Source organism: Streptomyces sp. AF1A (genome assembly GCF_047340315.1).
In the GTDB taxonomy this organism is placed as follows: Bacteria; Actinomycetota; Actinomycetes; order Streptomycetales; family Streptomycetaceae; genus Streptomyces.
The window spans coordinates 55,914-112,885 of the sequence record NZ_JBLEBI010000004.1; the positions used below are offsets into that span (position 1 = coordinate 55,914).

The 56,972-nt window shown below is 69.9% G+C and carries 49 protein-coding genes (2 of these 49 cut by a window edge); 15 read left to right on the top strand and 34 right to left on the bottom strand.

The genetic code is table 11. The features are described 5' to 3' along the window. A protein-coding gene (locus tag ACLU3S_RS02530; protein WP_413950025.1) for an alpha-ketoacid dehydrogenase subunit beta crosses the window boundary here: on the top strand, positions 1 to 722 show its 3' portion. Its footprint begins 256 nt before the window's first position; the window shows 722 of its 978 coding nt (coding positions 257-978); its start codon lies beyond the left edge, outside the window; its stop codon occupies positions 720 to 722. A gap of 10 nt (positions 723 to 732) precedes the next feature. Next, the gene (locus ACLU3S_RS02535) at positions 733 to 2,115 is read left to right on the top strand and encodes a dihydrolipoamide acetyltransferase family protein (protein WP_413950026.1); all 1,383 of its coding nucleotides are present in this window, start codon (positions 733 to 735) and stop codon (positions 2,113 to 2,115) included. 73 nt (positions 2,116 to 2,188) lie between these two features. Here the strand turns inward: ACLU3S_RS02535 and ACLU3S_RS02540 are convergent, their stop codons facing one another. From ACLU3S_RS02540 to ACLU3S_RS02605, 14 genes are all read right to left on the bottom strand, one after another. Continuing rightward, on the bottom strand, positions 2,189 to 2,869 hold the full coding sequence (locus ACLU3S_RS02540) for a contact-dependent growth inhibition system immunity protein (RefSeq protein ID WP_413950027.1): 681 nt from the start codon (positions 2,867 to 2,869) through the stop codon (positions 2,189 to 2,191). 22 nt (positions 2,870 to 2,891) lie between these two features. Continuing rightward, positions 2,892 to 3,191, bottom strand: a complete 300-nt coding sequence (locus ACLU3S_RS02545) for an RNase A-like domain-containing protein (RefSeq protein ID WP_413950028.1) — start codon at positions 3,189 to 3,191, stop codon at positions 2,892 to 2,894. A gap of 5 nt (positions 3,192 to 3,196) precedes the next feature. Then, on the bottom strand, positions 3,197 to 3,967 hold the full coding sequence (locus ACLU3S_RS02550) for a Fic family protein (protein ID WP_413950029.1): 771 nt from the start codon (positions 3,965 to 3,967) through the stop codon (positions 3,197 to 3,199). Next, positions 3,957 to 4,577 carry a hypothetical protein gene (locus ACLU3S_RS02555; protein WP_413950030.1) on the bottom strand — a complete coding sequence of 207 codons (621 nt, stop codon included), beginning with the start codon at positions 4,575 to 4,577 and terminating at the stop codon, positions 3,957 to 3,959. Before ACLU3S_RS02555 ends, ACLU3S_RS02550 begins: the two co-directional genes overlap by 11 nt. A gap of 41 nt (positions 4,578 to 4,618) precedes the next feature. Continuing rightward, on the bottom strand, positions 4,619 to 6,361 hold the full coding sequence (locus tag ACLU3S_RS02560) for an RNase A-like domain-containing protein (protein WP_413950031.1): 1,743 nt from the start codon (positions 6,359 to 6,361) through the stop codon (positions 4,619 to 4,621). Beyond that, the gene (locus ACLU3S_RS02565; protein ID WP_413950032.1) at positions 6,361 to 6,672 is read right to left on the bottom strand and encodes a WXG100 family type VII secretion target; all 312 of its coding nucleotides are present in this window, start codon (positions 6,670 to 6,672) and stop codon (positions 6,361 to 6,363) included. Before ACLU3S_RS02565 ends, ACLU3S_RS02560 begins: the two co-directional genes overlap by 1 nt. Before the next feature lie 57 nt (positions 6,673 to 6,729). Continuing rightward, complete coding sequence (locus ACLU3S_RS02570; RefSeq protein ID WP_413950033.1) at positions 6,730 to 7,155, bottom strand: WXG100 family type VII secretion target; 426 nt, start codon at positions 7,153 to 7,155, stop codon at positions 6,730 to 6,732. Positions 7,156 to 7,203: 48 nt separating this feature from the next. Beyond that, on the bottom strand, positions 7,204 to 7,338 hold the full coding sequence (locus ACLU3S_RS02575) for a hypothetical protein (protein WP_413950081.1): 135 nt from the start codon (positions 7,336 to 7,338) through the stop codon (positions 7,204 to 7,206). A gap of 22 nt (positions 7,339 to 7,360) precedes the next feature. Further along, positions 7,361 to 7,660 (bottom strand): RNase A-like domain-containing protein, encoded by a 300-nt coding sequence (locus ACLU3S_RS02580; RefSeq protein ID WP_413950034.1) that lies wholly within the window; start codon positions 7,658 to 7,660, stop codon positions 7,361 to 7,363. A 52-nt stretch (positions 7,661 to 7,712) separates the two neighbouring features. Further along, positions 7,713 to 8,201 (bottom strand): hypothetical protein, encoded by a 489-nt coding sequence (locus ACLU3S_RS02585; RefSeq protein ID WP_413950035.1) that lies wholly within the window; start codon positions 8,199 to 8,201, stop codon positions 7,713 to 7,715. Between the two features lie 19 nt (positions 8,202 to 8,220). Next, the gene (locus ACLU3S_RS02590; protein ID WP_413950036.1) at positions 8,221 to 9,915 is read right to left on the bottom strand and encodes an RNase A-like domain-containing protein; all 1,695 of its coding nucleotides are present in this window, start codon (positions 9,913 to 9,915) and stop codon (positions 8,221 to 8,223) included. Beyond that, positions 9,915 to 10,226, bottom strand: a complete 312-nt coding sequence (locus ACLU3S_RS02595) for a WXG100 family type VII secretion target (protein ID WP_413950037.1) — start codon at positions 10,224 to 10,226, stop codon at positions 9,915 to 9,917. Before ACLU3S_RS02595 ends, ACLU3S_RS02590 begins: the two co-directional genes overlap by 1 nt. A 57-nt stretch (positions 10,227 to 10,283) precedes the next feature. Then, positions 10,284 to 10,709: a WXG100 family type VII secretion target gene (locus tag ACLU3S_RS02600; RefSeq protein ID WP_413950038.1), complete on the bottom strand. Its 426-nt coding sequence runs from the start codon at positions 10,707 to 10,709 to the stop codon at positions 10,284 to 10,286. 356 nt (positions 10,710 to 11,065) lie between these two features. Continuing rightward, positions 11,066 to 11,968 carry a D-alanyl-D-alanine carboxypeptidase family protein gene (locus tag ACLU3S_RS02605; protein WP_413950039.1) on the bottom strand — a complete coding sequence of 301 codons (903 nt, stop codon included), beginning with the start codon at positions 11,966 to 11,968 and terminating at the stop codon, positions 11,066 to 11,068. 187 nt (positions 11,969 to 12,155) lie between these two features. On the opposite strand from ACLU3S_RS02605, the gene ACLU3S_RS02610 reads away from it, so the two are divergent. Together ACLU3S_RS02610 and ACLU3S_RS02615 are read left to right on the top strand one after the other, a co-directional pair. Further along, entirely contained in the window at positions 12,156 to 12,827 is a 672-nt protein-coding gene (locus ACLU3S_RS02610; protein WP_413950040.1) for a GntR family transcriptional regulator, read from the top strand. After that, entirely contained in the window at positions 12,824 to 14,122 is a 1,299-nt protein-coding gene (locus tag ACLU3S_RS02615) for an MFS transporter (RefSeq protein ID WP_413950041.1), read from the top strand. The genes ACLU3S_RS02610 and ACLU3S_RS02615 overlap by 4 nt, the downstream gene beginning before the upstream one ends. Before the next feature lie 205 nt (positions 14,123 to 14,327). Here the strand turns inward: ACLU3S_RS02615 and ACLU3S_RS02620 are convergent, their stop codons facing one another. Further along, on the bottom strand, positions 14,328 to 15,107 hold the full coding sequence (locus tag ACLU3S_RS02620) for an SAM-dependent methyltransferase (RefSeq protein WP_413950042.1): 780 nt from the start codon (positions 15,105 to 15,107) through the stop codon (positions 14,328 to 14,330). Next, positions 15,104 to 15,928 (bottom strand): maleylpyruvate isomerase family mycothiol-dependent enzyme, encoded by an 825-nt coding sequence (locus tag ACLU3S_RS02625; protein WP_413950043.1) that lies wholly within the window; start codon positions 15,926 to 15,928, stop codon positions 15,104 to 15,106. Before ACLU3S_RS02625 ends, ACLU3S_RS02620 begins: the two co-directional genes overlap by 4 nt. Before the next feature lie 182 nt (positions 15,929 to 16,110). On the opposite strand from ACLU3S_RS02625, the gene ACLU3S_RS02630 reads away from it, so the two are divergent. Further along, the gene (locus tag ACLU3S_RS02630; protein ID WP_413950044.1) at positions 16,111 to 16,908 is read left to right on the top strand and encodes a carbon-nitrogen family hydrolase; all 798 of its coding nucleotides are present in this window, start codon (positions 16,111 to 16,113) and stop codon (positions 16,906 to 16,908) included. Between the two features lie 7 nt (positions 16,909 to 16,915). Here ACLU3S_RS02630 and ACLU3S_RS02635 read toward each other — a convergent pair whose 3' ends face one another. Further along, on the bottom strand, positions 16,916 to 17,410 hold the full coding sequence (locus ACLU3S_RS02635; RefSeq protein ID WP_413950045.1) for an LURP-one-related/scramblase family protein: 495 nt from the start codon (positions 17,408 to 17,410) through the stop codon (positions 16,916 to 16,918). A 708-nt stretch (positions 17,411 to 18,118) separates the two neighbouring features. Between ACLU3S_RS02635 and ACLU3S_RS02640 the strand changes: the two genes are divergently transcribed. After that, positions 18,119 to 19,927, top strand: coding sequence for an NHL domain-containing thioredoxin family protein (locus ACLU3S_RS02640; protein WP_413950046.1), 1,809 nt, complete (start codon positions 18,119 to 18,121; stop codon positions 19,925 to 19,927). Positions 19,928 to 19,936: 9 nt separating this feature from the next. Here ACLU3S_RS02640 and ACLU3S_RS02645 read toward each other — a convergent pair whose 3' ends face one another. From ACLU3S_RS02645 to ACLU3S_RS02655, 3 genes are all read right to left on the bottom strand, one after another. After that, positions 19,937 to 20,191 (bottom strand): DUF6458 family protein, encoded by a 255-nt coding sequence (locus ACLU3S_RS02645; protein ID WP_413950047.1) that lies wholly within the window; start codon positions 20,189 to 20,191, stop codon positions 19,937 to 19,939. A gap of 66 nt (positions 20,192 to 20,257) precedes the next feature. Next, entirely contained in the window at positions 20,258 to 21,556 is a 1,299-nt protein-coding gene (locus tag ACLU3S_RS02650) for a M18 family aminopeptidase (RefSeq protein ID WP_413950048.1), read from the bottom strand. Positions 21,557 to 21,650: 94 nt separating this feature from the next. Next, positions 21,651 to 23,477 (bottom strand): acyl-CoA dehydrogenase, encoded by a 1,827-nt coding sequence (locus ACLU3S_RS02655; protein WP_413950080.1) that lies wholly within the window; start codon positions 23,475 to 23,477, stop codon positions 21,651 to 21,653. A 546-nt stretch (positions 23,478 to 24,023) separates the two neighbouring features. Between ACLU3S_RS02655 and ACLU3S_RS02660 the strand changes: the two genes are divergently transcribed. The 3 genes from ACLU3S_RS02660 (at position 24,024) to ACLU3S_RS02670 (ending at position 26,533) form a co-directional block, all read left to right on the top strand. Continuing rightward, a complete protein-coding gene (locus tag ACLU3S_RS02660) occupies positions 24,024 to 24,503 on the top strand; it encodes an SseB family protein (RefSeq protein ID WP_413950049.1) in 480 nt (159 codons plus the stop codon). A gap of 109 nt (positions 24,504 to 24,612) precedes the next feature. Next, positions 24,613 to 25,593 carry a pirin family protein gene (locus ACLU3S_RS02665; RefSeq protein ID WP_413950050.1) on the top strand — a complete coding sequence of 327 codons (981 nt, stop codon included), beginning with the start codon at positions 24,613 to 24,615 and terminating at the stop codon, positions 25,591 to 25,593. 160 nt (positions 25,594 to 25,753) lie between these two features. After that, entirely contained in the window at positions 25,754 to 26,533 is a 780-nt protein-coding gene (locus ACLU3S_RS02670; protein ID WP_413950051.1) for a calcium-binding protein, read from the top strand. Between the two features lie 146 nt (positions 26,534 to 26,679). On the opposite strand, the gene ACLU3S_RS02675 is transcribed toward ACLU3S_RS02670, so the two are convergent. Continuing rightward, positions 26,680 to 28,827: a SpoIIE family protein phosphatase gene (locus ACLU3S_RS02675; protein WP_413950052.1), complete on the bottom strand. Its 2,148-nt coding sequence runs from the start codon at positions 28,825 to 28,827 to the stop codon at positions 26,680 to 26,682. A gap of 173 nt (positions 28,828 to 29,000) precedes the next feature. Between ACLU3S_RS02675 and aspS the strand changes: the two genes are divergently transcribed. Continuing rightward, a complete protein-coding gene (gene aspS / locus ACLU3S_RS02680; RefSeq protein WP_413950053.1) occupies positions 29,001 to 30,764 on the top strand; it encodes an aspartate--tRNA ligase in 1,764 nt (587 codons plus the stop codon). Between the two features lie 115 nt (positions 30,765 to 30,879). Here the strand turns inward: aspS and ACLU3S_RS02685 are convergent, their stop codons facing one another. Both ACLU3S_RS02685 and ACLU3S_RS02690 read right to left on the bottom strand, forming a co-directional pair. After that, positions 30,880 to 33,999 (bottom strand): FG-GAP repeat domain-containing protein, encoded by a 3,120-nt coding sequence (locus ACLU3S_RS02685; RefSeq protein ID WP_413950054.1) that lies wholly within the window; start codon positions 33,997 to 33,999, stop codon positions 30,880 to 30,882. 90 nt (positions 34,000 to 34,089) lie between these two features. Further along, positions 34,090 to 34,785 (bottom strand): hypothetical protein, encoded by a 696-nt coding sequence (locus tag ACLU3S_RS02690; protein ID WP_413950055.1) that lies wholly within the window; start codon positions 34,783 to 34,785, stop codon positions 34,090 to 34,092. 56 nt (positions 34,786 to 34,841) lie between these two features. On the opposite strand from ACLU3S_RS02690, the gene ACLU3S_RS02695 reads away from it, so the two are divergent. Further along, the gene (locus ACLU3S_RS02695; protein ID WP_413950056.1) at positions 34,842 to 34,994 is read left to right on the top strand and encodes a hypothetical protein; all 153 of its coding nucleotides are present in this window, start codon (positions 34,842 to 34,844) and stop codon (positions 34,992 to 34,994) included. A 76-nt stretch (positions 34,995 to 35,070) separates the two neighbouring features. Here the strand turns inward: ACLU3S_RS02695 and drmC are convergent, their stop codons facing one another. From drmC to drmA, 3 genes are all read right to left on the bottom strand, one after another. Then, on the bottom strand, positions 35,071 to 35,757 hold the full coding sequence (drmC, locus tag ACLU3S_RS02700; protein WP_413950057.1) for a DISARM system phospholipase D-like protein DrmC: 687 nt from the start codon (positions 35,755 to 35,757) through the stop codon (positions 35,071 to 35,073). 128 nt (positions 35,758 to 35,885) lie between these two features. Beyond that, entirely contained in the window at positions 35,886 to 37,742 is a 1,857-nt protein-coding gene (drmB, locus tag ACLU3S_RS02705; RefSeq protein ID WP_413950058.1) for a DrmB family protein, read from the bottom strand. Next, on the bottom strand, positions 37,739 to 41,362 hold the full coding sequence (gene drmA, locus ACLU3S_RS02710; protein WP_413950059.1) for a DISARM system helicase DrmA: 3,624 nt from the start codon (positions 41,360 to 41,362) through the stop codon (positions 37,739 to 37,741). Before drmA ends, drmB begins: the two co-directional genes overlap by 4 nt. A gap of 237 nt (positions 41,363 to 41,599) precedes the next feature. Between drmA and ACLU3S_RS02715 the strand changes: the two genes are divergently transcribed. Together ACLU3S_RS02715 and ACLU3S_RS02720 are read left to right on the top strand one after the other, a co-directional pair. Beyond that, positions 41,600 to 42,253, top strand: a complete 654-nt coding sequence (locus tag ACLU3S_RS02715) for a DUF4365 domain-containing protein (RefSeq protein WP_413950060.1) — start codon at positions 41,600 to 41,602, stop codon at positions 42,251 to 42,253. Further along, a complete protein-coding gene (locus ACLU3S_RS02720) occupies positions 42,250 to 43,446 on the top strand; it encodes a hypothetical protein (RefSeq protein ID WP_413950061.1) in 1,197 nt (398 codons plus the stop codon). Before ACLU3S_RS02715 ends, ACLU3S_RS02720 begins: the two co-directional genes overlap by 4 nt. A gap of 33 nt (positions 43,447 to 43,479) precedes the next feature. Here ACLU3S_RS02720 and ACLU3S_RS02725 read toward each other — a convergent pair whose 3' ends face one another. The 5 genes from ACLU3S_RS02725 to ACLU3S_RS02745 form a co-directional block, all read right to left on the bottom strand. Beyond that, entirely contained in the window at positions 43,480 to 43,737 is a 258-nt protein-coding gene (locus tag ACLU3S_RS02725; RefSeq protein WP_413950062.1) for a hypothetical protein, read from the bottom strand. Beyond that, on the bottom strand, positions 43,734 to 44,081 hold the full coding sequence (locus ACLU3S_RS02730; protein WP_413950063.1) for a hypothetical protein: 348 nt from the start codon (positions 44,079 to 44,081) through the stop codon (positions 43,734 to 43,736). The genes ACLU3S_RS02725 and ACLU3S_RS02730 overlap by 4 nt, the downstream gene beginning before the upstream one ends. Before the next feature lie 19 nt (positions 44,082 to 44,100). Then, entirely contained in the window at positions 44,101 to 44,769 is a 669-nt protein-coding gene (locus tag ACLU3S_RS02735; RefSeq protein ID WP_413950064.1) for a Uma2 family endonuclease, read from the bottom strand. Positions 44,770 to 44,816: 47 nt separating this feature from the next. Continuing rightward, positions 44,817 to 45,695, bottom strand: a complete 879-nt coding sequence (locus ACLU3S_RS02740) for a helix-turn-helix domain-containing protein (RefSeq protein WP_413950065.1) — start codon at positions 45,693 to 45,695, stop codon at positions 44,817 to 44,819. Between the two features lie 150 nt (positions 45,696 to 45,845). Then, a complete protein-coding gene (locus tag ACLU3S_RS02745) occupies positions 45,846 to 46,391 on the bottom strand; it encodes an ATP-binding protein (protein WP_413950066.1) in 546 nt (181 codons plus the stop codon). Between the two features lie 156 nt (positions 46,392 to 46,547). Here ACLU3S_RS02745 and ACLU3S_RS02750 point away from each other — a divergent pair, with 156 nt between their 5' ends. Together ACLU3S_RS02750 and ACLU3S_RS02755 are read left to right on the top strand one after the other, a co-directional pair. Then, positions 46,548 to 47,423, top strand: a complete 876-nt coding sequence (locus ACLU3S_RS02750; protein ID WP_413950067.1) for a helix-turn-helix domain-containing protein — start codon at positions 46,548 to 46,550, stop codon at positions 47,421 to 47,423. Continuing rightward, a complete protein-coding gene (locus ACLU3S_RS02755; RefSeq protein ID WP_413950068.1) occupies positions 47,420 to 47,632 on the top strand; it encodes a DUF397 domain-containing protein in 213 nt (70 codons plus the stop codon). The genes ACLU3S_RS02750 and ACLU3S_RS02755 overlap by 4 nt, the downstream gene beginning before the upstream one ends. Before the next feature lie 59 nt (positions 47,633 to 47,691). Here ACLU3S_RS02755 and ACLU3S_RS02760 read toward each other — a convergent pair whose 3' ends face one another. The 3 genes from ACLU3S_RS02760 to metG all read right to left on the bottom strand — a co-directional run. After that, entirely contained in the window at positions 47,692 to 51,873 is a 4,182-nt protein-coding gene (locus ACLU3S_RS02760; protein ID WP_413950069.1) for an Eco57I restriction-modification methylase domain-containing protein, read from the bottom strand. Beyond that, positions 51,873 to 55,115: a DISARM system SNF2-like helicase DrmD gene (gene drmD, locus ACLU3S_RS02765; RefSeq protein WP_413950070.1), complete on the bottom strand. Its 3,243-nt coding sequence runs from the start codon at positions 55,113 to 55,115 to the stop codon at positions 51,873 to 51,875. Before drmD ends, ACLU3S_RS02760 begins: the two co-directional genes overlap by 1 nt. A gap of 318 nt (positions 55,116 to 55,433) precedes the next feature. Beyond that, a protein-coding gene (metG, locus tag ACLU3S_RS02770; protein ID WP_413950071.1) for a methionine--tRNA ligase crosses the window boundary here: on the bottom strand, positions 55,434 to 56,972 show its 3' portion. The gene runs 78 nt beyond the window's last position; 1,539 of the gene's 1,617 nt are visible here — the last part of the coding sequence; the start codon falls outside the window, past its right edge — the gene reads right to left on this strand; it ends in the stop codon at positions 55,434 to 55,436.

Sequence of the window (56,972 nt, forward strand, 5' to 3'; positions counted from 1 at the left end):
GCTTCGTCTTCCCGGCCTACGACCAGATCGTCACCCAGCTCGCCAAGATGCACGCCCGCTCGCTGGGCAAGGTCAAGCTGCCGGTCGTCGTCCGCATCCCCTACGGCGGCGGCATCGGCGCGGTCGAGCACCACTCGGAGTCCCCCGAGGCCCTGTTCGCGCACGTCGCGGGCCTGAAGATCGTGAGCCCCTCCAACGCCTCCGACGCGTACTGGATGATGCAGCAGGCCATCCAGAGCGACGACCCGGTGATCTACTTCGAGCCGAAGCGCCGCTACTGGGACAAGGCCGAGGTGGACGTCGAGGCGATCCCGGCGCCCCTGCACAAGGCGCAGGTGGTCCGCGAGGGCACCGACCTCACCCTGGCCGCCTACGGCCCGATGGTGAAGCTCTGCCAGGAGGTCGCGGCCGCCGCGGCCGAGGAGGGCAAGAACCTGGAGGTCCTGGACCTGCGCTCGGTCTCCCCCCTCGACTTCGACGCCATCCAGGCCTCGGTGGAGAAGACCCGCCGCCTGGTCGTGGTCCACGAGGCGCCGGTGTTCTTCGGCTCCGGCGCGGAGATCGCCGCCCGGATCACCGAGCGCTGCTTCTACCACCTGGAGGCCCCGGTGCTCCGGGTCGGCGGCTACCACGCCCCGTACCCGCCGGCGCGTCTGGAGGAGGAGTACCTGCCGGACCTGGACCGCGTGCTCGACGCCGTCGACCGCTCGCTGGCGTACTGAGGAGAAGGTCGTGACGACGATGACTGACGCATCCGTGCGCGAGTTCAAGATGCCGGACGTCGGCGAGGGACTCACCGAGGCCGAGATCCTCAAGTGGTACGTGCAGCCCGGTGACACCGTGACCGACGGCCAGGTCGTGTGCGAGGTCGAGACGGCCAAGGCGGCCGTCGAACTCCCCATCCCCTACGACGGTGTGGTCCGGGAACTGCGCTTCCCCGAGGGCACCACGGTCGACGTGGGCACGGCCATCATCGCGGTCGAGGTGGCCGGCGGCGCGCCCGTGCCGGCCCCGGCCGAGCAGCCGAAGGCGGAGTCCGCCCCGTCCGAGGAGGAGCCCAAGCCGGAGGGCCGCCAGCCGGTCCTGGTCGGCTACGGCGTGGCGACCTCCTCCACCAAGCGCCGCCCCCGCAAGGGCCCCGAGGTCACCATGCCGGCACCGGCCCAGGCGATCCAGGCGGAGCTGAACGGCCACGCCCCCGTGGCGGAGCAGCCCCGCCCGCTGGCCAAGCCCCCGGTGCGCAAGCTGGCCAAGGACCTCGGCGTCGACCTGACCACGGTCGTCCCGTCCGGCCCGGACGGCATCATCACGCGCGAGGACGTCCACGCGGCGGCAGCTCCGAAGGCCGCCGAGCAGGCCGCCCCGGCCCCCGCGGCCACCCCCGCCCCGGCGCCCGTGGCGACCTACGACGGCGCCCGCGAGACCCGTGTCCCCATCAAGGGCGTGCGCAAGGCGACCGCGGCGGCGATGGTCGGGTCGGCGTTCACGGCGCCGCACGTCACGGAGTTCGTGACGGTGGACGTGACCCGCACGATGAAGCTGGTCGAGGAGCTCAAGCAGGACAAGGAGATGCAGGGCCGGCGGGTGAACCCGCTCCTGCTGATCGCCAAGGCCCTGCTGGTCGCGATCAAGCGCAACCCGGAGATCAACGCCTCCTGGGACGAGGCGGCGCAGGAGATCGTGGTCAAGCACTACGTGAACCTGGGCATCGCCGCCGCGACCCCGCGCGGCCTGATCGTGCCGAACGTCAAGGACGCGCACGCCAAGACGCTCCCCCAGCTCGCGGACGCGCTCAGCGACCTGGTCGCGACGGCACGGGAGGGCAAGACCTCCCCGGCCGCCATGCAGGGCGGCACGGTGACCATCACCAACGTCGGCGTCTTCGGCGTGGACACCGGCACGCCGATCCTCAACCCCGGCGAGTCCGCGATCCTCGCGGTCGGCGCCATCAAGCTCCAGCCGTGGGTCCACAAGGGCAAGGTCAAGCCGCGTCAGGTCACCACCCTGGCCCTCAGCTTCGACCACCGCCTGGTGGACGGCGAGCTGGGCTCGAAGGTGCTGGCGGACGTGGCGGCGATCCTGGAACAGCCGAAGAGGCTGATCACCTGGGCGTGAGGGTGAGCTCCTCCGCTTGAGGGGGCGGTCGCAACGTCGTCTTGCGGCCGCCCCCTCTTCTTTCAGGTCTTGCTCAGGCAGACGGACCGTCTTCAGCCGTCGGCACGGAGAGTCGCCCGGCAACGAGCGCCAGCCAGCCGCCGGCTGAGTACGGAGCAGGTGGGTCGACCTCCATGCCGAGTTCGGCGACGGCCAGTGCGTAGTCGCTGCCGTCCAGGTCCAGGGCGAGCAGCTCATGGAGTTCCCCGACGAGCCGGGCCACGAGTTGTGGGTCCGTGGAGTTCCGGTAGTCGTCGACGGCTGCCTCGTGGTCGTCGAACTCGTCCGGCATGTCCTGGGAGAACCAGCCCCCGAGGAACTGGCCGAGTTCGGGAAAGCGCGCGTGCCATTCCCAGTGAGTGGCGGGGACGGACGGGGGCGGCACGTCGCCGGTCTCGATGCTGTGCTTGATGTGGTCGGCGAGGCAGAACAACCACTGCTGGACGTCGCTCTCGGCCAGGCCGACGTCGAGGACGGCGTAGAACTCGCCGAGCCGCAGGCGTAGTCGTCCCGGCGGGTTGTCGGCGTACTCCCGCAACTGTCGCTCGGCGACGGCGAGAGCCCAGGGCCGGCTGTGCCAGGTGTGGCGTAGGTAGGCGGTCAGGGCCTGACTCGGCCTGTCGGGAGTGTCGTCGGCCGGCTGTCCGGTGTAGGCACGCATGACCTGGTCGAGTTCGCCGTAGCGGCGGTCGTGTTCCAGGGGGCTCAGGGGCACGGTGGTCAGCCTCCACGCGTCTTTACAGGTAGATGGGGAACGTGGCGTGGACGGCGAAGCCGTGCGGGCGGGAGGCGTCCCGCCGCAGGACGACCCGGGCGGCCCGTACGTCCACCGGCCCGCGGCCGGCCAGCATCATGGCCTGCAGCAGCACCCGCCCGACCGGTTCGGGCCGGGAGGGCCAGGACGCCTCGATGGTCAGCCTCGCGCGTGTGGACTGCGCGAGCCAGCGGTGGATGACCTGTTCGTTGGCGGTGACGACCTGCTGGGTGGCCCACTGGGCGGTCTCGCGGTCGGGGTAGGTGGCGGTTCGGGTGCGCATACTGGTCAGTCTCTCTCCTGGGTCACGGCCGCTTCGGTCCCCGCAGGGTCAAGTGGTCCTCCCTCAGGTGCTCGGCGCAGGACTGGCCGGGTTCTTGCCGAGAGGTCCACAGATGCTGCGCAGAGGCTGTTCGGTGGTTCGACCGGCTGGTTCGACCGGCTTCGTCGTACGGTTGCCATGGCCAAGGTGTGAACGACCCGGGCCAGCGAGGCCGCTCCGACAGGGTCGTCCGCATACCTGCGGACCTGGATGGGCCCTACCTCGTCCAGAAACACCTCTTCTCGTGCCAGCACGAAGCCGAGTGCCAGCAATGCGGCGCGGCCGTTGCCGTCGTGGAAGGGGTGGAAGAAGCAGACGTCGAGGTAGACGCGGGCGGCTCGGCCGGCCAGGGGGACGTCCATGTCCGCGCTCTCGGCCAGGCATCCATGGAAGAGCCGCGGCGTTTCAGCGCTGAGCCCGTACCGTTCTCGTCCGGCCTTGGCGAAGGCCGGCAAGGTGCGGAAACCGACGTCGGGCAGTCCCAGTACCAGCTTCTGCCACTCGCACAGCAGGTGGAATCCGAGGCAGGCACCGGCCGCTGCGTCACAACGCGCCCGCTCCCAGGCGGTCCGCAGCCTGTCACCGCGCGTGCTGTCCCCAGGTGTGTCACGCAAGGCGGCCGCGGTCAGAAGCCCATCGCGTCGACCACGGATCGGGCCGGCCAGTCCATGGGGAACGTCCGTCCAATCGACTTTCTCGCGGACATGAAGCCAACTCTGCAGATCGTCACGCACCATGGTTCCCGATGGTGTGGCGTGCCCTCTCCACCGTCTCGGCGTCAGGCGCGATCCAACTCCGGAACTCCCCGTCAACGACATCGTCCGCCAGTTCCTCCGCAGCCTCGGGAGCCATGCCCGTGGATTCCAGGTACCAGGCCAGCGCCTGCGTGCAGGGGCCGCGCCACAGCTCGCCGGCGCCCGTACGCTCCACCACGAGAGCGACCAATGGAGCCACACCGCGCTCGCGAGAGCGCTGCCGTTCTTCCGCGTCCGCGTCGGCGTCAGGAGCAGAGGCGGCGAACACCGCAGCCAGGTCCTCGAGCCAGGAACGCCATTCCAGCAGGATATTCGTATACCGCTGGGCCTGGGATTCGAGGTCGTCGGCGGTGTCACGGAGAGGAAGTCTGATGAGGGCGCCGGCGTCAGGGTTCTCCTCCACGTTCCCGTACCAGCCGAAGGCCCAGGGACCGTATCGTTCGGCCAAGCCGCGAGCCACCGAATGGGACGACCACGCGCCTCCGGGCCTGCCTGATTCCGGATCGGCCGAGTAGACCACTTCACGTACTACGTCGAGTGCTCGCTCGGGGTCGAACGGATGCGTGGTCGGATCCATGTTGTCCCACGTCATCGATTCTGGGTTCCAAACGCTGTTGATTTCTACTCCTGCAGTCAGAGACTCGGCATGGACGTCAGAACGACGAAAGGCGGAGTGAGTGAGGGATCGTACTTGAGCACGGTCCTCACGTTTTTGACCGGGATCGCCTGGGCGTTCAGCCCTTTGTTCTTGAAGCCTTCACCATTGACGCCGTTCGGTTGCTTGGTGACGCTCCGCCCGCTGTCCTCGCCGTTCGGAGCGGCGCAATCGATGGGCAGCTTCAGATCATTGTTTTCTGCCTTCGGCGGACGCCCCAGCCATTCTTTGATCTCCGGTGAATTGAGATCGACATTGTACTGGGTCAGCTTCTGCGCCTGCTCGACTGTCGTGAATGTGGAGGCAGAGCCGATCTTGGGCTTGCCGTAGGGCCATGCGGCAGTCGGAGGATCGCCCTGATCACGCAGGCGCTGGGCCAGTTGGGCGTCGCTTTTTCCCACGTGCTTGTCCAGGGTGTGCCCTCCGTCCAGCCATTCGTCGCTCGCAAGGTCGATCTTGTAAACGCCGTTGTCGACGTCTTTCTTCTTGGCCCAGGGGTGCCCATGTTTGAATTCGTTGAGCGCTCGTGCACCGAATGCCTCCGCCCGGGCTTCTTCCGCGTGGTAGGCCGGGGCACTGAGCTTGGCTTCATCCAGGTGTGATTTCAATCCGTGGAACTGCCGAGTCAGTGCTTCGACCCGAGCGGTGTAATGATCCACCACGGCGTTCAGGGCGCCTGTGTCGATGTTGAGGGTGATCTCGGTTCCGACTTCCGCTCCCGCCTCGAGGAGGCCACCGAGGAAGCGACCCACGGTCTTGGCCCCCTCTTCGACGTCGTCCATGCCCAAGCCGTCGCTGAGGTCGATGTTGCCGACCGCCTGTTTGACTGCCTCGAAGTAGATCTTCCAGACCTTGCGGTTGAGCTCGACTGCTGCCTCCGACAGCTCACGGAGCAGGTCGCTGATCTTTTTGGCGCTGTCGAAGAGGACCGACAGGACCGGATGGGTCGCGGTGGGGCTGGACGCTGTGTCGTGCCTCCACTTGTAGGGGGAGCCGGGATCGTTCCTGCCCCAGGCCGTCGTCCCCCACAACGCGCTGCAGAACTGGCGCATGGCGTCGTACCACTCACTGTTGCTCTGCTGCGTGATGCCGTTCACGTAGCCGGTCAGCATGCTCTCGGTCGTGGAGAGCGTGATGGTCAAGTTTGCCCATGCCTGGGAAAGCGAGTTGAGGTAGTGCTGCTGCGGAAAGGGATAGACGTCGGGCACCTTGCCCCAGCGGAAGGCATCTTTGAGCAGCGGACGGATGATGTGCCAGGCCACGTCGGGTATGTACTCGAGCAACGAGCGGATGAAGTCGTCGCCGCCGTCGTCGTCACCCCATTTGAGGTCGGGTACGGAACCGTAGTCCGGGGCCTTGGGGATGACGTGAGGCGGTGGCTGGATCTGGGGCTGGGTCTTACCGGAAGCGTCGTTCGCCGCCTCCGCCTTCGAGTAGTTGTTCGCAGTGGTGGCGAAGCCGACAGCGGCGCCGCCGATGCTCTCCACGGATTTCGCCCACACATCCAGGAACAGGTTTGCCACCTCGGCGTACGCCTTGGCGAAGTCCTGGGCCGCAGTCCCGTAGCCGCCGGCATCCGGGTACTTGTGCAACTCGGTGAGCAGGTCTTTCGCGGCCTTGTCGAAGGGTGCCTGCTGGCCCGCGAAGCTGCTCGCGACAAAGTGCAGGTTGGAGGGTGTGACGTCGATGGTCCCGTTCGCCAACGGGGTGGGCGTTCCCATCAGGCGGCTCCCCAGCCGCGCAGCACCGCCCTGTGTGCCGCCGCGTAGTTGGTGTGCCCGGTGGTGACGTACTCGTGCAGCCACTTGTGTGCCGCTTGGAGGTCCTGGGCCGATCGGTCCCACTCGTCCAGCTTCTGTACGAAGATCTCGCGGGCCTCGCCCCTCCAGGACAGGACGACCGGCTCCACTCGGTCGTACAGATCGTCCAGCTTGCCGTTGAGTTGTTTGAGGATGTCCTCCAGTTCGACGGCGAGTTCGTGGAGTGTGGCGAACGAGACAGCCATGTGGTCGTCGTCAGCACTGGTCGACATGGTTCCCCCTGTGTATCGATAACTGTGCGGCAGGACAGGCGCGTCGGGTCGGTGATCTCAGAGGCCGTCGAGGCTGCTGCGCCGACGGGTCGGTTCGCCCTCGGCTTCCGTATTGGGGGTGGAGAGCTTGTCGACCTCGCTGTCGATGTCCACGTGGATCCGCCGCATCTGTTCGAAGACGTGCAGATCATCCGCGCTGAAGCCGTCACGGCTCATCCGCACGGCCTGCTCCAGGCCCTTCATCACTTCCCGGATACGTACGGCGTCCTCAGCCGCCGCGCGGTGGAACTCCCGGTACGCCTTCGCTGCCGGGCCCCGCCAGCCGGCCTCGATACGGTCGACGAGCTCGTCCATACGCCGGACCTGCTTGTCGAGGTGGTCCTGCATGTCGTCGAGGTCGTTCGCGAGTTTGGCGAGGTCCTGCGAGGACACCCGCAGATCGGTGCTGTCACCGTGCCCTGGACCTGACCCCCGTGCGGCCATGGCGTATGCCTCCCCGTCACATCGGCCGTCAGCGACTCGTCTTGCACGTCATCGTACGGGCGTGCGGTCATGGCGTCGTGACGAGAGAGGGGTGTCCGGGCAGCGCAACTGTCCGACGTAGGCACGCATGACCTGGTCGAGTTCGCCGTAGCGGCGGTCGTGTTCCAGGGGGCTCAGGGGCACGGTGGTCAGCCTCCATGCGTCTTTACAGGTAGATGGGGAACCTGGCGTGGACGGCGAAGCCGTGGGGGCGGGAGGCGTCCCGCCGCAGGACGACCCGGGCGGCCCGTACGTCCACCGGCCCGCGGCCGGCCAGCATCATGGCCTGCAGCAGCACCCGCCCGACCGGTTCGGGCCGGGAGGGCCAAGACGCCTCGATGGTCAGCCTCGCGCGTGTGGACTGCGCGAGCCAGCGGTGGATGACCTGTTCGTTGGCGGTGACGACCTGCTGGGTGGCCCACTGGGCGGTCTCGCGGTCGGGGTAGGTGGCGGAACGGGTGCGCACCTTCGGTCCTTTCCTGGGTGCTGGGGGGCGGCCGTTGGCCGACGCGGACGGGTCAGTCGTCCTCGAAACGCCAGAGCACCAGGACATTCTCATCCGACACTCCGATGAGGCAGATGTCGATGGTGGTGCCGGCGAGGACATTGGCGTGGAAGGAGGAAGCCAGAAAATCTGCCTCTTCACCGTCTTCCGCATGCCCATGATTGGTGAAGAAACGTGCCCCGTCTCCTACGGCCCTCAACAGTTCCCGCAGGCAGGCATCGCGTTCCATATCCGGTACGCGAAGGGATTCGTGAGGGCCATACAGAAGAGACCCGGCCGAAATAAGCCTGGCCAGCTCCAGGGCTTGGGCGGGGGATACCTCCAGAACAGAATCTCGCAGTTCCCCGCGGTCGACCTCTCGGAGTACAGGATTTCCCTGGATTGTTTCCATTACGATGTCGCACCAGTCCGCGCCTCTGCGTGCCACCAGCGCGGCGAAGGACTGACGTTCGTCGAAATGCCCCCGTGCGCAGGCGTGCAGACCTGCATTCCTCTTTGTCACCAATCCTCCCGCGGTGTGCTCACGGCAGCCTCGGCATGGACGTGTAGACCACGTAGGGTGGGTGCAGGCCGTTCTTGTACTTGAGTACCACCTCTACAGAGTGCGCGTCCTGCGCCGCGCTCGCCTTCGGGTTGCCTGCTTCGATGGTACGGCCCGTCACGGAAGTGAACTCCACCGGGTCCAACTTCAGGATCGAATTATCCTTACGCGGCTTGGAGAGCCACTTCTTGATCATTTCCTGATTATTGACGCCTTCGTTCTTCTGACCTGAATTGACGGGCGGTCCCACGTATTCCACCGTGTCCTGTGTATATTTCTGCGCGGATGTCAGATCGGTGAAGCTGGAGGCGGCGGGAATCGACGACTGGTCTCTGAGTCGCTGCGCGAGTTGCTCGTCGGTTTTTCCCACGTGTTTATCGATGACGTGGCTCCCGTGGACGCCCTCCTGATTTGCCAGGTCGATCGGGTATGTGTGGTTGGCTTCGCTGTCCCCCGGCACGGTGTAGAGCGGGTTTCCTTTGAAGTCGGTCAGTGCTCGTGCCCCGAACGCCTCCGCCCTGGCTGATTCGGCAATGAAGGTCGGCGCACTCGCGTAAGCCTCGTCCAGCGCTGGAATGAGGTTCTTTATGCGCCGCCTCTGGCGGTGAATTCGGTTGTTGTATGTGTCGACGGCGTCGTTCATGGCGCCCTCGTCGATATTCAGGACGATTCCGACCGACACATCTGCGACCAGGCCTTTTCCCATCTCCCACAGCCCTTTGGCGAGACTCTTGGCGTCGGTGACGTCCAGTTCTCGCGGATCGAGCTGCTTGATGCTGTCCTCTACAGCTTGCCGGTAAATCCGATGCAAGTCGTTGCGGACATCTTCCGCGGCTTGCGCCACGTGGAACACGGCGTCGGACATGGCGTCGCAGGTGTCGAACAGGACAGCGAACACGGGATGGCTGGTCCCCTTCTTGTGTGCGCCGTCGTTCTTCCAGTCATAGCCCTCTCGGGTCTGTCCCCATGCAGAAGTTCCCCACAGCGTGCTGCAGAACTGCCGCATCGCGTCATACCACTCCTGGTTGGCCTGGTTGGTGATGCCGCCGATGAGGCCGGTGAGCATACCGTCCACCGCACTGAGAGTAATTTGGGGCATCCTCCATGTCTCAGAGATCGAATACAGCCGCAGATGATTGGGTAGCGGGAGGATTTTCGCCGCCCTGCCCCAGCGGCACTCGTGCTCCAGCAAGGGCCGCATGACCGCGAGGACTCCACCTTCTAGCCCCTCCAGAGCCTCTTGCATGAAGTTCTGACCGGCGTCAATGTCTCCCCACTTGAAATCGGTGACCGGTCCGTACTTGGGTGGCGTGTCGATCACATGGGGGGCGGGGTGCTGTGTCGGAGGAGCTGTAGGTGAGGGGTTTGTGGCGTGGTCGGCTGCGGCGTAATTGTTGGCGGTGGTGGTGAATCCGACGGCAGCGCCACCGACGCTCACCACCGACTTGGCCCACACTTCGAGGAACCGATCGGCGACTTTCAGGTAGGCCTTCGTGAAGCCCTTCATGGCGGAGCCGTTGCCACCGCCGTCCGGATAGCGCGCCAGCTCGTCGAGAAACGCCCTGATGCCCTGGTCGAGAGGGTCCTGTTGGCCCGCTACGTTGGTGGAGACCTGGTAGAGCACCGACGGCGTCACATCGATCGTCGCCTGGCCGGGGGGCGCCGGAGTGGCCATCAGGCGGCTCCCCAGCCGCGCAGGACCGCTTTGTGTGCTGCCGAATAATTGGCGTGCCCGGTGGTGACGTAGTGGTGCAACCACTTCTGGGCCGCTTGCAGGTCCTGGGCGGAGCGGTCCCACTCATCGAGCTTTTCGACGAAAATCTCGCGAGCCTCCCCTTTCCAGGACAGAACGACTGGTTCGACGCGGTTGTAGAGGTCTCCCAGCGTGCCGTCGAGTTGTTTGAGGATGTCTTCCAGTTCAACGGCGAGTTCATGGAGCGTGGCAAACGAGACGGTTATGTGGTCGCTTTCGGCACCGGCCGACATGATTCCCCCTTGGTGTCGGTAACTGTGTTACGAGAGAGGCATGTTGCGTCGGAGTCGTCAGAAGCCGTCTAGGCTGCTGCGCCGACGGGTCGGTTCGCCCTCGGCTTCCGTATTGGGGGTGGAGAGCTTGTCGACCTCGCTGTCGATGTCCACGTGGATCCGCCGCATCCGTTCGAAGACGTGCAGATCATCCGCGCTGAAGCCGTCACGGCTCATCCGCACGGCCTGCTCCAGGCCCTTCATCACTTCCCGGATACGGACGGCGTCCTCAGCCGCCGCGCGGTGGAACTCCCGGTACGACGTCGCCGCCGGGCCCCGCCAGCCGGCCTCGATACGGTCGACGAGCTCGTCCATACGCCGGACCTGCTTGTCGAGGTGGTCCTGCATGTCGTCGAGGTCGTTCGCGAGTTTGGCGAGGTCCTGAGAAGGCACCCGGAGGTCGGCGCCGCCGCCGGGCCCTGAACCCGTCCCCCGAACGGTCATCTCACACACCCCCGCATCTGTCACGCCAGTGACTCATCGTTCGCGCAATCTTACGAACGAGTCACTGTGCGCGGTGAGTTGGCCGGGCTCGGTGTTGACCGGCCGTGGCCGGTTTGGTCGCCCTCGGGCTCCGTCGTCCGGTGGTGGGCAAGGCCCCGACGTTCGGCGAGAGGGTCGGCTCCCGGCAGACTTCCCACTGACCACGTCGGAACCGCCAACGAGCGGTTCTTCCCCCGAACTTCGCGCGGATTCCGGTTGGCCCGGTGAGTGGAGAAGTTCACGGTGCCCCGTGGACGCGGGCAGCGCAACGGGCCCGGCGCTGGTGCGGCGGGCCCGTGCGGGGGTGTGGGGTGGCGTCAGCCGAGCCTGGCGAAGCCGTAGTTGAGGAGCTTCTTGGCGTCCGTCTCGCGCTGGGTGATGGAGGAGGAGGCGAGGACGGTGCCGATGACGGTCTTGCCGTTGCGGGTCGCGGCGAAGACCAGGCAGTACTTGGCCTCCGGGCCGGAGCCGGTCTTCACGCCGATGGTGCCGCTGTAGCTGCTGAGGAGCCCGTTGGTGTTGATCCACGGGTTCATCGTGCGGGTGCTGCCCGTCTTGGTCTTCGTCTTGGCGGTGTACGACTTCGTCTTGACGATCGTGCGGAACATGGAGTTCTTCATCGCACTGCTGGCGATCTTCGTCAGGTCGCGCGGCGTCGAGTAGTTGCTGCCCTTGCCGATGCCGTCGAACGAGTCGAAGTGCGTGTGCGCCAGCTTCAGGCTCTTCGCGGCGGAGTTCATCTTGCCGATGAAGTTGCTCACGCGCGCGGCGCGGGTGGATCCGGAGCCGTAGGTGTCGGCGAGCGCGTAGGCGGCGTCGCAGCCGGACGGCAGCATCAGGCCGTACAGCAGCTGGCGGACGGTGACCTTGTCGCCGACGATCAGGTGCGCCTGGGAGGCGTTGTTCTTGACGACGTAGTCGCTGTACGCCTTCTGGATCGTCACCTTCTTGTCGAGGTTGAGGTTCGACTGCGCGAGCACCACCTTGGCAGTCATGATCTTGGTGGTGGAGCCGGTGGACAGCGGCGTGTCCGCCTTCTTCGTGTACAGCGTGGAGCTGTTCGCGTTGTTCATCAGGTAGCCGCCCTTGGCCACGATCGAAGGCGTCGTGACGGCCTGGGCGGGCGCCGCGGTGAGGGCACCGGTGGCGAGCAGCGCGCCGGAGGTGACGGCGACGGCGGTGGCTCTGCGGAGGCGGGTGCCCTTAATGCCGGTAATCAAGTGATGTACCCCGATTGTCTTGAATGCCCCTGAGGTGCGGCCGAGTTGAGATGCAAGAAAGTGGGGCCGCACGTGTGGGACACGTAAGTAGCACAGAAGGTTGTGCACTTGCTTCGAGTGACGTCCGACACGTCCGCATGGTGGACGCCGCTCATGCTTGTGTACGTGTTGTATCTATGCTGTGGACATGAACACGGCCGTCCAGCACTCCGCCCCTCCGAACAAGCAGCCACCCGCGGCCGACCGCGTCTACAACCACGTCAAGCAGGGCGTGCTCGACCGCCGCTATGAGGGCGGCACCCTCCTCACCGAGGGCGAGCTGGCCGACGCCGTCGGGGTCTCCCGCACGCCCGTGCGGGAGGCGCTGCTGCGCCTGGAGGTCGAGGGCCTGATCAGGCTCTACCCGAAGAAGGGCGCCCTGGTCCTGCCGGTCTCCGCGCAGGAGATCGCCGACGTGGTGGAGACCCGGCTGCTGGTGGAGGAGCACGCCGCCCGCAAGGCCGTACCCGCCCCGGCGGGCCTGGTCGAGCGGCTGACCGAGCTGCTGGAGCAGCAGAAGGCGCAGGCCGCGGAGGGTGACCTGGCCGCGGCCGCGGTGACCGACCGCTGCTTCCACGCCGAGATCGTCCGCAGCGGCGGCAACGAGATCCTCTCCCGGCTCTACGACCAGTTGCGCGACCGGCAGCTGCGGATGGGTGTCGCCGTCATGCACTCGCACCCCGACCGGATCGCCAAGACGCTCGCCGAGCACGAGGAGATCCTGAACGCGCTGCGCGCGGGAGACACGGAGGCGGCCGTCGGGATCGTGAATCGGCACGTGAGCTGGTTCTCGCACCTCGCGCGGGGTGAGGTCCGATGAGCAAGGCCACCCTTCCGGGTGACCCGCCGGGCGGCCGGCGCGCGGTCGCCGTGTGGTCCATAGGCGTCGCGGTCTACTTCGTCGCTGTCGTCTTCCGTACGTCGCTGGGCGTGGCCGGGCTCGACGCGGCCGACCGCTTCCACGTGAACGCCTCCGCCCTGTCCGCCTTCTCGATCCTCCAGCTGCTGGTCTACGCCGGCATGCAGATACCCGTCGGCCTGCTGGTGGACCGGCTCGGCACCAAGAAGGTGCTGAGCATCGGCGCCGTGCTGTTCACCGCCGGACAGCTGGGCTTCGCCTTCTCGCCCTCGTACGGCTCCGCGCTCGCCTCCCGGGCGCTGCTGGGCTGCGGGGACGCGATGACCTTCATCAGCGTGCTGCGGCTCGGCACCCGCTGGTTCCCGGCCCGGCGCGGACCGCTGGTCGCGCAGCTCGCGGGCCTGGTCGGCATGGCGGGCAACCTGGTCTCCACCCTCGTGCTGGCCCGGCTGCTGCACGGCATCGGCTGGACGCCGGCGTTCGCGGGCAGCGCGCTGGCCGGTGTCGTCGTCCTCGCGCTGACGCTGCTGTTCCTCAAGGACCACCCCGAGGGGTACGAGCCGGGGCCGTCCCCGCACCAGGGCGCCGCCTACGTCCGCCGGCAGATCGCCGCGGCCTGGCGCGAGCCGGGCACTCGCCTGGGGATGTGGGTGCACTTCACCACCCAGTTCCCGGCGATGGTGTTCCTGCTGCTGTGGGGCCTGCCCTTCCTGGTCCAGGCGCAGGGTCTGAGCCGCGCCACCGCCGGTGAGCTGCTCACTCTGGTCGTGCTGTCCAACATGGTGATCGGGCTCGTCTACGGCCAGATCGTCGCCCGGCACCATGCGGCGCGGATGCCGCTGGCGCTGGGCACGGCGGCCGCGACCGCGCTGCTGTGGGCGACGACGCTGGCGTACCCCGGCGCGCACGCGCCCCTGTGGCTGCTGGTGGTGCTGTGCACGGTGCTCGGGGCGTGCGGGCCCGCCTCGATGCTCGGCTTCGACTTCGCCCGCCCGGCCAACCCGCCCGAGCGACAGGGCACCGCCTCCGGGATCACCAACATGGGTGGTTTCATCGCCTCGATGACGACGCTGTTCGCGATCGGGGTGCTGCTGGACGCGACCGGCGACGACTACACCGTGGCCTTCTCCGCCGTCTTCGTCCTCCAGGCCCTCGGCATCAGCCAGATCCTCCGGCTGCGAAGCCGTGCGGCCCGCCGCGAACGCGAGCGCCTCGTGGCAAGCCGCGTGGAAACGGTGCACGTACCGGCCGCGTGAGCCGGCGGTGCGGTCCGGCCGCGTGAGCCGGCGGTGCGGTCCAACGGTGCCGTCCGTCCGTCGGTGCCGTCGCCTTCCTCCGCTCGGCACGTTGTCGCAGTGCCCGCCATTCCACGTGTACGCGACAGCGAGCAGCCCCCGATGCCGGTGACAGGGCGGAGGAGAGCTTCCGAGCTTCCCGCACACCTCACCACCGTCCGGGCGCTCACCCGGCAGGGCTCCGCTGGTCCGGTACCAGCGTGAGGTACGCCAGGCCGAGGACGCCCCGGTAGCTCATCCACTGGGCCCGGTGCCGGTCGAGGCGCTCGCGGGTTTCGGGCGCCAGCGGGTGCTCCGGGTGCCCGGCGAGCCAGACCTCCAGGTCGGCCTGGTACGCCGACTCGAACTCCTCCCACTCCGCGAGGGTCGCCGTCTCGGTCCACTCGGGCCGGAAACCGGCTTCGACGGCGAGGTCGACGAGGGTCGCGAGGTCGTAGTGGTCGGCGGCGGTGGCGCCCGGCCACATGCCGGACAGCTCGGTCTTGTTCGGCGGGCGCTGCCAGAAGCCCTCGCCGAGCAGCACGCGGCCGCCGTCGGTGACCAGCCGGCGCAGCTCGCGCAGGGCCTCGACGGTGGGTGGCTCGGCCGTGCTCAGCGCCTGACTCGCGCCGAGGCACAGCACCAGGTCGGCGGGGCCCCGCCGGGTCCGCAGCGCCGACTCCCCGACGAACTCGACGCGTTCCGTGAGCCCGCGGGCCTCGGCGTTGCGCCGGGCCCGGTCGAGGTCCTTGCCGTTCACGTCGATGCCGGTGCCGCGGGCGTCCGGCACGGCGGCCAGTACGCGCAGCAGCAACTCGGCCCAGCCGCAGCCGATGTCCAGCACCGTGCGCGGGTGGGTCGCCGCGAGCCGCCGGACCATGGCGGCCGCGCGGGACTCGGAGAGGGGGCCGTGGAAGGTGAGCCGGGAGAGCCGGGGCGGCAGGGGCGTGCCGGGCACGGCGGTCACGGGGTCACCGTGAAGTTCCGCAGTATCGCCGTCGCGACGTCCTGGTCGCCCTCCGTCTTGATGCGGTCGGACACCGCTTCCGGGGTCACGCGTCCGCAGGCCAGGCGGACGTAGGTCTCCCAGTCGAGGGTGAGGGTGGCCACCGGGCCGAGGGCCGGAGCGGTCTCGAGGGTGCCCCGGCCCTGGATGTCGACGCGGACGGTGCGCAGGAACTCGACCGGGCCGTGCACGTCGAAGACGACGGCGGAACTCCGCGGCGCGCCGGCGTCCTTCGCCACCACCTTGGGCAGCGCGTCCAGCAGGAAGTCCCGGGTGATGAGCGCGCCCGGCGAGTCGAGGTTTCCGGGGCGGCCGAGGGCCGTGCGCAGGTCCTGTTCGTGCACCCAGACGTCGAACGCCCGGTTGCGGTAGGCCTGTTCGAGGGTGACCTCCGTGCCCATCGGGGCGCGCACCTTGCTGCCGGGGTCGCGGGTCTCGGTGCGCAGCTGCCGGTTGCGGCGGATGATCGTGTACTCCAGCTCGGCCGTCATCTCCGGTGCCGTGTGGTGCCGGCGGATGTCGACCTGCATCTCCATGTAGCGCTGGTGCTCGTTGGTCACGTGGAAGAGGTCGCGGGGCAGGGAGTGGATCGGGCGCGGGTCGCCGAGCATCTCGCAGTCCATGCCGATGACGTGGGACACGATGTCCCGCACCGACCAGCCGGGGCAGGGTGTCCGCCGGTTCCAGTCGCCCTCGGCCAGGGGCTGCACCATCTCGGATATCGCTTCGACGGAGTGCGTCCAGGCGTCGGCGTAGGGCTGGAGGGTGGGATGCAGACTCACGGAACGGGACCCCTCGGCGGTCGGTACACGGGCAGGTTGTGGCGGCGTTGCCGGCGGGCGGCGGCTGCACTTCGCGGGCGTCTTGAGAGGCTAAGTTACGCTGCTGGCAGGCACCCCGGCAGTGCTTTCGTGTGACGATCGTAGGCCCGTGTGGACGACTCGAATGCCAGGACGGTGGTAGTGTGCGCGCCTCTTTGATCCAGATCGCCGTCGACGAGGCGGAATCGGTCGATTCGCGCAGGCGGCGAGCGGCCTCGCTGGTGCGGGAGCAGGCCGGCGCCGACCTCGTGGTCCTGCCCGAGCTGTGGACCACCGGTGCCTTCGCCTACGAGGAGTTCGGCCGCGAGGCCGAGCCCCTCGAGGGGCCGACGTACGAGACGATGGCCAAGGCCGCGAGCGACGCGGGCGTGTGGCTGCACGCCGGGTCCATTCCGGAGCGGGACCCCGACGGGCCGCTCTACAACACCTCTCTCGTCTTCTCCCCCTCCGGTGAGCTCGCCGCCGCCTACCGCAAGATCCACCGGTTCGGCTTCGACAAGGGCGAGGCCGTGCTGATGGGCGCCGGGCGCGACCTGGTGACGGTCCGGCTGCCCGGGGCCACGCTCGGCCTGGGCACCTGCTACGACCTCCGTTTCCCCGAGCTCTTCCGCGGTCTCGTCGACGCCGGCGCCGAGGTGCTGGTGCTCCCCGCGGGCTGGCCCGAGCGGCGCCGCGCGCACTGGACGCTGCTGGCTCAGGCGCGGGCGGTGGAGAACCAGGCGTTCGTGCTCGCCTGTGGAACGGCCGGGACCCATGCCTCAGTTCCGCAGGCGGGTCACTCGATCGTGGTCGATCCGTGGGGCGAGGTGCTGGCCGAGGCCGGGCCGGGCGAGGAGGTCCTCACGGTCGAGTTCGACCCGGCGAAGGTGACGGCGACCCGTGAGCAGTTCCCCGCCCTGAAGGACCGGGTGCTGGGCCTCGAACCGCCCCGGCACCGCTAGCCCGCCGTCAGTCCTCCTCGCGCTCCTTCTGCGCCAGGTGGATCACACAGACCGCGATGGCGATGAGCAGGGCCGGGTCGGCGTCGTCGCGCACGATGTCGACGCCGTAGGTGTCCCGCACGGTCAGCCAGCGGCGGGAGATCACCGCGAGGAGTTCGCCGTCGTACTCGATGGCGAACTCGTGGTCGAGGATCTTGCCGCTGACGTCCAGCTCCGTGCCGTCGACCAGGGACACCCGGTAGTGGTTGCGCAGCAGGGAGAGCCGCTTGCGCCTGATGGTGGCCAGGCCCTCGCCCGCCCGCTCGATCACCATGGTGTCGCGCAGGGCGAGCATCTTCTGGTGGATGTCGATCAGGATGCGCCCCTGGGCGTCCTTCAGCTGGAAGGTGTCCCGCAGCCGCATGGCCTTGCCGTCGACGAGGAAGACCTTGTGGCCGTGCTCGTCCTCGATCCAGTAGTCGTCGCCGATGCCGAGGAGCCGGTCGCGTACGAGGAGTCTCATGCGGCTACCGTTCCCCGCGGCGCGCCCGTCGTCACGGCCCCGCCGCCCCGGACCGCCCGCGGTGGTCCGACGGGCCGAGTCCGGTCACCCGTCGCGGCCGGGCCCCGAGGCCGGCCGCCGTGCCCGGGCCGCTGCGCGCCGCGACCACCTCGGGACTGCCAACGGGCTTTTCAGCCGCGCCGACTGCCGGCCAGCCGGGGCCAAGGTCTGAATTCGGTGGTCCGTCTGCCCGTACGCGGCGAAATCTCCGGTGACCCGAGAGGTGACAGCGTGCCGTCGGACGGGAATCTCCTGGTGCCGGCCCCGCTGGCGCACGTGGCGCGCATTGAGCGAAGCTCTCCTGGGCGCGAACCACATCTGACCACTCCGGCTGGCCCGCTTGCGGCATGCAGGACGTGTACGGGGAGCTGGTCGCCACCGGTGCCACGTGCGGAAATCGTGCACGCCGCGCACCTGAGCCCACGACGCCGATTGCTCCCGCGCCGGTCCCGGCTGCGAAGCCCAAGGCCGGGCGGAAGGCCCCGAAGGGCCGCGAGCCCCGACCCACCGCGACGCCTGCACCGCTCGCCGCCGTTCGCAGGACTGGTGTGGTGGCTGTGCCGTGATCGGGGCGGGCGACGACGCCCGACAGCGCCACTGGAACGCGAACGCCCCCGCCCACGAGGGGGGCGTTTTCGCGTTCACGTGGCGGTCGGCGATGCTGGACGAATGACGAAGCGCGTACGCGTCCGCGCCCCCGAGCTGATCGGCAAGGGCGGATGGCTGAACACCGGCGACCACCAGTACACCCTGGCCGACCTGCGGGGACGCATCGTCGTGCTGGACTTCTGGACCTTCTGCTGCATCAACTGCCTGCACGTCCTCGACGAGCTGCGCGCGGTGGAGGACAAGCACCGGGACACGGTGGTGGTCATCGGGGTGCACTCGCCCAAGTTCGTGCACGAGGCCGATCACCGGGCGGTGGCGGACGCGGTGGAGCGCTACGGCGTCGAGCACCCGGTGCTGGACGACCCGGAGCTGGCCACCTGGAAGCAGTACGCGGTGCGGGCCTGGCCGACGCTCGTGGTGATCGACCCCGAGGGGTATGTCGTCGCCCAGCACGCGGGCGAGGGGCACGCGCACGCCATCGAGCGGCTGGTCGAGGAGCTGGAGGCCGAGCACGCGGCGAAGGGGACGTTGCGCCGCGGCGACGGGCCGTACACGCCGCCGGAGCCCGAGCCGACCACCCTCCGCTTCCCCGGCAAGGCCCTGCTGCTTCCGTCGGGCACGTTCCTGGTCAGCGACACCACCCGGCACCAGCTGGTGGAGCTGGCCGAGGACGCCGAGACGGTCGTCCGGCGGATCGGCAGCGGCGCGCGCGGCTTTGCGGACGGCGGCCCCGGGACGGCTTCCTTCAGCGAGCCGCAGGGCCTGGCCCTGTGGGAGGACGGGTCGGTGGTCGTCGCCGACACCGTCAACCACGCCCTGCGCCGCGTGGACCTCGCCACAGGCGAGGTGACCACCCTGGCCGGTACCGGGAGGCAGTGGCGGCAGGGCTCGGACACCTCGGGCCCGGCGCGCGAGGTCGACCTGTCCTCCCCCTGGGACGTGGCGGTCTTCGGCGGCAAGGTGTGGATCGCCATGGCGGGCGTCCACCAGCTGTGGACGTACGACCCCGCCGCCGGCACCGTCGCCGTGGCGGCCGGCACCACCAACGAGGGCCTGGTCGACGGCCCGGGCGCCGAGGCCTGGTTCGCCCAGCCCTCCGGCCTCGCGGCGACCGCCGACCGGCTGTGGCTCGCCGACTCGGAGACCTCCGCGTTGCGCTGGGTGGACCTCGACGGGCAGGTGCGCACCGCCGTCGGCACCGGCCTGTTCGACTTCGGGCACCGGGACGGCGCCGCCGGGCAGGCCCTGTTCCAGCACCCGCTCGGGGTCACCGCGCTCCCCGACGGCTCGGTCGCCGTCTCGGACACCTACAACCACGCCCTGCGCCGCTACGACCCGGCGACCGGCGAGGTCACGACCCTGGCCACGGATCTGCGCGAGCCCAGCGACGCCGTGCTCGTGGGCGAGGACATCGTGGTGGTGGAGTCGGCCCGGCACCGGCTGACCCGGCTGCGGCTGCCCGAGGAGGCGGTGCGCGTGGCGTCGGTCGCCCACCGCACCCGGCGTGAGGCCACGGAGGTGAGTCCGGGCAGACTGCTGCTGGACGTCGTCTTCCAGGCCCCGGCCGGCCAGAAGCTGGACACGCGCTACGGCCCGTCCACCCGGCTGCTGGTCTCCTCGACCCCGCCCGAACTGCTGCTCAAGGGCGAGGGCGCCGGCACGGACCTCTCCCGCGAACTGGAGCTGAACCCGGCGGTCACGGAAGGCGTCCTGCACGTCTCGGCGATGGCCGCCTCCTGCGACGACGACCCGGCCAAGGAGTACCCCGCCTGCCATGTCCACCAGCAGGACTGGGGCGTCCCGGTGCGTCTCACCGAGGGTGCGACGGACCGCCTGCCGCTCGTCCTCGCCGGGATGGACGAGCAGTAGGCAGGCGTCTCAGACGCCGTAGCCGTCGCTGTAGCCGTCGACGTGGTGGTGACGGTGGTGCGGTTCCTCCTCCACCACCGGCGTCGGCGGCATCACGACGCGCCGGCGGCGTGCGATGCCGCTGAACGTCGCGACGCCGATCAGGCCCACGGCCATCAGGATGACGCCGACGACGGTCAGGTTGACGCCGTGCATGTGCCAGTCGGTCGCGAACGTCAGGATGGCACCCACGGCGATGAGGATGATGCATCCGCCGAGCCCCATGAACCTCGCCTCCCCTTACGGTTTCCGGAATCTCCGGTGCCGTGCGGGTACCCGGCGGACCCCGTACTAGCCCTCCAGAAAGGCCGTCAGGGCGTTCGCCAGCAGGAACGGGTCGTCGGCGCCGCACAGTTCGCGCGCGCTGTGCATGGAGAGGATGGCGACGCCGATGTCGACGGTGCGGATGCCGTGGCGGGCCGCGGTGATCGGGCCGATCGTGGTGCCGCACGGCATGGAGTTGTTGGAGACGAACGACTGGAAGGGCACGCCCGCCTTCTCGCAGGCCGCGGCGAACACCGCGCGGCCCGAACCGTCCGTGGCGTAGCGGTTGTTGACGTTCACCTTCAGGATCGGGCCGCCGTTGACCCGCGGGTGGTGCGTCGGGTCGTGCCGCTCCGCGTAGTTGGGGTGCACGGCGTGGCCGGTGTCGGAGGAGAGGCAGACCGTGCCGGCGAAGGCGCGGGCCCGGTCCTCGTACGATCCGCCGCGCGCGAAGACGGAGCGCTCCAGCGTGGTGCCGAGCAGCGGGCCGTCCGCGCCGGTGTCGGACTGGGAGCCGTTCTCCTCGTGGTCGAAGGCGGCCAGCACCGGGATGTGGGTGAGCGCGGCGCCGGAGGCCGCGGCGGCGGCGAGCGCGGCCGCGCCGGCGTGCACCGACAGCAGGTTGTCCATGCGGGGCCCGGCGAGGAGTTCCCGGTCCCGGCCGAGGTAGGCCGGCGGCTCCACCGGATGCACCATCAGGTCCCAGCCGGCCACCGAGCCGGCCGTGACCCCGGCCTCCCGCTCCAGGAAGGCGATCAGGTCGCCGTCGAGCACGTCGTCGCCGAGCCCCCACACCGGCTGCAGATGCCGCTGCTTGTCCAGCTTGAGCCCGTCGGTGCTGACCGAGCGGTCCAGGTGGATGGCGAGCTGCGGCACCCGCAGCAGCGGCCGGTCCACGTCGACCAGGACCGTGGAGCCGTCGCGCAGGGTCAGCCGGCCGGCCAGGCCCAGGTCCCGGTCCAGCCAGGAGTTCATCAGCGGGCCGCCGTAGATCTCCACGGCGACCTGGCGCCAGCCGTGCGCCCCGCTGTCCGGGCGCGGCTTGATCCTGAGGTTGGGGGAGTCGGTGTGCGCGCCGATGATGTGGAACGGCGTGTGCGGTTCGGCGCCCTCGGGGACGTACCAGGCCACGATCGCGCCGCCGCGCAGCACGTACCGGCCGCCGCTCGTCGCGTCCCAGGCGTCCGTCTCGGCGACCTGCCGAAAGCCCGACTTCTCCAGCCGCTCGGCGACGTTCGCCACGGCGTGGTACGGCGATGGGCTCGCCGCCAGGAAGGACATCAGGTCGTCGGTGTGGCCGCGGTCGAAGCGGGCTGGTGCGCTCATGGGATTCACCTTAACGACGTGCACGGGCCCACCCCCGGTAAGGGGAGCGGGCCCGTGCGGGAATCGACGGGGACGTCCGGAAGGTCTGGAGCGTCTAGAACGCGGCCTCGTCCAGTTCCATCAGGTCCAGCTCGACGTTCTCGGCGACCTTGCGGGCGAGCGTGACGCCCGGCAGGACGTTCGCCGCGAAGAACTTCGCCGCGGCGATCTTGCCGGTGTAGAAGGCCTTGTCCTTCGAGGAGGCGGTGGCGAGCTTCTCGGCGGCGACGGCGGCGCCCTTGAGCAGCAGGTAGCCGACGACGACGTCACCGGAGGCGAGCAGCAGGCGGGTGGTGTTCAGGCCCACCTTGTAGATGTTCTTGGTGTCCTGCTCGGTGGCGGCGAGGTCGGTCAGCATCAGGCCGACGATCGCCTCCAGCTCCACGGCGGCCTTGGCCAGGTGCTCGCGGGCGCCCGCCAGCTCCTCGCCGCCGGTGCCGAGCGCCAGGAACTTCTTGATGTCCTCGGCGAGCGAGTTCAGCGCGGCGCCCTGGTTGCGGACGATCTTGCGGAAGAAGTAGTCCTGGCCCTGGATCGCCGTGGTGCCCTCGTACAGGGTGTCGATCTTGGAGTCCCGGATGTACTGCTCGATCGGGTACTCCTGCAGGAAGCCGGAGCCGCCGAAGGTCTGCAGCGACTGGGCGAGCTGCTCGTAGGCCTTCTCGGAGCCGTAGCCCTTGACGATGGGCAGCAGCAGGTCGTTCAGGGCGTGCTCGGCGGAGGCGTCCTCGCCGTTCGCCTCCTTGATCTGGATGGCGTCCTGGACCGAGGCGGTGTACATCACCAGGGCGCGCATGCCCTCCGCGTACGCCTTCTGCGTCATCAGGGAGCGGCGCACGTCCGGGTGGTGGGTGATGGTGACCTTGGGCGCGCTCTTGTCCATGAAGTTCGCGAGGTCCGGGCCCTGGACGCGCTCCTTGGCGTACTCCAGCGCGTTCAGGTAGCCGGTGGAGAGCGTGGAGATCGCCTTCGTGCCGACCATCATGCGGGCGAACTCGATGATGCGGAACATCTGGCGGATGCCGTCGTGCTTGTCGCCGATGAGCCAGCCCTTGGCGGGGTGCTTGTCGCCGAAGGTCATCTCGCAGGTGTTGGAGGCCTTCAGGCCCATCTTGTGCTCGACGTTGGTGGCGTAGACGCCGTTGCGCTCGCCCAGCTCACCGGTCTCGAAGTCGAACAGGTACTTCGGCACGAGGAAGAGGGACAGCCCCTTGGTGCCGGGGCCGGCGCCCTCGGGGCGCGCGAGCACGTAGTGGAGGATGTTCTCCGACATGTCGTGCTCACCGGAGGTGATGAAGCGCTTCACGCCCTCGATGTGCCAGGAGCCGTCCTCCTGCTGGACCGCCTTGGTGCGGCCGGCGCCCACGTCGGAGCCCGCGTCGGGCTCGGTGAGCACCATCGTGGAGCCCCACTGCTTCTCCACGGCGATCTTGGCGATGTGCTTCTGGACCTCGTTGCCCTCCTCGAAGAGGATGCCGGCGAACGCGGGGCCCGAGGAGTACATCCACACGGCCGGGTTGGCGCCCAGGATCAGCTCGGCGTAGGCCCAGATGAGGGAGCGCGGCGAGGTGGTGCCGCCGATCTCCTCGGGCAGGCCGAGCCGCCAGTACTCGGAGTCCATGAAGGCCTGGTAGCTCTTCTTGAAGGACGCGGGGACCGGCGCCGTGTTGGTCTCCGGGTCGAAGACGGGCGGGTTGCGGTCGGCGTCGGCGAAGGACTCGGCCAGCTCGTTCTCCGCGAGGCGGGTCAGCTCCTCCAGGACGCTCTTGGCGGTCTCGACGTCCATCTCGCCGAACGGGCCGGTGCCGTACACCTGGTCGCGGCCGAGTACTTCGAAGAGGTTGAACTCGATGTCGCGGAGATTCGACTTGTAGTGCCCCATGGCGACGGCTCCGTTGAGGGATCGGCGAGGCACTGACTCCTCGCAACTGGTTCACGTACCAACAAGTAGCTACGATGATGCTACCCGTCGGTAATAACAAGCAAGCCCTACCCCGCCAAGTGTGAGAAGGGTCTACTGTGTCCCGTCCACGCACGGTTGGGGAAGCCCCGGCGGAAGCGAGGGTCTCCGCCGGCTTCACGCGCCCCGGCGCGCCCTCCGGGGCGCCCGCCCCGGTCCCCTTCGCGGCGGTCCCCTTCGCGGCGGTCCCCGGAGTCACCCGGCCTGCCGGGTCGCCGCGGTCCCGCCCGCCGGGGATCCGGACGCCGCGGACCACCCGGTCGGCCGCGTCGGCTGCGACGGCCGAGCGATCGCCGGGGCGTGCCGTCGGCCGGGCGGCCGGCCCGCACGCCGGGTGCCTCCCGCACCCGGACGGCCCGCGCCGGTCAGCCGTGCGCCGGGCACCACATCCGGCCATCGCCGGCCGATGCCTGGCGCATCGTCTCTCCGCCCGTCACTGCGCCCCCACTCCTCGGTACGCTTGCGCGCATGTACGGCTACGACCAGAACGTGGGCGCTCAGCAGCAGTACGGCCCGCCGCAGCAGCAGATGCCGGGCGGTGTCGGCGGGTACGGCCAGCAGCCGCCGCTCTATCCGGAGCCGTCCCCGCCCTCGCTCGCGGACGCGGTGCGCGCCTTCACCACCGGGCAGATGGCCGCCGAGGACTTCCAGCAGATCTTCGCCACGTCGAAGGTGTACTGCCCGCGCGGCGACACCCCCGGCTTCCTCGCCCTGCACAACACGCAGCAGCCGGTGATCCCGATGTTCACCTCGCTCAAGGAGCTGCGCCGGTACGCGGGCAAGGAGTCCAAGTACTTCGTCATCACGGGCGCCGAGGTGATCGATCTGCTGCCGACCGGCTACGGCTTCGTCCTGGACATGGAGGGCGAGCACCGGATGGTGTTCGACGCCAAGGCTGTCGAGCAGATGGTCGATTTTGCGATGCGCCGCATGTACGGGGGCGGCTGAGCCGTGCCGTGTGGCCGAGCCCGGAGGGAATTCCCTCCGGGCTTTCTCTGTTCTGGCTGGCAAGAAGTTCAACGCTCAACTAAAGTGGGCGTACCAAGGAGGTCCCACCATGCCTGCAGTGACCGTCGAGAACCCGTTGACGCTGCCCCGCGTGACCGCACCCGCCGACGCCGTGGCGCGTCCGGTGCTCGCCGTCACGACCGCTCCGAGCGGGTTCGAGGGTGAGGGATTCCCGGTGCGCCGGGCGTTCGCGGGGATCAACTACCGCCACCTCGACCCGTTCATCATGATGGATCAGATGGGCGAGGTGGAGTACGCGCCGGGCGAGCCCAAGGGCACGCCGTGGCACCCGCACCGCGGCTTCGAGACCGTCACCTACATCATCGACGGCATCTTCGACCACCAGGACAGCCAGGGCGGTGGCGGCACCATCACCAACGGCGACACCCAGTGGATGACGGCGGGCTCCGGCCTGCTGCACATCGAGGCGCCGCCGGAGTCCCTCGTCGTGTCCGGCGGTCTCTTCCACGGCCTGCAGCTGTGGGTGAACCTCCCCGCCAAGGACAAGATGATGGCCCCGCGCTACCAGGACATCCGCGGCGGCAACGTCCAGCTGCTCACCTCGGCCGACGGCGGCGCGCTGCTGCGCGTCATCGCCGGTGAGCTGGACGGCCACCGGGGTCCCGGCATCACGCACACGCCGATCACGATGATCCACGCGACGCTCGCCCCGGGTGCGGAGGTCACCCTGCCCTGGCGCGAGGACTTCAACGGCCTGGCCTACGTCCTCGCGGGCCGCGGCAGCGTCGGCACCGAGCGCCGGCCGGTCCACCTCGGGCAGACCGCCGTCTTCGGGGCCGGCTCCTCGCTGACCGTGCGGGCGGACGAGAAGCAGGACTCGCACACCCCGGACCTGGAGGTCGTGCTGCTCGGCGGACAGCCCATCCGTGAGCCCATGGCCCACTACGGACCGTTCGTCATGAACAGCAAGGAAGAGCTGATGCAGGCCTTCGAGGACTTCCAGAAGGGCCGCCTGGGGACGATCCCGGCCGTGCACGGCATGACCGGGAGCGGCCCGCAGGCCGGCTGAGTCCCCGTCCCTGCAGGTCACGCCCCGTCCGGTTGCCCGGGCGGGGCTTGGCGCCGTACGGCGTGATCCCTACACTGCGTCCACCACTCGGGCGCCCGCCGGGGGGCCGGGGCCGCGGCACGCGCCCCGGTGGGCGGGCCTCACCTTCTTTGGGGACTGCATGCGTACTCTCGCCATCGGCGCCGCACTGTCCGGCGCGCTGGCACTCACCGCCCTCGTTGTGCCCTCGGCACAGGCCGACGAGATCTGGGACGGCGGCGTCACCATCACCGACGTCACCGTCAACGGCGGCAAGCCCATCGTCGTCGGCACGACGAACACGGTGACCTTCACCGGGTCGGTGACCGCCACCGACCCGGACGGCATACAGATAGCGGCCTTCACGGTCGTGCACGGCAGCGGCGAGGACGACCCGGACCTCGTGAGCCTGGCACCGGCGGGCAACAAGCACACCTGCGCGGCCGTCGACGCCACCACCACGACGTGCGGCGAGACCATCACCGTGAACCCGCACGACCTGACGAAGAACGCGTACGCGGGCGCCTGGAACGTGTCCGTCTTCGCCTTCGACAAGGCCGACGGCGGCTCCTCGATCAGCCACTACACCAAGGCGTACGTCAAGCGGTACGCCAAGCTCACGGTCAACGCCTCGCCGGAGCCGGTCACCAAGGGCCGGACCATCACCGTCACCGGCAAGCTGACCCGCGCCAACTGGGAGACCCACGACTACCGCGGCTACACCGGACAGACGGCCAAGCTCCAGTTCCGCAAGGCCGGTAGCAGTACCTACACCACCGTCAAGAACGTCACCACCGACAGCCACGGCAACCTCAAGGCCAACGTCACCGCCTCGGCCGACGGCTACTGGCGCTACGTCTTCGCCGGCACCACCACGACCGGTACGGCCACCGCCGCCGGCGACTACGTCGACGTGCACTAGCCGACCTGCACTAGCCGACGTGCACTAGTCGACGTGCACTAGAGCCGACGTCACCCGGCCGGGCCGTCCACGCGGGACGGCCCGGCCGGGCACGTGATCCGTTGGCGGCGTGCGGCTGCTGCCCGCCCGACCCCGTGGCCGCCCGGTCAGCTACCGGGGCCCGAGCCGTCCGGCCCACCGCGGGCAGGGGCCCCGTGCACCGACACGGCCCGCTCGTACAGCTCGAACCAGATGCTCTTGCCCTCGCCGCGGGGGTCGACCCCCCAGTCGTGGGCGAGGATGCCGATGAGCATCAGTCCGCGGCCAAAGGAGGCGAGTTCGCCGGGGCGGCGCTTGTGGGGGAGGTCGTCGCCGGTGTCGAAGACCTCGACGCGCAGCCGGCGGCCGCCCGCCCCGCCGATGACCTCGGCCAGCAGCATCGCGTCGGTGTCCGTGTGGACGAGGACGTTGGTCACCATCTCCGAGACGAGCAGCACCGCCGAGTCCACCTGCTCGGCGGAGCCCCAGTCGTGCAGCAGATCGCGCAGGTGCTGGCGGGCCTCGGCGATCCGCTCCGGCTCGTCCTGCGCCACCGACAGCAGCGTGCGCCGCACCGGAGGCGGCTGGGCGGCGGCCGCGCCGGGACGGCACAGCAGCACCAGCGCGATGTCGTCCTCGCGGCGGTCGGCCAGCGGCCCGGGGGTGTGGTGCGAGGACGGCCCGTGCACGCCCTGCACCAGCGCGTCGGCCAGCGACTCCAGATCGCCCCGGTCGTCCTCGAGGATCGCGCGCAGCCGGCGCCAGCCGCTGTCCAGGTCGTGCCCGCCGGTCTCGATCAGGCCGTCGGTGCACAGCATCATCGTCTCGCCCGGCTCCAGGGCGAACCGGGTCGTCGGATAGTCCGCGTCCGGGTCGACCCCCAGCGGCAGGCCGCCCGCCGTCGGCCGCATCATCACCGTGCCGTCGGCCATCCGGGTCGCCGGGTTCGGGTGGCCCGCGCGGGCGATCTCCAGCACCCCGGTCACCGGGTCAACCTCCACGTACAGGCAGGTCGCGAAGCGCGGGTCGGACATCTCCTCGTCCTGCGTGATGCCGTGCAGGAAGCGGGAGGCGCGGGAGAGCACCGCGTCCGGGCGGTGCCCCTCGGCGGCGTAGGCGCGCAGGGCGATGCGCAGCTGGCCCATCAGTCCGGCCGCCTGCACGTCATGGCCCTGCACATCCCCGATGACCAACGCGAAGCGGCCCGAGGGCAGCGGGATCATGTCGTACCAGTCGCCGCCGACCTGCAGTCCGCCGCCGGTCGGGATGTACCGGGCGGCGATCCGCATCCCCGGGATCTCGGGGCCGAGCGAGGGCAGCATGCAGCGCTGCAGACCCTCGGTCAGCTTCCGCTGGGACTCGGCGGCGCCGGCCCGGGACAGCGCCTGGGCGAGCATCCGGGCGACCGTCGTGAGCACCGCGCGCTCGTCCGGGGTGAACACCACCGGATGGGCGAAGGCCGCCATCCACGCGCCCATCGTCCGCCCGCCCACCGTCAGCGGCATGAACGCCCAGGAGCGGCGGCCGAAGGGCTGGGCGAGCGGCCAGGTCACCGGGTAGCGCTCCTTGTACTCCTCGGGGGAGGACAGATACACCGCGCGGCCCGTGCGGACGACCTCGGCCGCCGGGTAGTCGGTGCCGAGCGGCATGTGGGAGAAGGGGTTCATGGCGCCGGGCTGGTGCCCGTGCTGGCCGGTGAGCGTCAGCCGGTCGCCCTCCACCCCGTACACCACCAGGCCGTCCGGGGAGAACCCCGGCATCGACAGGCCGCCCACCACCCGCAGCACCTCCGCGGTGGAGCGCGCCTCCGCCAGCGCCCGGCCCGCGTCCAGCAGGAACGCCTCGCGCGAGCGCCGCCAGTCCCCGGTGACCGTGCTGAGCCCGGCCGCCGCGTCCGGGGCCGGCTCGGTGACCTCCTGCAGGGTGCCGATCAGCTCGTACGCGTGCCGCTCCGGGTCGTACGACGGCTTCGAGCGGCTGCGCACGACGCGCAGGATGCTGCCCTGATCGTCCATGATCCGGATGCGCACCTCGGCGAGCGTGCTCTCGGCGACCGCGAGCCGCACCACCCCGGTGATCTCGTTCCAGTCGACCGGGTGCAGCCGGGCGCGGGTCTGGGCCTCGGTGAGCGTGGTGGGCTCCGCGGGCAGCCCGAGCAGCCGCGCCGCCTCCGCGTCCACGGTGACCAGCCCGGAGGCCGTGTCCCAGTGCCACATCCCGGTCGCGAGGGCGGCGAGCACGTCCCCCACGGCCGGCAGGGACTCGGTGGTGCGCATTGCCCCACTTTATGAATATCTGACCGATGCCTGCCACCGTTGGTGGCGGAGCGGTAATGGTGGGGAGCCGATCTTGGGGTGCCCGGTACCCTTGATGGGTCCGGGCCCCGTGCCCGTTCTGGCCGGGGAGAGCACGCCCCGCAGACCTCACACACGAAGGACGATGAACGACGATGCATCGGTACAGGTCCCACACCTGCGGCCAGCTCCGCGCCTCTGACGTCGGCACCGACGTCCGGCTGAGCGGCTGGCTGCACAATCGGCGCGACCTGGGCGGCATCCTCTTCATCGATCTGCGCGACCACTACGGCATCACGCAGCTGGTCGCCCGCCCCGGCACGGCCGCGTACGAGGCGCTGGACAAGCTGTCGAAGGAGACGGTGGTCCGCGTCGACGGCCGCGTTGTTTCACGTGGAACCGAGAACGTGAACCCGGACCTGCCCACCGGTGAGATCGAGATCGAGGTCGGCGAGGTGGAGGTGCTCGGCGCCGCCGCCCCGCTCCCCTTCACCATCAACACCGAGGACGGGGTCAACGAGGAGCGGCGCCTGGAGTACCGCTTCCTGGACCTGCGCCGCGAGCGCATGCACCGCAACATCATGCTGCGGACGGCCGTGATCTCGGCCATGCGCCAGAAGATGGCGGCGATGGGCTTCAACGAGATGGCGACGCCGATCCTGTCCGCCACCTCCCCCGAGGGCGCCCGCGACTACGTGGTCCCCTCCCGTGTGCACCCGGGCAAGTTCTACGCGCTGCCGCAGGCGCCGCAGCAGTTCAAGCAGCTGCTGATGATCTCCGGCTTCGACCGCTACTTCCAGATCGCGCCCTGCTTCCGCGACGAGGACGCCCGCGCCGACCGCTCGCCGGGTGAGTTCTACCAGCTCGACATCGAGATGTCCTTCGTCGAGCAGGAGGACGTCTTCCAGCCGGTCGAGAAGCTGATGACCGAGCTGTTCGAGGAGTTCGGCGACGGCCGCCACGTCACCTCCCCCTTCCCGCGCATCCCGTTCCGCGAGGCGATGCTCAAGTACGGCTCCGACAAGCCGGACCTGCGCGCCAAGCTGGAGCTGGTGGACATCACCGACGTCTTCGAGGGCTCGCAGTTCAAGGCGTTCGCCGGCAAGCACGTGCGTGCCCTGCCGGTGCCGGCGGTCCAGGACCAGCCGCGCAAGTTCTTCGACCAGCTCGGCGACTTCGCGGTCTCGCTCGGAGCCAAGGGCCTGGCCTGGGTCCGCGTCGCCGAGGACGGCACGCTGTCCGGCCCGATCGCCAAGTTCCTCACCGAGGACGACGTCGCCGAGCTGACCAAGCGCCTCTCCCTCGCTCCCGGCCACGCCGTGTTCTTCGGCGCGGGCGAGTTCGACGAGGTCTCCAAGATCATGGGCGCGGTCCGCGTCGAGGCCGCCCGCCGGGCCGGGCACTTCGAGGAGAACGTCTTCCGCTTCTGCTGGATCGTCGACTTCCCGATGTACGAGAAGGACGAGGAGACCGGCGGGATCGACTTCTCCCACAACCCCTTCTCGATGCCGCAGGGCGGCCTGGAGGCCCTTCAGACCCAGGACCCGCTGGACATCCTCGGCTGGCAGTACGACATCGTCTGCAACGGCGTCGAGCTGTCCTCGGGCGCGATCCGCAACCACGAGCCGGAGATCATGCTCAAGGCCTTCGAGATCGCGGGCTACGACCGGGAGACCGTCGAGGAGAAGTTCGCGGGCATGCTCCGCGCGTTCCGCTTCGGCGCCCCGCCGCACGGCGGCATCGCCCCCGGCGTGGACCGCATCGTCATGCTCCTCGCGGACGAGCCCAACATCCGCGAGACGATCGCCTTCCCGCTCAACGGCAACGCCCAGGACCTGATGATGGGCGCCCCGACCGAGCTGGACGAGACGCGCCTGCGCGAGCTGCACCTGAACATCCGCAAGCCGCAGCCGAAGTAGGCCCCGGCAGACGGAAGAAGGGCTCGGGACCACGTCCCGAGCCCTTCTTCCGTTTCCGCCGCGTCAGTCCGCCGCGTCAGTCCGCTGCGTCAGTCCGCTGCGTCAGTCCGCTGCGTCAGGACAGGGACTTGTATCCGGCCCAGCCCGTCGCGATCTTCGTACGGGATCCGAAGGAGCCCTTGCCGTCGCCGTTGTTGCGGTACACGGCGCCGCTGGAGTCGCGGGAGACGAGGTCGGCCCTGCCGTCACCGGTGAGGTCGCCGACGCCCACGACGACGTTGTAGGACGCGCCCCAGTCGCTGAACACCTTCGCGCGGGCCGCGAACGTGCCGTTGCCCTTGCCGGTGTAGCGGTACAGCGTGTTGGCCTTGTCCTGGGCCAGCAGATCGCCGATGCCGTCGCCGTTCAGGTCGCCGACGCCCACGATCTTCTTGTACCCCTTCCAGTTGTCGTACAGCTTCACGCGTCCCGACAGCGTGCCGCTGCTCGTGCCCTTGTACAGGTAGACGGCGCCGGTCGAGGCCTTGCGGGTGATCAGGTCCGCGCGGCCGTCGCCGGTGAGGTCGCCGGGCGAGGTGAGGATGTCGTACTGGGTCCAGCCGCTGCTCGCCAGGGTGGTGTACGACGTCTTCGGCGTGACCGCCCTGCCGCAGCCCGGCTTGTACAGGCGCAGGGCGCCGCTGCTCAGCCGCACCAGCAGGTCGTTGCAGCGATCGCCGTTCACGTCGCCGAAGGGCACGGCCCTGACGCTGGTGGCCCAGCCGCTGCCGGTGGTCTTGCCGCTGAAGGTGCCGCTGCCGGTGCCGTACTGGTAGGTCAGGCCGCCGGAGGAGTTCAGGGTGAGCAGGTCGCCCCGGCCGTCGGGGCCGTCCGGGCCGCCGAGGTCGTGCCGCACGGCGGCGCCCCGGGTCAGGAAGCCCTTGCCGGTCGCCACGGTGACCGCGGTGGCGGTGCCGGCGCCGGTGGCCTTGAGGGTCCAGGTGAACTCGCCGTTGGGGAAGGGGGCGTCGGTGACCGTGGTGCCGTACCAGTCCGTCGCCACCCGCGCCGTGGCCGCGCCCCCGGTGATCGTCCGGGTCGCCCTGCCGGTCGCGCCGCTCTGCACCGAGGCGAACGTCACCGACCAGGACGCCACCGGGCGGGACAGCAGCCACGAGCCCCGGAAGCGCGTCCCCGGGGCCACCAGACTCGTGGCCTCGCCCCGGAACGCGGTCACGGCGGACGGGGTGATGCCCGCACGGGCGACGTGGATCCGCTCGTAGCGGTCGGTCCAGGCGACCAGGCCCGTGTACTCGTCCACGGTCCACTTGAAGCGGCGGTCCACGGGGAGGCCGGTGCCGGCGACGGCGGAGGCGATCACCCGGGTGGCGCCGGTGGCCGCCTCGGTGAGCAGCAGGGTGCCGGCCGTGTGGTCGTGGCGGACGGTGAAGCCGTCGCCGAGCAGCACATCGCCGCCGGTCACGGCGCGGGAGGTGCCGGCCGTGCCGTCGTACACGCCGGCCGAGCCGTCGCCGCACGCCCAGTACACCCAGCGGCCCGCCGCCTGCAGCTCGTCCGGCACACAGGCCAGACCCGGCACGGTGACGGTGGCCAGGGTGCGGTCCCTCTCCAGGCTGTACGAGGTGAGCTTGCCGGCGGTGGTGGTGGCGCTCCACAGGGTCGAGCCGTTCAGGGCGGCGGCCCGCACCGACCGCCTCAGCTTCTCGCCCTGCCCGAACTCGCCGACGTACTGCATCGGGGAGGAGCCCCCCGAGTTGTACACCGCGTAGTCGTCCGAGACGTCGACGATCGAGCCGCCCGCCGTGTGGAACTCCAGGTAGCGGTCGGAGGCCCCGTCCCGGCCCGAGACCAGCCGGTCCGCGTTCTCCAGCCCGCTGCCGCCCTCGTCACCGTCGTAGTAGGTGTCCAGGCGGACATCCGCGGGACCGTTTCCGGCGTTCCCCCACAGCAGCGAGCAGCCGGCGCCCGGATAGGGGCACACGGGGCTGACGGAGTCACCGGCCACGGGCTCGGACGCGGTCAGGCTGCCGCCGATCACGGACACGGCGCGCACCGTGGTGGTGTCCGAGGCGCCGTTCGGGTCGTCCTCGGCGATGCGCAGGCTGCCCCGGCTGAGCGCGATGCCGGTCTTGGCGTTCTCCGGCGCCGGGACCTGGATCTTCTTCTCCAGGGCGAGGGAGCCGTCCGCGCCCTGCGTCACCCGCTGCACCCACCAGTCGTCGGCGCCGCTGCCGCCGCTGACCAGGGCGCCGCCGCCGGACGCGGGGACCGCGTAGGCCCCGGCCGTGGCCAGCAGGGTCCGGGACGAGCCGTCCTTCAGGGACACGGCGGTCAGCGCGCTGGTGCCGGTGCCCGTGTGCAACGGCAGCAGCAGCCAGTCGCCGACGAGGGCCGGGGCGCCGTCCAGTTGCGCGCCGGGCGCCGGCAGGTCGATCACCTGCTCGGCGCCGCCCGGGTCCGTGCGCTCCTTGAGGTGCAGATCACCGGAGCCGGAGTCGTACCAGCCGAACTGGCCGTCGCCGAGGACAGCGACCGGGCGGGCGCCCACGCCCGCGAAGGCCTTGGTCGCCACGGCGGTGTCGATGTCGAGGTAGTACAGGTCGGTCCAGCCGACCTGGATCAGCGCGCCCCGGCTGTCCGCGGCGGCCGTCGCGCCGGCCGCGACCCGCAGCCAGTCCGGCGAGATGGCGCGGGAGCGCCAGACGCCGTCCACCCGGTCGCGCAGCGTCCGCTCGGTCACCACGGTCGTCCCGGCGAGCCCCCGGTACGGCTGGTCCGACGGGACGGACGACGCCTGGCGCGTCGCCGGATCCCACAGCGTGACGGTGCCCTCCGAGCCGGTCGACGGCAGCGCGACCAGGTCGCCGTCGGCGCCGTACCAGCCGGCCCAGCACTGCGACGACCCCAGGTCGGCGCACGGGTACGCCGGGGTGTAGGCGCCGTCCGCGGTGCCCACGACCGTCGTGGTGCCGTCGGCGTAGTCCGTCCACAGCAGCCCCGGCACACCGCTCTGCCGGTGCAGGAAGCCGCTCGGCCCGGCGGCGAGCGGCCGGTCCGTGCGCGGGCGCGTGGAGCTGGGATCGGTCAGCGTGATCTCGGTGGTGCCCGCCACCGGTGCGGCCTCGGCCGAGCCGCCGGTCCCCGGCAGTACGGCGATGGACGCGGCCACCGCGGCGACCGTGAAAGAGGAGACGGCCGCGACGAGCCCGCGCCGTCCCAGGGCGTGTCTGCCCACGTCAGGTTCCCTCCCCGCGAGGGCCTCCGCCCTCGCCAAGTGAGCGGACTTTACCAGTACTTTCCCTACTCTTGGTGTGCCGGGTACCCCTCAGTCCCCGGCATCCGGATCGGGCTCCGTGTCGGGGGACGCGCCCTCCTCCAGCAGGCGCTCGGCGATGTCGTCCGACCAGTGCTGGGCCCAGGCGCGCAGGTCGCCGACCTGTTCCGCGGTCAGGCCGTACCGGAGGAAATCCAGGTCGGAGTAGAAGTCCGTGCCGGTCAGCCGGGACTGGAGCGTGGGCAGGTCGAACGGGTCGTGCGCGTGGCGGCGCCCCAGTTCCTCCAGGTCGGGCAGCGAGAACCGGGCCGCGGCGGCCCGCGCGTCGATCAGGTCCACGGCGCCGCCCCGGTCGTACAGCGCCCGGATCTTCGTGCCCACGGCGTCCTCCAGGGAGAGCGCCGGTCCGTACTCGGTGAGGGCCGGCGGCTGCCAGAACGCCTCTTTGTGCAGGGCGAGCGCGCAGCTGTCACCGCTCGCGGGGTCCGTGACCGTCAGCTGTGCCGTGCGCGCGGTGCCCGTCCCCGTCCGGACCTGACGGCCCCGCGCCTCCAGGGCCGTACCGACCGCCGCGGCGATGCGGTCCATGGGCTCGGCGCTCTCCGTGGCGAAGTCGAGATTCGCATGCGGCCGCGCCACCAGACCGTGCGCCTGCAGCGCGTACCCGCCGGCGAGCACCAGCCCGTACGGGCCACCCACGGTGACGACGTCGGCCAGAAGCCGCCGGTGCGGTTCGGGAAGGTTCACGACTTCCGTACTCTGCCAGACCCCCCCCGGCACACACGCGACGCAGCGCCGGTCGGGTGATCGGGCTGCTCGCCGGGACCGGCCTGGTGCTGTACTTCGCTGGGGCGGCCGTCACCGTGGCCCGGGCCCGCTGGTATTCGCTCCTCCTGTTCCCGGTCGTCCACGCCGCGCCGGTGGTGGGGGCGTTGATCCTTGGGTACGCCGTCTGACCAGGCACCGGGTTCCGGAGAGGGTCGGTCATGGCGTCCGCCCCCGGGCATGGATCGTTCGAGGCGCCGCGTCGGCTCATGCCCGGCGCATGACGTTGTTCTCAGGTGTCAGCAGCCAATGGAAATGCTCGATCAGAGGTTCCACAACGTGAGGATCACGGAGTACAACACCGAGTTCGATGTTGTCGGACAAGGCGCGGTCGGTCAGGTTGGCGCTGCCCAGCAGGGCCGTGTGTCGGTCGGCGACGATCAGTTTCGCGTGCAGCACCCCCACCGCCTCTGCCCGATGCCAGATGCGCACGCCCCTGGGTAGAGCGGCAAAGGCCGCAGTTGCCTGCGTGGACTCTTCGAGCAGGAGATCGACCTGCACACCTCGATCGACGGCTCGCGCGACCTCTCGCACCACGTCGCGAGCGCCGTGGGCAGCGAAGCTGGCGATGAGCAGTGACGTGGTCGCCGAGCGGATCACCTCCACGGCGACACCGCTGGTCAGCCGCGCCGGGACCGATGCACTCATGGGCCCGCTGACGACGACCTGCGGTGGTCTGGGCCGTGGGGACGCCCGGGCCGTGGCAAGCGCCAGAGCCAGTCCGGCCCCGGTCATGCCCGGCGCCTCAGTGCGCCAGGCTCGGATGATCTCCAAGAGTTGCTGCGCCAGACCGACGGCGGTCTGGCCCGCAATGAAGCGGCTGACCAGGATGTCATCCGGGCCGGCCGCCGTCTCGAGGATCTGCCTGAAAGCGGCAAGGCGTTCGTCCGGCAATCGCTCGCACAGAGCGGCGAGAAGCCCCGGGAGGCGGTGCGGCGGTGTGCCGCTCCGGGCCGTCGGTACACCCGCCGGATGGGAGGGCCTGCTCGCTCTCTCCCGGTCCGGGGTCCCACTCGTCGGGTTCACGACCGGAACGCGCACTTGTCGTCCGCCAGTGTCTCCACCAGCAGCGCGCGGTCCAGGTAGTGGTTTCCCCGCTCACAGGACGTCTCCGCCGCGAACAGGCAGGCATGACAGGCCGCCCCGTGCAACCGGGCGTGGATGCGTGGATCATGTTCCGCGCACATCGGGTCCGAGCTGCACAGCCTTGCCTCTTCGAGGGCCTGGGCGATGGCCGGACCGAGGCGGTCACGGCGTCCGAGCGAGACCAGCCCGCCCAGGGTGCCCTCGCTGTCGGGGGCCGCGGTGTAGAGCAGGATGCCGGACATGGGGTCGGAGCCGGAGCGAGCGTAGATGCGCTCCGCTATGCCTGACGCGCCGTAGCCGCACTCGAGCGCGAACTGACGAATCAGCACATGGGCCAGGGTGTGCAGGAGTACGTACCTGATCCCGGGCCAGCGCGGTTCCACACCGCGGGCCAGGCACCAGTCCCGGTGTGCGTCCTTGAGGATCCCCTCCCGGGTGAGTACTGCTTCCCGGCGCTCCCACTCGGCCAGCTGCTGCTCCTTGAGAGCGAGGAACACGCCCTCACCCCTCAGCTCGGCACAGGGAACCCAGGTCGGGTCGTTGCGGCTCAGGGGCGCTCCGGGGCGGGTGCGCAGCTCCTCGTCCGGCAGCCATTCGGGGGCCTCGATCCGGGTGAAACCGGTGAGGGCCGACACTTCGCGCAGCCGGTGGACCAGGACCACGCTGTCCAGCCACTCGGCCGTCCCGTCGGGCACCAGCCGTTCCCGCACCGTGGTGAAGTCCGGCAACGCATGGTCGCCGGGGTGAGTGAAGGCCCGCCACTCGGGCGTGATGAGGTCGAATTCCTCGTCCTCTTCTTCAGGTGCCCCCGTGGCCGCCTGTGCTTCCTTGGTGATGGCCTTCCACACCGCGTCCGCCCCGTACTGCTCCAGCTCGGGCCAGCACGCCTGCGTGGGCAGCAGCATCTTCGCGGCCTCCGCAGGGACAGCAGCGAGCGGGGAAAGCAGACTCCAGTGCTCCTTGACCGCCTGGGTGAGCGGCTCTTCGGCGCGCGGAATGCTGAACACTTTCAATTGGGAGGCGAACCAGCTGTTGGTGGCGCCCAGCACCATCGTGCGTGCGAACTCGCGGCAACCGCCTGGTGCGAAGGTGCCGAGGTGCGGGTGGTGGCCGCGGCAGGCCGGCAGGTTGCTCTCCCCGGCCTGACCGATGGCGTCCGCCATGGAGCGGACCGCGCCGCAGGTGCAGCGCACGAAGACATTGGCGGCTTCGCCGGTGGTGCCCGACTCGGTCAGGCTCAGAGTGGGGTTGTCACAGGTGTCGCCGCCCTTGTGGACGAAGTAGACCCAGGGGAAGTCGTCCATGTGCCCGTCCTTGCAGGCGACCAGGAACCGGGCGGGCAGGGCCGTCGGCTGGCCCTTGCCCGGACCACCGCAGTTGGTGTGGACGTACTTGGTCTTCTCCGGCCGGTACAGGTTGGGCCGCAGCTGGAACAGGCCACTGGAAGCGGGCGCCAGCTGGTTGCACCGCTCGCGGGAGCAGCGCAGCCACCGGGGGAACAGGGCGACCGGCACGCCGGTCCTGGTCCAGTCGCCGTAGGGGTCGGCGGGATTCTCCGGCAGGTGGGGCGGGGTGCGCAGCGCGGTCACCGAGCCGCCGAGGCGGCGGCGTACGGCGGCCAGGAGGCGGTCCTCGGTCAGCGCACGGGCACGGGCCGGGTCCCAGTCGTCGAGGCCCATCACCATGGTCGAGAGGTTGGGCAGGTCGGTGACGGCGCCGATGCCGTAGGTGTGCAGGAGCTGGCTGGGCCGCAGTTCGCCCACGCGCAGTGCTTGGGTGGTGGGGCTGCTCATGTCCTCTCCCAGGGGTCGTCGTCACCGTCGGCCGGGCCGGCGTGGTCGTCGTCCTGCACACGCGGTGCGTAGGGCGGTTCCTCGTCGGCTTCCGGTCCTGTCACGCCTGTGAAGATCAGCCGGATCGGTGGTTCCACCTCGCGCAGTGAGGTGGGGCAGGTCATGAGCCGCCACGGCCCGCTGTCCGGCTCCAGCAGCAGCGGGGCGACATCGCCCTGCCGTTTGGCCGCGCGGTATCCGAGGACGGCGCCGGGTGCGCGGCGTTTCTGCTCCCAGTAGTCGAGGCGGGCGTCGAGCCGGGTCCGCACCTCGTTGACGACGTGCTGGTCGGCCAGGACGTCCCGGGCGCGCAGTTCCAGGGAGCGCACGGCATGGCTGACGACCTCGCCGCGGCGGTCCACCCACTGTGCGCCCCGGTTGGGGTTGTAGTCGGGCTTGAGGTTGCGGACGAGGGAGGCGAGGACACCGGTCAGACCCCGGTCCACGGCACGGTCGGCGAACGGAGTGACGGACAGGGCCTCGACGTGCTGGTAGATGCTGGCGTGGAAGGACTCGAACGTCTCGTAGTGCGAGAGGTCGCGCGGCCGGGCCCAGTTGAGGACGGTGAAGACGAGACCGGGTGCGCGGCGGCCGACGCGGCTGGTGGCCTGGATGTACTCGGCGGTCGACTTGGGCTGGTTGTTGACGACCATGACGCCGAGCCGGGCGACGTCGACACCGACGGCGATCATGTTGGTGGCGAGCAGGACGTCGATGGGCCGGGGGGATCCCTTGGGCCGGCGGCCGAACGCAAGGTCGAGTTTCGCCAGGATGTCGGGGATGGCCTCGGAGGCCATGCGGCTGGTCAGCTCGGCGGGTTCTCCGATACGGCGGGCGGCGAGTCCCCGGCGGTCGGCGCGCAGCAGCCTCGCCGACACGTCGTCCTCGACGAGCCGCCGCATGCCGCCGAGATCCCGCAGACTGTTGAAGTAGCCGACGAGGGTCATGTACGGGTCGGTCAGGTCGCTCGGACCGTAGGTGTCGTACAGGTACTGGGCGGCGGCGAGCTGGGCGACGAACACCCTGATCGCCACGGACTTGGTACGCACGCCCTGGGCGCAGATGCCCACGTAGCGGCGGCCGGGGGTCTCGGCGGTGTCGCGGCGCCGGGCGAAGAACGTGTCGTCGGCGTCGAGTCCGGACGGCGGGAAGACGGCCGTGCGGCGGGCGAAGAGATCGTGGATCTGCCGATCGGCGCGCCGCACGGTGGCCGTGGAGGCGATGACCTTCGGCCGCACGCTGCGGCCCGGTTCGGGCTCCCAGGTGGACAGCAGGTCCACGGCTGTCTCGTAGAGCCCGGTGAGGGAGCCGAGAGGACCGGAGATGAGATGCAGCTCGTCCTGGACGATCAGGTCCGGCGGGCGCACGCGCGGGGCGTCCACGGTGGAAGCGGCCTCGTGGCCGTTGCTTGGCGGATGGCTGGACGACTCCCAGTCGTTGTCGACGGCTGACGGTGTGACGTACCCGTGGCGCGTGCACCGGCGGGAGACCTGACCGAACAGGGCCTGCGTCTCGCCCCGCCAGGGCAGTTGGGCGAACTTGTCGACCGTGGCGATGACGAGGCTCGGCGGGAGGCGGTAGATCTCCTCGTCGACGACGAGGATCGGCAGTCCCTGCTGCTCGGCCGGCAGCCCGAAAGCGGCGGCCCCGAAGGGGCATTCGTAGGCGTCGGGGCAGGTGATGAAGGTGCGGCGCAGGGTGGGCTCCACGGCGATGTCGCGGCCCGCCTCCATCTTCGCCCCGCACCAGGGGCAGCTGGTGAGCTGGTGCGGTGAGCCCGTGCGTCCGAAGCCGCTGAACCCCTTGTCCTTCTTGCGTTCCTTGACCCAGTCGGCGGCCTGTTCGGTGGTGTTGGGGGTGACGCGGCCACCGACCCACAGACCGATGCGGAACGGGTTGTCGCCCCAGCGGGCGGGCTCCTCGCGGCGGATCACCTCGCAGGCGCAGATCAGTGCGGCGGCGCGCTGGAACTGCTGGATGGTGAGCAGACGCAGCGTGTACCGCATGATCACGGCCACGCCGTGCTCGGCGTCGAGCCCGCCGAGGTGCGGCTTGCGCCTGCGGATGGCGAGGGTGAACGCGGTCAGACCGAGGTAGGCCTCGGTCTTGCCGCCACCGGTGGGGAACCACAGCAGGTCGGCCAGCGCCCCGCGGTCGTCGGCCCGCTCGGGGTGGGCGGGGTCCGCGAGCGACGGGAGGTTGAGCAGCAGGAACGCCAGCTGGAAGGGACGCCAGCTGCGGTTCTCCGGCAGATCCGCGGCCCGGACCGCTTCGTCCAGCGACAGCGTGGGCGTACGGCGCCGGTCCCCCGCCGCGATGGTGTGCACACGCTGGTGCCACATGGCGCGGTTGGCGAACCGGAAGGAGTCGAGGGCGTCGGGGTCGTCCCGCAGCACGTCGATCCCGGCCTGGATGCGGTCGGCCGCCACACCGGCGAGCCGAAGATTCTCCAGGGCCTCGGCCCGGTAGGCGTCCAGGCCGGCGGCAGGGTCGTCGACGGACCGCCGCTGCCGCTCGATCCAGGACCGGTAGCCGTCGACGAGGGGCTGCAGCGCGGCCCGCAGGGGTGCCGCCTCCAGCCGGCTCAGCTCGCGCATGTCCAGCACGAGGTCACTGAGTTCGGGCAGGTCCGCGTCGCGCGGGTCACGGCGGGGGTCGGGGACGTCGGTGTTCGGGATCTCGTACGACGGGGTGGCCGTTGTGGACAGGCGCACGGCGCGCCGGGGATCCGCCGGGTCGGTCTCGGCGTGCACGCCGGTGCCGTGGCCGACGGCGAACTCGGGGTGGAAGCGGTAGGTCATGGCGAGCGAGCGCCGCTCGTCGTGGTCGTCGCCGGGCAGTTCGACGGCCCGGCGCGGCAGGAACGGTGCGGTGCCGGGAGCGCCCGTCACGGTCATCGAGGCCTGGAACATCCAATGGGTACAACCCGACTTGTTCTCCTGCCCGTTGACCAGGAACAGCGAGACCAGCCAGGAACCCTCGTGCAGCCGCGCCCGGCCGCGCACCACGATGTGGGGGAAGTCCCGGGGGTGCACCGGCTGGGCGGCGAGTCTGCCCTCCGCCAGCTTCACCGTGACGGTGCCCGAACAGGGCACCCGGCGCCACACCCGCCGGTGGTTCCCCTCGATCTCCGATTCGCCGCGCTCGTAGCGCGCCCAGGAGCAGTCGACCTTCAGTTCCTGGGTGTCGCGCGCCACCCGCAGGGTCAGTCCCAGCGTCGACGGGTGGAGGCTCGGCATGGAGGGCGCGGACGGGTCGGGGTCGCCGGCCTCGGGCTCCTGCTCGGGGGCCATGCCCGGCTCCTCGAGCGTCTCGGGCTCGACGACCTTGCCGACGGTCATCAGGTCGGGGCCGCCCTCCTCGCGGACACCGCCGGGTGCCAGCCGCCCGATGATGTAGTGATCCAGGGGGTTGCCCTCCGACAGCTCCTCCTGCTCGTCCCCGGTGGGGCCCAGGAGGTCGCGCACGACCAGCTCGGCGAGCTTGTCGCGCAGCTGCCGTTGTGTGGGCGCGGACAGCACTGGTGCGGCGGGGGCGGCGGTCGGCTCGGGATCGGGACCGGTGAGAGGCTGCTGGGTCACGGGCTCAGAGTAGGCGCGGGCACTGACATCGTGAACGGACTTCCCGTATCGGAGCCGGTCGGTGGGCCGACACCCGGTCGTTCCCGGGCCGTCTCGTGGGTCCGCTGCGGCCTGATTTCGATCAAGGATGTTGGCCGAAGCTGTGACCTTCGTTACCGTGCGTCCCGCGACGGGTACACAGGCGCATGAGAACCACGCGCGCGCCGGCGTGCGGTGTTTGGGGGTGAACGGCGGCAGATGACGGACAGCACGACCGGTGGCATCCCGCACCAGCAGCCGAACGACCTGCTGAAGCGCCTGTTCGCCCCGAAATCCACTGGGCCGAGCGGTCCCGCGTCCCCGCCCGCCTGGGTGCAGGGATCGCAGGGTTTCGGTGACAACGGTCATCGCGGCGCCTTCGGCGAGGAGTTCATCCGCATGCTGGCCACGGCGGCCAACCTCGACGTGACCCGCAAGGAGCGCGACCGGGTGGGAGTCGACTGGCAGTTGGGGTACGCGGGACGCCGGGGGACGCGTAGATATCCGGCCATCGAGGCACAGGTCAAGTGCACGTCGTCCCCGGACATCCACGACGATCACATCCGCTACCCGCTCAAGGTGAAGAACTACAACCAGCTGGCCGGCAACGACTACGAGATGCCCCGGTTCCTGTTCCTCGTGCTGGCTCCGGCGGACCCCCATGCCTGGTCGCACGCCACCGAAGAGCGGTTACGCCTGAGCCACGCCGCGTACTGGCTGTGCCTGCACGACCAGAAGCCCATCGCCCTCGACGACAACAAGTCCGGTTCGGGTACGCGCACGGTGTACGTCCCGCGTGCCAATCTGCTCACCGCCGACTCCTTGCACGACCTGTTCGCCGAGGACTACCGGGAGCTGGTGGGGGTGTCATGACGGTGATCACCGACGCGGAGTTCGAGCAGGCCGCGGCCCTCGCGCCCGAGGTCGTGCGGCGCTATCTGAGCGGCAAGGGCTGGAGCGCGGAGCGGGACCTGTCGGGCGCCGAGCTGTGGGAGTGGAGGCCGCGCGACGAGCCGGGCCCGCCGTACGAGCTGCTGGTGCCGGTGCGGCGGCGGCGCGACTACGCCGGCCGGGTCGCCGACATCCTGGAGACGCTGGCGGTGGTGGAGGCCAGGCCCGCCGGCGACATCCTGCGGGAGATGCGACTGCCGCCGGTGGACTGGCAGTTCCTCCGGCTGGTCCCGCCCGGCCCGTCGGGTACGGCGCCCCTCCTCGACCTGGTGTCGGCGCTGACCGGCTTGAAAGATCTGCACACGGCGGCGGCGTCCTCGGCACTCGGCCCCCGGGCCGTGCAGCCCGCGCAGAAGCCGCAGTCGGTGAAGGACCACGTGGCAGCGGTACGGCTGGACCAGACCCGCGTCGGCAGTTACGTCGTCGCCGCTCATGTCCCTTTGCCGGAGGGCCCCTATGGTGGGCACAACCGCAGGGGCCAGGGGTCGCTCTTCGACGAGACCGAGCTGACCCGGCAGAGGGCGCTGGCCGCGCAGCGGTCCGAGCCGTTCGCCCGCACGGTCTCCCGGATGCTGTACGCGGGCGTCACCTGCGCGCACAAGGCCGCCGAGCTGACCCTGGCCGGGGACTCCGTGCCACGCGTGGAGCACATGGCGGGTGCCGGCCTGTCGGCGAACCTCTGCGAGGCCCTGGTGAAGATCGCGGGCGAGGAGCGCCGCGACTTCTCGCTCTCCTTCGCGTGGTCGTCGGAACGGCCGGTGGAGCAGCCCTCACCGCCGGTTTCGATCACCCGACGTCACGTAGTGGCGCTGGAGGCCGTGGCGCAGGACCTGCGCGAGCGGCTGGGACGTGAGGAGGGCGCGGTTCTGCACGGGGTGGTGACCAAGCTGCACTGGGATGTGAACCCTCGTGAGGCGACGGTCTACGGTTCCTTCCTCCACGAGGACTCGCCACGGCATCGGAGTGTCCGGGTGGTGTTGCGGGCGGAAGACGTCGACAGGGCCACCGAGGCAGGGCGGAACGGGTGGGAGGTCACGGTCAGCGGTGACGTGGAGCCGCGGGGCACGGGCGTGCGGATGCGAGGGGTTCGGGAGTTCGTGGTCCGGCCGGAGTAGGGGCCTGGGCAGCAGTCGCCGAGGCGGCCGGACTCAGAACCCGAGGTAGGTGATCTGCACGACGTAGACACGCTCGCTGCGTACGACGACCTGGTAACCGAACCAGCCGCCGGGGACGATGATGTCGCCGCCCTTCGGGTCGATCCCTTCATGGGCACGCCCATGCATGTGGAGGGCTTCGGCCGCTCTGACCAGTTCGTCGGCCTTGCGTTCCACGGCGGTGAGGAAGTCTGCGGGGACAGTACGGGCGGCTTCTTCGGCGCCGAAGGCGTACTCCCACTTCCAGCTCACTCGCGCACTGCTTTCAGGGCCTCGTCGAGGACCGCGCTCAGCTCGCGGAGGGCTTCCCGCGCGATGTCCGGATCTTCGTGTTCCAGATTGCTCTGGGCCCGCGCGTAGCGGGTGGAGAGGTCCGGGCGGCGGGCGATTTCGATCTCCTTGGCCCAGATCAGGACCCAGCTCTGTACCGGGCTGAGTGATTGCCACTCGACTGCCTTGGCAAAAGCCTCGTCCTTCATGGCCTGCATCTCGTCCAGGCGGCCCGGTGCAACGACGGTAAGGGCTGCACGCAGGGCCTCGGGCGTGTGCTCGGGGCGGGGGATCAGCTCGCGTCCGTGGTCGGGCAGTGTGCTCATGGTGTCCTCCAGGAGTACCTCAGCCAGGGTATCGGGCCGGGCCTTCATCAGGAGGTGCTGTACGTCGTGGGCGGGGCTCACCACTGCTCGTCGCTTCTTCTTCGTATCGAGGCAGGCCCTCGGTGGAGATGGTCCAGTCGGCGATGGTGACGTCCTCGCCGTAGACGAAGTCCTTGCGGGTGGCGTAGCGGGGGCCGTCAGGAGTGGGGTGGATGTCGGTGAAGACGGCGCCCTCGCCCGTTCGGGGGTCGAAGATCGCGTAGACGGGGACGCCGATCAGGGGGTAGTCACGCAGCTTGGTGACCCAGTCGTTGTCCGGGTTGGAACGGGAGACGATCTCGACGGCGGCGAGGAGCGTACGAGGATCGAAGGACCCCTGCCCCTCCATGTCAGCCTCGGCGATCACCATGATGTCGGGACGGCGCATGATGCCTTCAGGCGCCATCTCGACGTCAGGTTCGCCCGCGTGCGCCACGATCTCCTCGGGCATGACCTTCTCCAGGCGCTTCCGAAGGCGCAGCGCGGTGAGCTCGTGCGGTCGCACAGGCGACATCATGTCGACGACGATTCCTTCTTTGGTGATCTCGAACTTGCCGGGGAGGGTGCCGTCCGTGGACTCCACGAAGTCGCGCATGGCCCGGTACAGGAGGGAAGCGCCCCGCTGCGCGTTGTCCGGTGCGATGGTCATGGCGCTCGCTCCTCGTCGTCTGTGCCCAGGGGCAAGGATCGTCGCTTTCATGCTAGGCGGCCTCCGGCATATCGATCGGATCGGCAGTCGCGGCAGCGGCCGGGGACGGGGGCGCGGAAGGGGCGGTCGCAGCCGTCGCAGGTCTGGAACGGGTGCCTGGGCTTTGGCGCCGGTGGGGCCGGGGGCCGGAACGGTGGCGGGGGCGGGAGCTGGGCGGCCAGGCGGTGGGCGAGGAGGGCGGCGGGGCGGATCAGGGGCTCGTTCGGCAGGTTCTCGGTCAGGGCGTGGCGTACGGCGGTGGGGGTGAGGTCGCGCTCCAGCCAGGCGGCGACGCCCGGGGCGAGGTGTTCGGCGTCGGTGGCGGAGAGGAGCAGGCGGGGGTCGTGGCGGCGGAGGCCGGCGAGGACGTCGACGGCTGTCTGGAGGAGGGCGGGGGCGGGGTACGACGGCTGGGGGACGGCGGGGAGGCGCCGCTTGCGGGGCGCGGGTTCGTCTGGGGACGTGCGCCGCGTGGGCCTGCGGGTGGCCGTCTCCCGGGCGGCGCGGTGGCCTGGCCTGTTGCAGGAGACCGTGCGGGTGACGATCCGGCCGGTGGGGGTGCGCTCGCGGGTGCGGCGCAGGTAGCCGTGGGTTTCGAGCTCCCGCAGGGCGGCGGCGATGCGGGTGGGGCCCTCGGGGAAGCGGGCGGCCAGGGTCTTGATGTCGACGGCGGTGCCCGGTCGGACGGACTGGATGTAGCAGGCCAGTCCGATGGCGAGCAGGGACAGCTCCCGGTGCTGGACCAGGTCGTTGCCGATCACCGTGAAGTTCTCGGTGTGGCGGACGTGGTCGTGGGTGACGCCGGCGATTGGCTGCCCGTCGGGGTGGTTCTTGCCCCGGATACGGGACTGGGCGCGCGCAGGCGCGCTAGGGTTTTCGGTGTCCATCGGGAAGCGCCTATCTTCCTCGGTGGTCAGGCCCTCGCACTGGGATGCCAGTCCCGGCGAGGGCCGTCGCATGTCTGGGGTGGTGTGCGTACTGCTGGCGCTGAGCGTAGGGCAGGCAACCGGTCCCAAATCCAGCCCACTTGGGCATATTCACTCGCGGGGGTGAGTTTGCCCGGCGGGAGGGAGGGGTGGGGCTTGGAAGGATTCTTTCTCCCCCGTGGGTAGTGCATAGGGAGCGCAGGTCGGACCGGAGCGTGGGCTTTCACGTTCCGGTGACTGCGGGGTGGGGAGGGTGAGTTCGGCCCAGACCGTCTTGCGGGGCGGCAGGCCGTGGGTGACTCCCCAGCGGTCGGCGAGAGCGGCGACGAGGGTCAGGCCGCGGCCGGATTCTTCGATGGGGTGGGCGCGCTGCGGGTGGGGTAGCCGGTCACCGCGTGTGTCCGTGACCTCGATGCGGAGGGTCTCGCCGACCACGTAGAGCAGGAGCTGGAAGTTGCGGCCAGGGACGCGTCCGTGGGTGGCGGCGTTGTTCGCCAGTTCGGCCACGATGAGCCGCGCCGGGTCCAAGGGGAGTTCCCAGGTGCGCAGTTGTTCCGTGGCGAGCAGTCGGGCGAGGCGTGCGCCTCGGGGGGTGGGGGACAGCAGGACGCTGAAGTTTCGGATGGGGCTGCCGGGTTGGGGGAGTTTCCGATTCACGTCACTCAGCGTGGCCGGATGTGCCTACCGTGGGGAGTGACGCCGTGGTTGCGTACGGTGACTGTCCGGTCGTTGTCCGGTGGTGTCCGGGCTTGTCGGGCCGTCGCGTACGGGTAGGGCGTGGCTGGTGCAAGGCGGTACGACGGAGGGGCGCGCATGTCAGTGGACGGCGAGGTTCGGCGGCTCAGGACCGAGGCTGACGAGCCGGGGTGGGAGGTGGACCCGGACGACGAGTGGGGCGTGGCGGTCGTCGCCACCGTGGGGCGGCAGCTGAAGCTGCGGCGGGAGGCGGTGGGGATGCGGGCCGGCGACTTCGGCAAGGCGGTGGGGTACGGCGAGGACCTCGTCTACAAGATCGAGAGCGGGAAGAGGATTCCCCGGCCCGAGTATCTGGACAGGGCGGACGAGGTGCTGGGGGCGGGTGGGCTGCTCGCCGCGATGAAGGAGGATGTGGCCAAGGTCCGGTATCCGAAGAAGGTGCGGGATCTGGCGCAGATGGAGGCCAAGGCGGTTGAGATCGGGCTGTACGAGTGCAACATCATCGCTGGGTTGTTGCAGACGCAGGAGCATGCACGATCCGTCATCGGGGCGGCGAAGCCGCCGTACTCGCCGGATGACGTGGAACGCATGGTCACGGCTCGTGTGGCCCGGCAGTCAGTATTCGAACGCGACCCGGCACCTGCGCTCAGTTTCGTCCTGGAAGAGGGCGTGCTGCGGCGCCCCATTGGGGGCAGAATGGTGTGGCGTCAGCAGCTCGAACGGTTGCTGGAGGTGGGGCGGTTGCACAACGTCGTACTCCAAGTGATGCCGATGAACTGTGACACCCACTCCGGACTGGACGGGCGTATTGAGCTGCTGAAGTTCGCGGATGGTACGGCGGTGGGCCGCTCGGACGGTGCGTTCAACGGTCGGCCAGTCCACGACCCCAAGCACCTGCGCATCCTCGAACTGCGGTATGGCACCATCCGGGCTCAGGCGCTCTCGCCCCGGGAGTCGCTGAACCTCATCGAGCAAATGCTGGGAGAAACATGATCCGCAAGGCCACTGCTGGGGACACCTCCGAGTTGGCGTGGTTCAAGAGCAGTTACAGCGGCGGCAACGACGGCAACTCCTGCGTAGAGGTCGCCCACGCTCCCGGCACCATTCACGTCCGTGACTCCAAGCACCGGGAGGTCGGTCCCAGCCTCGCGTTGGCGCCGGAGGCGTGGGCGGACTTCGTGGCGTACGCGTCCGAGATCTGAGCCATCGACTGACTCGCCCCGCACCTGGTGTCACCGGGCGCGGGGCATTGCCGTACGGCTCAGAAGAGCGCGTCAGGCTGCGCGAACAGCGCGCCGTCGTCGAAGTCCTCCGAAGCGGTGCTGGACTTACGCGCGGCGGCCTGAGCCTTCGCCTTGGCCTTGCGAGCGGCAGCGCGCCGCCGCTTAGCTTCGGGCGTGTGCAGGCCTTTCTCCACTTCTTCCTTGTAGCGGGCGTGGTTCAGCTCAAGGAGCCGATCCAGGATCTCGGTCTGGACGTCCGGGGCGATGGTGAAGCGAACGCCCTGGGGTGTGGTGTGGAACCCGTGCTTGAGATCGAGATCGGTCCAGCCGTATGCGTCGGCGACTGCATGGTCCACCGCGACATGTGCTTGCCGGATTTCATCGATGTCGGGAGCGGTTTCGGTCTCAGCGTGGACGAGCTTGTATGTAGGGGTGAGACCAATGTTCCGTGCAGACATTACTGTTCGTTGAGACCCCTCCAGTGCCTCCCCAGCAGCAATAAGCTGTGAGGTGTCGTTAGGGCGGGGGAAGGTTTCGTAGACGTCGCTGGGCGAGTAGTTCAGGTCAGCTTTCATAGTCGCCGAGTACTTCCAAGCCCAACTCGTATGGAAGGAACTGGACAGGATGGCCAGCTGGGCTGCGCTGTCAGTGGTAAAGGCGCAGAGCTTGTGTGCCAGTACCTGGTTCGCTGGCACCCGAAGAGGCATTACGGTGCTACTGACCAGAGCGATCACTATGACCTGCTTCATGTCTGCGATCGCTGAGTAGAGCTCTGGGCGGCTTCGCTCGTACTGCCACCAGTTTTCTCGCGCATGCTTGCTGTGTGTTACTTGCAGCCGAACAGGTTTGACCTCTCGCTCCACGATCTCGAAGACATCTGTATACTCGGCAGCCCTCTCTTGCGACCAGTCGTGGAAGTTGATAACCCACCGGCTTGCTTTGGCCCCAGGCTCCTGGTTCAGGTCCTTACCGATGAGGTACGGAAACAGTACCTCCGTGTTTCTTGGGTCCTTGGCAATGAGTTTTCGAGCCTGCTCAGGGAGCAGCACGAAACCCTTGCCCAGTACGTTCGACCCCTGAAACGACTGTGCCTCATTGGCCACCAAACGGTACGGCGTCCCCGATACGCGAGAAGCGGGATCCAGCCCCGGCGTGATCCCGCGCACTTCATTGCCGTCCAGAACCGGCGTTTCGCTCTTTCCGAGTTTCCTCGCCAGCCACAACAGCGACACGATCACCGCAGCCGTCCCCGACCAAGGCTGCGACTTCACCGCGCGATAAACGGCCCATTCCTTCGCCGTCGCCTGATCGAGCCCGACCTCACGCGTATCCCCCTGGGCGATCGTGTTGGTGGCGATGATCCCCGTACGGCTACTCGGCGCCAACGAGAGATTCCGCAACAGGAAGTACGAGCACAGATCCGCGCTTCCCCGCTTCCCGCCCCCAATCCGATTGACCAGGTACTCCCGATAGTCCTGGCCCAAAGCGCCCGTCAGCTTCTGCCCGCCCACAAACGGCGGATTCCCCACCACCGCATCAAACCCAGCGGCACCCCCCACCCCCATGACCTCAGGAAACTCCAACGGCCAATGCAACGGCCGAACCGCCTCCGCCCGAGGCCCCTTCAGCCACCCCTCCACGATCTCCCGCGCCTGCTCAGCCACAGCCTCCGCCGCAACCTCGTCCTCGTCCCCCAGCGCCGTAGCGACCAGCCCCGCCACTGCCTCCAGCCGGTACCGATACGCCCGGCTCTTCGCGTCCTCCTTGGCGTCCCGGAACCGCGCAGCTCCCCGCGCTCCGCCGACGTTCTCCTCACCGGAGATCTCGGAGGCCTCCTCGTCGGAAATGCCCTCGGCAGCGAGCGCGGCGCCTACCACGGCATCGGCCGCCAGCCGCAGCTTGCCGCTCAGGGCCTCCGCCTGCGCCAGCAGCTCGGCCTTGTCCCGCACAACGCGAATGTCCGTGACCGCCGTCGACTCGATCTGCCGTCGCAGTTCGGCCGCCCGCGACAGCAGCGACTCGGTGTTCTCCAGTGCCCGTGCGACCTCGGGGCTCAATTGCCGGTCCTGCCAGTCCAGATGGAACTGCTTGACCTGACGTACGTCGATCACGCCGATCAGCGAGTCCCCGCACCGCAGCGCGTGGTCCAGGAACGAGAACGGCCGTCCCTTCGCCAGCGTCACCAGCCACAGCGACAGCTTGGCCAGCTCTACCGCCATGGGGTCGCGGTCGACGCCGTACAGGCACTGGTCGGCCACCAACCGCCGGGCGATCTGGTGCAGTTGCTCGTGGTCCTCCCGGTCCACGTCCCGGGCGATCTCCGGCGGAAGCTCCGGCTCGCGCAGCCAGGCGTCCACCACCCGGTCCGCCAGGTACCGGCACGCCGACACCAGGAACGCGCCCGAACCCATCGCCGGGTCCAGCACCCGCAGCTTCAGCAGCTCCTCGGCCTTCTTCGGCCGCCAGACACCGGGGTCCGCGCCCTCCGCCGGACCCGGTGAGAAGCACAGCGGGGCCAGCGTGTGCTCCACGACCTCCTCCGCCAGCGCCTTCGGCGTGTAGTGGGTGCCGGTGTCCCGCCGGTTCCCCGACCGGACCATGATGACCGAGCCCGCCGGCCACACCTTGGGCTCGCCGCGCAGGTCCGTGCCGTACAGGCCGGAGAAGGCGACCGCCCGCTCGACGAGGGCCGGGTCGCTGCCGCACGCCGTCTCCAGTTCGACCGTCACCGTGCCCGACTTGGTCTGCGCCGCCGCCACCGTGGCCGGCTTCGTACCGGCCGCCGCCGCCACCTGCTCGGTGAGCGTCCCGGCCGCCGACCACTCCTCCAAGCGGGCCAGCGGCAGCACCGCCTCGTACTTCTTGTCCCGGCCGAAGGAGACCCCGACGTACGGCTCCTCCGCCCAGTGGCAGCCGTACTCCAGCAGACCCTCGTAGACGTGGCCGATCTGCTCGACGTCCAGGCCCTTGTAGGACAGGCGCTCCTTGCCCTTGAAGCCCTTGCGGGCGCGCAGGGTGAGGAGGGCGTCGAGGATCTCAAACACCACCCGGTCCGTGACCTTGGCCGGGACCAGCCAGGGGAAGCGGGACGGGTCGAAGAGCGAGCCGCCGTAGGGCGGGATCCACAGCTGGTCGTGTGTGCTGCCGCCGTGGATCGCGGCGAACACCGCGAGCAGGCGCGGCCAGGTCGCCTCCACCCGGTCGCCCAGCTCGTCGCCGTGCAGGCTCTGCGCCTTCGCCAGCTCGTCGTGGAGGGGGCCGACGGCGTACGAGGCGTCGTACAGCTCGTCCCCGGAGGGCAGCAGGCGCTGTTCCTCGGCGTAGAGGAGGAAGACGAGGCGCATCATCACGGTGAGCGCGCCCTCGTAGACCTGCTTGGCCGGTACGCCCCGCAGCAGTTCGCCGCCCGACTCGCGGTCCAGCCGGGACAGCTCCGCCACCAGCAGGGACACCGCCTCGCGCACCTGACGGCCCAGGGTGTCGGTGACCTCGGACTGGGCTTCGGCGGTGCGGGCGAACAGGCCCGCCGTGGAGTCGGTCGCCTTGCCCTCCGTGTCCTGCGGCGGGCGGATCACACGGCTCGCGGTGAGCAGACTGGTGAAGGCGCGGGCGAGGATCGGTTCCTCGGTCCACAGGTCCGCGTCGAAGACGGCGATCGTCGTCGCTTCCTTCGGGCGGGCGTGCACCAGGGCCCACTCGCGGCCGTTCGTCAGCAGGGCGAGCGGCACCTCGCGGGCGCGGCACAGCTCGGCCGCCCGGTCGGCGAGGCCCGGCTGTTCGCCGCGCGGGCGGTTGAGCGGGCCTTCCCAGTCGTCCGTGCGGAAGAACAGGGCGCGCGGGGCCAGCCCGCCGGACCGGCCGGGGCCGACCAGGACCGCGTCGGGCGTGTTCGCGCCGGCGCGGAGCGACTCGGGGATCGCCGCGCCCTCGCGCAGGCCGGGCGCCCGCCAGCCCAGCAGCTCCGTCAGCACGAACGTCTCCCAGGCGGAGCGCAGCAGCGCCGGGTCCTCCTGGACCTCCGCCCAGGCCTGCCGCAGCCGCTCCCACGTCTCCGGCGCGATCGTGTCCAGGCCCTGCGGGAACGCGCCGACCAGCACCGGCAGCGAGACGAACGGGCCGTCGGGGCGCAGCAGCCGCAGCCAGTCCTCGTGCTGCTGTGCCGGGGTGGGGACCGAGCCCTTCGGCGGAACCTTCCTGGCAGCGCGGGCGGCGGTCGGCATCAGCGGTTCTCCTGGCGGGCGGTGGCGGAGAGGGAACGGGGGACGAGGAAGGTCACGGCGACCGGGAACCAGCGGGGCGAGGGATCGGACCAGCGGCGGCGCAGCGCGGCCGTCTCCGACTCCGTCACCTCCGGCAGCCTCCGCAGCCGCTCCAGCAGCGCCTCGCGGTCGGCACGCAGCTGGCGGCGCTCGTCGTCGACGTCGAAGAGCGACTCCTGCTGCCAGTGCCCGGTGTCGTCGAGCCGCGCCCGGATCGAGCGGCCCAGGTCCTCCAGGACCGCGCGCATGCCTTCCACCTCCTGCTCGCAGCGTTCGGCGAGCATGGTCTCAAGGGAGCGGAAGCGACGGTTCGCCCGGGTGTTCAGGGCGCGCGCGAGACGGTCCTCCAGCCGGGGCCAGAGGTCGGTCAGCTCGGTGAGGACGCTCTCGGCCGGCAGCTCCTCCGTGGCCTCGGCCAGCCACGCGTCGACGTCCTCCATCTTCGCCGCGACGAACTTGCCGCCCTCGATCAGCCCTCCCGCCGTGATGACCTCCTCGTGCAGCCGCGTTCCGCCGCTGCCGGTGATGACCACACGGCCGTGCGCGACCACCGCCGGCCGGCGCAGCGCACCGTCCGGCACCACCCGGGCCGTCACCCGGGACAGGCGCGCCCCCGCGCCGCTCGCCCACAGCTCGGCCCGCAGCAGGCGCAGGCACATCTGCACCAGGCGGTGGCCCAGGTGCATGTGGACCACGTCGGTGCGGTCGCGGGCCTCCGCCTCGTCGAAGACGACAGGGCGCTCCGCGCCGGTGAGCGGGTGACGCAGGCCGTCGTTGCGGGCCCGCGCCCAGGCGCCGGGCAGCTCGGGCAGCCGGAAGCAGCGGGCGCCCCGGTCGGGCTGCGGGTCGGGAACCTCGACGAGGTCCTTGCGGTGGGCGAGCAGCAGGCCCGTGCGGACGACCCGTTCCACGGTCTCCGGGTGCAGGTGCAACTGCTGACGGCTGTCCGTCAGGGCGTCCACCAGGCGTTCCAGGTCGCGAGCCAGGTCGCGCTCGACCTTCAGGACGGCCTTGCCGGACCGCTTGGTGATCTCGGCGTCGGCGGTGGTCCAGCTCGAACGCCGGCCCAGCATCTTCTGCTCGACCTGGGCGGCGATCACCTCGCCCGCGCTGCCGAGGTCCTCCCGGATGCGCTCGGTCTTGCGGGCGGCGACGGCGAGGAAGTGCAGCTCGTCCTCCAGGGCGCCGTCCTCGTAGCCGGAGTCCGTCTGGTGGTCGTGGGCCGGATCGAAGCCCTGCCAGCCGCGCGGCACGAAGTGGTAGACGTCCACCTGGTCGGCCTTCTGCCCGTGCCGGTCCACCCGGCCGTTGCGCTGCTCCAGCCGGTTGGGGTTCCACGGGATCTCCCAGTGCAGCACCCGGTGGCAGTGCGCCTGGAGGTTGATGCCCTCGCTGGCCGCGTCGGTGCCGAGCAGGATGCGGACCGGGGACAGGTCGGGGCTCTCCTGGAAGACCTGCTTGACCTGCTCCCGCTCCTCCTGGTCCTGACCGCCGTAGAGCTGCGCGATCCGCTCCGCCGGATAGCCGGCCGCGATGAGCTGCCCGTACAGCCAGCGCTGGGTGTCGCGGTACTCGGTGAAGACGATCACCCGCTCCGGCTGCCAGTCGCCGAGCGGGCCGTCGGGGCAGACGATGCCGTCCAGCCACTCCCGGAAGCGGGCGAACTTGGCGTCCGGCCGCTTTCCGGCGTCCACGGCCCACGCGTCGAGTTCCTTGAGCAGCGTGTGCTCACGCTCGGAGAGCGGGCGCATGGCCTGGCGGGCGGCGGTCAGGGCGCGCGCCGCCGCCTCGGCCTGCTCCTGCTCGTCCTCCTCCTCGGCCTCCTCGACCCCGTCGATCAGGGGGCGCAGCACCCGTACGCTCGGGACCGGTTCGTGCGCGGGCCCGGTGGGGCGGGACGTCATCGTGTTCAGGTGAGTGCTGATCGTCTCAGCGAACGCCTTCGGTGACGACAGGAAGCGCTTCTTCAGCAGGGTGGTCACGAAGTCGGCGGCCGTCCGACCGGCCTTCCCGTCCCCCTGCCCGTCGCGACGCGAGCGCGCGTACTCCGCCAGCTTGGCGTACGCCTCGCGCGCCGAGTCGCTGTAGTCGACCTCCAGGGCGTGCGGCACGCGCCGGGGGAAGCGCGGCTTGCCGTTCCACAAGGGCGGCAGGTCGGACTTCATGCGGCGCACCATCACCCGGCGCAGCTGCTCCTCGGACGGCTTGACGCCACGGACGAACCGGTTGTCGTCGAGCAGTTCCAGAAGCGCGGTGAAAGACTCCAGGTAGCCGTTGTGCGGGGTCGCGGAGAGGAAGAGTCGGTGCTCGCAGTGCGGCGCGAGCAGCTTCACGGCCCGGGTGCGCTGCGAGTCCACCGCGTACTTCCCTGTGCCGGAAGGCGCGCAGGTGTGCACCTCGTCCACCACCAGCAGGTCGAACGCCCGCGGGTACTCCGGCACCGGCGGCAGCAGTTCCCGCAGCATCCGCAGCGGGCGTTCGCGCTTGAGCCAGTCGATGGAGACGATCAGGCGCGGGTGGTGGGTCCACGGGTTGGCGTAAAGACCGGCCGAACGGCGCAGCTCCCGCAGCATCCGCGTGTTGACGATGCGGAAGTCCAGACCGAACTTGTCGCGCATCTCGTCCCGCCACTGAAGCGTCAGGCCGGCAGGGCAGACGATCAGCATGGAGCGGGCGCGGTGGCGCAGCATCAGCTCCTGCATCACCAGACCGGCCTCGACCGTCTTGCCCAGACCGACGTCGTCCGCGATCAGCAGGTTCGTACGGGGCATGGACAGGGCGCGGACGACCGGGTCCAGCTGGTAGTCCTGGATCTCGACGCCCGAGCGGAACGGTGCCTGGAGGGCCGTCTTGTCGGCGGAGGCGATGGCACCCCAGCGCACCGCGTCCAGGAAGGCGTCCAGGCGGCCGGGGTCGTCGAATCCGCTCTTCGGCGAGGGCAGCTCGTACTGGTCGTGGACGTCCGTGGCCTGCTCCAGCTCCCAGACCACCCGCAGTTCCTCGTCCCGGCCGTCGCTCTCCAGCGACGACAGGGTGATCAGGTGGCTGGGAGCGGCGTCCGCTGCACGTGCCGGATCGTCGCTCGCGGCGGTCGAGCGGAGGACATCGGTGACGACCCAGGGGCGGTTGCGCACGGTCACTCGTTGACCCGGAGCCGGTACAGAGGACTGCATCGTGCCTGGATCCGCTGCCTGTGTGCGCATCGCGCTCGCCCCCCCCGGGCTGTTCCCAATGTGTCGTGACCAAACGATCGTAAGAGCTTGAAGGCAGGACGGGGGCGGTGATGTCCGTATTCCGGTCCGACGACCACCGCCTTCAAAATCGAAGCGGTCGGCCGTTTCGACGGGGACAACCGCTGTGCTTGTGCCGGATCGATGCTGTGCGCATCGAGGAACAGTCCCATGGGTGATCCCCCGAACAAGTGCGGCAGTCGAGTGGCCGTCACACGTCGGTGATCGGCGCAAAGCACGGGGCCCGGGAGAAGGGTTGTCTTCTCCCGGGCACCGGCCTGTTACAGGGTGTTACGCGGTCGGCTTCTCCTCCAGGCGGGGGAAGAGGACCGCGCCCTTGGTGACCGTCGAGCCGGCGGGGAGCTTGCCCCACTTGCCCGCGTCCTGGACCCGCTGTTCGGCCAGGGCGCCCAGGGAGGCGTCCGCGCCCAGGGAGTCCCAGAGCTTCTGGGAGGTCTCCGGCATGACCGGGTTGAGCAGGACGGCCACCGCGCGCAGGGACTCGGCCGCGGTGTAGAGGATGGTGGCGAGCCGGGCCCTGCCCTGCTCGGAGTCGTCCTTGGCCACCTTCCACGGCTCCTGCTCCGTGATGTAGCCGTTGACCTGCTTGATGAAGTCGAACACCGCCAGGATTCCGCCCTGGAAGTCCAGCTCCTCACCGATGCGGCGGTCCGCCTCGGCGACCGCCTTGGCGAGACCGTCGTGGATCGCCGCCTCGGCCGGGCCGTCGGCCGTGGCCGCGGGCAGCGTGCCCCCGAAGTACTTGCCGACCATGGCGGCCACGCGCGAGGCGAGGTTGCCGTAGTCGTTCGCCAGCTCGCTCGTGTAGCGGGCGGCGAAGTCCTCCCACGAGAAGGAGCCGTCCTGGCCGAAGGCGATGGCGCGCAGGAAGTACCAGCGGTAGGCGTCGACGCCGAAGTGCGAGGTGAGGTCCTGCGGCTTGATGCCGGTCAGGTTCGACTTGGACATCTTCTCGCCGCCGACCATCAGCCAGCCGTTCGCGGCGACCTTGCGCGGCAGCGGCAGGCCCTGCGCCATCAGCATCGCCGGCCAGATCACCGCGTGGAAGCGCAGGATGTCCTTGCCGACCAGGTGCACGTCGGCCGGGAAGGTGGACTCGAACTTCTCCGGGTTCTCGTTGTAGCCGACCGCCGTGGCGTAGTTCAGCAGCGCGTCGACCCACACGTAGATCACGTGCTTGTCGTCCCAGGGGATCGGAATGCCCCAGTCGAACGTCGAGCGGGAGATCGAGAGGTCCTGCAGGCCCTGGCGCACGAAGTTCACGACCTCGTTGCGCGCGGACTCGGGCTGGATGAAGCCGGGGTTCGCCTCATAGTGCGCGAGGAGCTTGTCGCCGTACTCGCTCAGCCGGAAGAAGTAGTTCTCCTCGCTGAGGATCTCCACGGGCTTCTTGTGGATCGGGCACAGCTTCTGGCCCGCGAACTCGCCCTCGCCGTCGAGCAGCTCGCCGGGGAGCTTGTACTCCTCGCAGCCGACGCAGTACGGGCCCTCGTAGCCGCCCTTGTAGACCTCGCCCTTGTCGTACAGGTCCTGCACGAACTCCTGGACGCGGTCGGTGTGCCGCTTCTGCGTGGTGCGGATGAAGTCGTCGTTCGCGATCTCCAGGTGCTCCCAGAGCGGCTTCCAGGCCTCGGTGACGAGCTTGTCCGCCCACTGCTGGGGCGTCACCCCGTTCGCCTCGGCCGTGCGCATGATCTTCTGACCGTGCTCGTCCGTGCCGGTGAGGTACCACACCTTCTCGCCGCGCTGACGGTGCCAGCGCGTGAGCACGTCGCCTGCGACGGTCGTGTAGGCGTGGCCCAGGTGAGG

Bases quoted from the DNA above. Each gene is read 5' to 3' on its own strand.
- ACLU3S_RS02600 (WP_413950038.1), bottom strand. From the start codon at position 10,709: ATGACCGTTCGGGGGACGGGTTCAGGGCCCGGCGGCGGCGCCGACCTC.
- ACLU3S_RS02760 (WP_413950069.1), bottom strand. From the start codon at position 51,873: ATGCCGACCGCCGCCCGCGCTGCCAGGAAGGTTCCGCCGAAGGGCTCG.
- drmB (WP_413950058.1), bottom strand. From the start codon at position 37,742: ATGAGCAGCCCCACCACCCAAGCACTGCGCGTGGGCGAACTGCGGCCC.
- ACLU3S_RS02570 (WP_413950033.1), bottom strand. From the start codon at position 7,155: ATGGCCGCACGGGGGTCAGGTCCAGGGCACGGTGACAGCACCGATCTG.
- ACLU3S_RS02670 (WP_413950051.1), top strand. From the start codon at position 25,754: ATGCGTACTCTCGCCATCGGCGCCGCACTGTCCGGCGCGCTGGCACTC.
- ACLU3S_RS02595 (WP_413950037.1), bottom strand. From the start codon at position 10,226: ATGTCGGCCGGTGCCGAAAGCGACCACATAACCGTCTCGTTTGCCACG.
- ACLU3S_RS02755 (WP_413950068.1), top strand. From the start codon at position 47,420: ATGATCCGCAAGGCCACTGCTGGGGACACCTCCGAGTTGGCGTGGTTC.
- aspS (WP_413950053.1), top strand. From the start codon at position 29,001: ATGCATCGGTACAGGTCCCACACCTGCGGCCAGCTCCGCGCCTCTGAC.
- ACLU3S_RS02660 (WP_413950049.1), top strand. From the start codon at position 24,024: ATGTACGGCTACGACCAGAACGTGGGCGCTCAGCAGCAGTACGGCCCG.
- ACLU3S_RS02545 (WP_413950028.1), bottom strand. From the start codon at position 3,191: ATGCGCACCCGAACCGCCACCTACCCCGACCGCGAGACCGCCCAGTGG.
- ACLU3S_RS02665 (WP_413950050.1), top strand. From the start codon at position 24,613: ATGCCTGCAGTGACCGTCGAGAACCCGTTGACGCTGCCCCGCGTGACC.
- ACLU3S_RS02740 (WP_413950065.1), bottom strand. From the start codon at position 45,695: ATGGACACCGAAAACCCTAGCGCGCCTGCGCGCGCCCAGTCCCGTATC.
- ACLU3S_RS02635 (WP_413950045.1), bottom strand. From the start codon at position 17,410: ATGAGACTCCTCGTACGCGACCGGCTCCTCGGCATCGGCGACGACTAC.
- ACLU3S_RS02565 (WP_413950032.1), bottom strand. From the start codon at position 6,672: ATGTCGACCAGTGCTGACGACGACCACATGGCTGTCTCGTTCGCCACA.
- ACLU3S_RS02645 (WP_413950047.1), bottom strand. From the start codon at position 20,191: ATGGGGCTCGGCGGATGCATCATCCTCATCGCCGTGGGTGCCATCCTG.
- ACLU3S_RS02650 (WP_413950048.1), bottom strand. From the start codon at position 21,556: ATGAGCGCACCAGCCCGCTTCGACCGCGGCCACACCGACGACCTGATG.
- ACLU3S_RS02560 (WP_413950031.1), bottom strand. From the start codon at position 6,361: ATGGGAACGCCCACCCCGTTGGCGAACGGGACCATCGACGTCACACCC.
- ACLU3S_RS02550 (WP_413950029.1), bottom strand. From the start codon at position 3,967: ATGGTGCGTGACGATCTGCAGAGTTGGCTTCATGTCCGCGAGAAAGTC.
- ACLU3S_RS02675 (WP_413950052.1), bottom strand. From the start codon at position 28,827: ATGCGCACCACCGAGTCCCTGCCGGCCGTGGGGGACGTGCTCGCCGCC.
- ACLU3S_RS02715 (WP_413950060.1), top strand. From the start codon at position 41,600: ATGACGGACAGCACGACCGGTGGCATCCCGCACCAGCAGCCGAACGAC.
- ACLU3S_RS02555 (WP_413950030.1), bottom strand. From the start codon at position 4,577: ATGACGTGGGACAACATGGATCCGACCACGCATCCGTTCGACCCCGAG.
- ACLU3S_RS02735 (WP_413950064.1), bottom strand. From the start codon at position 44,769: ATGACCATCGCACCGGACAACGCGCAGCGGGGCGCTTCCCTCCTGTAC.
- ACLU3S_RS02615 (WP_413950041.1), top strand. From the start codon at position 12,824: ATGAGCAAGGCCACCCTTCCGGGTGACCCGCCGGGCGGCCGGCGCGCG.
- ACLU3S_RS02730 (WP_413950063.1), bottom strand. From the start codon at position 44,081: ATGAGCACACTGCCCGACCACGGACGCGAGCTGATCCCCCGCCCCGAG.
- ACLU3S_RS02610 (WP_413950040.1), top strand. From the start codon at position 12,156: ATGAACACGGCCGTCCAGCACTCCGCCCCTCCGAACAAGCAGCCACCC.
- ACLU3S_RS02640 (WP_413950046.1), top strand. From the start codon at position 18,119: ATGACGAAGCGCGTACGCGTCCGCGCCCCCGAGCTGATCGGCAAGGGC.
- drmD (WP_413950070.1), bottom strand. From the start codon at position 55,115: ATGCGCACACAGGCAGCGGATCCAGGCACGATGCAGTCCTCTGTACCG.
- ACLU3S_RS02750 (WP_413950067.1), top strand. From the start codon at position 46,548: ATGTCAGTGGACGGCGAGGTTCGGCGGCTCAGGACCGAGGCTGACGAG.
- ACLU3S_RS02655 (WP_413950080.1), bottom strand. From the start codon at position 23,477: ATGGGGCACTACAAGTCGAATCTCCGCGACATCGAGTTCAACCTCTTC.
- ACLU3S_RS02720 (WP_413950061.1), top strand. From the start codon at position 42,250: ATGACGGTGATCACCGACGCGGAGTTCGAGCAGGCCGCGGCCCTCGCG.
- ACLU3S_RS02590 (WP_413950036.1), bottom strand. From the start codon at position 9,915: ATGGCCACTCCGGCGCCCCCCGGCCAGGCGACGATCGATGTGACGCCG.